The following is a 57,671-nucleotide window of genomic DNA, read 5'->3' on the forward strand; positions in this document are numbered from 1 at the left end:
ATACGAATATTCAGCCTTTACACCGGTGGTCCGTGCGCCCTAATTGGAAAGGAACAGCCCGGGTGCAAACCTTTCAGCCAGCATGGAACGAGCGTGGTCCCTGAAATCCACTTGACCCAGAACATCGACGCGCCCGAGAGCCGCGTCTGGCAGGCCGTGAGTCAGGCCCGCGGACTCATGGGCTGGCAGGCGGATCGTGTCACGGGATCGATGGAGCGCGGCGCAACCGTGTCCATGGCGTGGCCGGCTCTCGGAGTATCGCTGGAGCTCGACGTGATGGAGGTGGTGGACCGCGCGCGCGTGGTCTTGGCCAGTGGTTCGACACGCGTGGAGATCTCGCTGCGTCCGGGTCGCGTGGAGCTCACACATAGCGGCGTCGGGGAGGGTGACGAGCGGGAAGGCGTCGCATCGTCATGGCGGTTGTCGCTGGGGCTGCTCGCGCATTTCTGCGAAGCGCACGGCGACGTGGAGCGCACCGTTCGTTGGTTGATCCGCCCCGCACGCACCACACCCGAGACGGCGCACGTGTTCTTCACCGACCCAGTGGCACTTTCGACCTGGCTGGGAGATGGTGCAATGATTGGACGCGCCGGGAGCGACTACGCGCTGGACCTCGGCGGAGGTGAGCGCCTGAGCGGTCGTGTCTTGGCCAACACGCCGGGACGCGACGTTGCGCTGAGCTGGAGCGAGGACAACGACTCGGCGCTCGTGTTGCGAACCCTTCCGCGCCCGACCGAGCCCGAAGAGCGGCTGATCGTACTCTCGTGGTCGCGCTGGGGTGGTGTCGTCCCCGGACAGCGTCGCCTGGAGCTGCTCGACGCCGCCCACCACCGCCTTTCCCGTGCGCTCGACTCGCAGTCCTCGGCTTGAGCGAAACTTCGACCGGGTCCAGCGGTCTCAGCCCGGATCGCGGCAGCAGCGTGTGCCCGTCGAATAGTCGTAATAAGCCGGGGCATGGCCGCTGATCTTGGCGTCACAGCCCTTGCTGGTGGAGCGGGCGTAGAACCCACCCACGAACACGCCGCTCGGGTCATCGATCCACTCGTCGAGGTTGCCCACCATGTCGTAGAGCGCACCGTCGTCCCAGGCGCTCGTGCACCCCGCACTCGCACCGGTCAGGTGGAGGAGCGGGTCCGTGCCGGCCTCGACGACCAGGTTGAGCCGCGGGTCGTTGAGGCCCATCGATGCGTTGTCGTGTAGCACCTGCGCTGGGTGCACGTTGCGGTGGATGTTACAGCGACCGGGCGCGTAGTGAGCGCCGTACGGAAACTTCGTCGCCGCGCGGCCCTTGCAGGCGCTGACCCACTCATCTTCGGTGCACAGGCGCTTGTGCGCGAGCGAGCAGGCGCTCTTGGCGACGTGATAGGTCAAGTACCCGTGCGGCACGACGCCCGGCCGAGACACCGCCCGCGCTTCGAAGGCGGAACCGAGCTGGGCCTCCGGAAGCTCGGGCAGCGGCATGGCGCGGGCTCCCGGATCACCCGTGCGTTCGCGCTCGATGAGCCACACCTCCCGCACGCGGGCGAGGGCCTTGGGCTGCGCCGGGTAGTAGGGGGAGAGCGGCCGCTCAGTCTTGGCATCGACGAGCGACGCCTCCCAGCGGTCGATGCAGAAGCTTCCGGCCCGGAGCATCTCGGGCGGACACGCGTTAGCGCGCGGCGGTCCGGTTCGCGGGCGAGCGTCGGCGCGCGGTGTCGGCGCCAGACTGAGCGCCGCGACCCCGAGCGCGAACAGTGCGGCCGCCGGAATCCTGCGCATGACCGGCTCAAGTTGGCACGATGCATCCGACGCCGGCAACGGTTTGCACGAGGTCGGGCGCCGGGGCAGTGTCAGCGGCGTGAGTCAGGAGCCGGAACCCAGCGCACTGTCAGGCATGCTGCGCGCCATTTCGGCGGCAGCAGCCCCGCGCGATCCCCGCGTGCTCGACGCATTCCGTCGCATCCCGCGCCACGAGTTCGTACCCGATTCCCTGCGCTCCAGCGCCTACGAAGACCGCGCGCTCCCCATCGGCGACGACCAGACCATCAGCCAGCCGTCGATGATCGCAATCATGCTCGAGGCGCTCGAGTGTGAGCCGCACTCACGTGTGCTCGAGGTAGGCGCCGGGTCCGGCTACGCCGCCGCGCTGCTCTCGTGTCTAGCGGAGCATGTCGACGCCATCGAGATCCGCCCTGACCTCGCCGCCCGCGCCCGCGAAACCCTGCAACGCATCGGGATCGAAAACGTGAGTGTACACGTTGGCGACGGCAGCCTGGGGCTGCCCGATCGGGCGCCGTTCGATCGCATCCTGGTATCGGCCGCGCCGAGCCGAATCCCGCCAGCTCTGCTGGCACAGCTCGCGCCGAACGGGCGGATCGCAATCCCGGTGGGTGATCTCCGGAGGCAGACCCTGGTGATCGGTCGTCGAGTGGGCGACGGTCCGATCGAGCTCACCGAGAACATCGGCTGCGTGTTCGTACCGCTGGTCGAAGCGACCAGCTGACGTTCGAGAGACGACTCGGCCAAGCCAGCCGCTCGCTCGAGCCTTCACGCCTTGCCGACGGTGCGCGTCGTGAAGGACATCGGGGTGGCTCCAATCCTACGGTAAGCGTCCGCCCACACCTCGTCGCTGGCAACGTCGAAGACGACAGCGGGATGCACGTCCGTGGGCAGCCACGCTCCGGCGCGGATCTCGTTCTCCAGCTGGTCTGGCGCCCAGCCTGCGTAGCCGAGGAGTCCCACGAGGCTGCGCGGCGAGTTTCCTTTTGCCACCTCCTCGAGTGCGCTCTTGGAGGCACACGCAGTGATGCCCGGGCCGACGTCGAACTGCCCTTCCATGTCGGCGAAGCGCTCTTCGGTCCGGTAGAGGAGCCAGACCTGCTCGCGCGCGACGGGTCCTCCGACCCGCACCAGACCCGGCACGTCGATCGGATGCTCGGTGATATCGGTGCGCATGAGCAGCTCGGGCACGGTCATCACCTCTCGACCGTTCACGACCCAGCCAAAAGCTCCGTCGGGACCGTGGGCAGCCAGCAAGACCACCGAGCGGTCGAAATTCGGGTCGCCCAGGGGTGGCGCGGCCACGAGTAGACCAGGGGCGAGGACGGACATCGGCTCAGCGTCTCCCAACTCACTTCGAAGCTAGCGCACTACGACGCCGGCGTAGCCGACGACCTCGCTCAGGTCCCCGGAAACCTCACCGGAGTTGCCGTAACACACCAGTTCGGCGGAGCTCGCGCCGAGCTCCCGTGCAGCCCAGAGGCCGACCGCCGTCGGCACGTAACCACACATCGAGAGGTCCTCGCGCTCGACCAGCGCGTGCAGCCCGTCGGGGTCGAGCTGAAGCACGCGCTCGAGGGCCAGCATGTCGAGGCGCCGTGCTGTGTCCGCTGGCAGGTAGTGCGACATGTCACTGCTCGCCACGAGCAGCACCGACTCTCCACTCGCCCGCTCTCGCTCGCGCAGCGCGCGCGCAATGCCGACGCCGACGTCTCGGCACTCCGGTGCGCTCAGCCGACCGAGACAAACCGGTACCACCATCACGTCGCGCCGACGCGCTCGCAAGAACGGCAACTGCACCTCGACCGCGTGCTCCCGGAGGTGCGCGAGGGTGTCGGGGTGGAGCGCCGCGTGGTCGGCGATCGACGCCGCGAGCTCGGCATCGACCTTTAGGGAAAATCCTGGGAATGACCACGCCCCACCTGACCACAGAGAGCGCCGATCTCCTTGGCCAGTGTGATTCGGACACAGCACGACGGCGGTCGCCGGCACGAGCACGCGCGCGTAGGTCGCCCCGGCAATCGCGCCGCTGTACACGTAACCCGCGTGCGGGGCCATCAGCATGCGCGCCTCGACCGGCTCGACCTCGGGAGCAGCGAGGCTCTTCTGCACGATGTCTTCGAGCCGTTCGGGATCGTTCGGATAGAAACGACCAGCGACCGCCGGCTGACGAACCGATGGCGTCATCTCGGGCTCGAGCATAGTGGGCCCCGGTAGCGCCTGCCACACGGCGGGTCCAAGCGTCGAAAAGGCGGCTCGCGCTCCGCACGCTCGGAGTGCGGCAAAGCTCGCGGGCCGGCGCGGCCGACCCACGCAGGCCGCGCTTCGGGCCGCGCCTTGGACGGCAAAATCCCGGTCTCTGCTCGGGTCGAAGCGAACACACCTGTGTCTGGCGCGGTGACAGTCGCAAGTTAACGCGCGGTCATATACAGTCCGGTCCGATGCGGGTGACCTTCTACGGGGTTCGGGGCTCGGTGCCGGCGCCCGGACCGACCACGGCGCGCTACGGCGGCAACACCTCGTGCGTCGAAGTGGTCATCGGGGACGGCACCACGCTGGTCCTGGACGCCGGCACGGGACTGCGGGCGCTCGGTACCAAGCTGCTCGAGACCGGACGCCACGAGGCCGTGCACCTGCTCCTCTCACACACCCACTGGGATCACGTGCTCGGCCTGCCCTTCTTTGCCCCACTCTGGCGCAAGGACTCGAAGATTGCCGTCTACCCGCTGCCGACGGACGCGCAGGAGCGCTTTCAACGCACCATCTTCGACGACATCCACTTTCCGGTGAGCGTCAACGACATCCCGGCCAAGGTGGAGTTCATCAAACCCGAGCAAGAACCATGGCGCATTGGCTCGGCACGCGTGCGGCGCATCGCCCTGAATCACCCGGGCAACTCCCAGGGCTTCCGTATCGACGACGACGGGGGAGCGTCGGTCGTCTACCTGACTGACAACGAGCTCATCCGCGGCGAAGCGGGCGAAGCCGCCCTCGAGGCGCTCGCGCGCTTCTCGGAGAACGCCGACCTCGTGATCCACGACTCGCAGTACCTCGACTCGGACATGCCGGATAAATACGGCTGGGGACACTCCGTCATCGACGACGTGCTGACGCTAGGTGTCCGCGCCGAGGCCCGCCGGTTGGCGCTCTTTCACCACGACCCAAGCCGCACGGACGACGACCTGGACGCGATCAAGGCGCGCTCCGCCGCATGGCTGGCCCAACACGGCCCCGAGACCGAGGTCTGCGTCGCAATCGAAGGCCAGACCGTCGACTTGGCCAAGAGCTGAGCGTCAGAACGTCACGTCGCTCGAGAACAGAAACGTCCGGCCGTTCTGAGTGATTTTGCGCTGACTGAACTCCGGCGACAGCGGCAGCGCGTAGCGCCAGTCGAAGGCGTTGTAGACACCGGCCGCCCAGCGCAGCCCGAAGTGGGACTCGTACCCGGAAAAGACGAGGTCCCAGACAGCGAAACCCTTCCCCCGATGTTGCGGCTCGGGATCACCGACGGTCTCGTAGCGATCGTAGCGCGGGCCCTCGATCGAGAGGCGCGACGCGAGCGTCACGTCGCGGCCCAGGATTGGCACGGCACCCTTGATCGCGCCGAGGTGTTCTGGAGTGTTGGACACTCGCCGAACGCCAGGGTCCTGACGCAGGCTGACGAGGTCGTCCACGGACTCGCCAGCGAGCACGGTCGCCCGCTGATAGGTGTAACTCGTGCCGAGCATCCAGCCTTGGCGCCACTCGCGCTTGAGCTCCGCTTCGACGCCCAGGGACACGAGCGGCGTCTGGCGGTTGACGTAGGAGATCGGGTCAGCCGGCGTGCCCCCGCCGGTCTGGTCGATCAGCGAGCTCACGTAGTTGCCAAACACCGATGCGCTGCCGGTGACGGTGGGGCTGAAACGATGGGTGTGCTCGATGTCGAACGAGTACACACTCTCCGGCTCCAGGCCCGGGCTCGCGATCTGGGTGGCGCCGCCGTCGTTGTAATAGAGCTCGTACACACTCGGTGCGCGGAACGCCTTGCCGCCGCTGAGCCTGAGGTTCCCCGCCGAGTACGGTCTGAGCAAGAGCGCGACCCGCGGGTTCAGCGAGCTGCCGAAGGTCGAATACGCGTCGAAACGGGCGCCGCCGGAGATACGCACCGCCGGCGAGAGGGTCGCGTCCAGAAGCAGGTAACCGGCGCCAATCTGGAAGGGCCGACCGCTCGAGCCGGATTCGTCCAGGAACGGCCCCGCGTCATCGCTCGCAACCTGGTCGACCTGATAGTGGAGCTGCCCTTCGGCACCGACGGTCAGCCGCAGTCCGGAGGTCGCTTCGATCACGGCCCGTTGTTCCAGCCCCACCCAGGATCCTCGGAACGTGTCCCGTTCGACACCGCCGTCGACCGGATCGCGGGCGTACTCGCCGACGAAGCGGTAGTGGTTGAAGTGGGCGCGTGAGAAGAGCGAGACCTGCCGGCCGAGCTTAGGCTCCAGCGTGGACTCGAAGAACAGCCGAGTGTCCCGCTGATGCGTGCGGGCGTCGTCGAGCAGCGTGCCGTACTGCCCGGTGGGCAGCTGCTTGTCATGGTCATGGAACGACCAGGCGGCGCTCAAGCTCTTCCACCACGCACGCCCGGTGAAGGTGCCCGCACGAAAGCCGTCGACGCCGCGAGCGTTGCCCGCCACCTCGGGCGCGGTCGTCGCGACGTACTCGGGGAAGAAGAAGTCCCGCCCGTTCGAGCGCGCCGCGGCGATGCTGAGCCAACCTCCAGCGTCGCTCCCCAGGTTCAAGCTCGCCCGCGCCCGCCCACGCGCGACCCCGTCCAGGTTGGTGGACGCGCCGACCTCGCCGCCAGAAGGCACACCGCGCGAGCGTGTCACCAGGTTGATGACTCCGGAGAACGCGTTGGTGCCATACAGCACGGAGCCCGGACCTCGCACGACCTCGATGCGCTCGAGATCCTCCAGGTCTGTGCGTGCGTCGTAGCCAATGTACGACGACCCGATCCAGTTGTCGTTGATCGGCATCCCATCGACGAGCACCAGCACACGGTTGCCGTAGCTGCCGAGGCGCCCGACGCCGCGCATCCCGACGGAGACGTAGGCGCGGTCGTCCCACAAGTAGACACCTCGCACACCACGAATGGCTTCGGCGATCGTCGGGTAGGCCATCACCTGCAGCTCTTTGCCCGCGATCAGCGTCACCGAGCTGGGGGCGTCTTCCACGTTCTGCGAAGAGCGCGACGCCGCGATGACCTCCGCCGACTGGGTCAGCGTCAGGTCGATGCGAGCCTGTTTCTCCCGCAGCACGACCACGTCGCGTTCGACGCTGCGAAACCCTCGGAGGCCGATCCGGATCCGGTGCCGACCAACCTGAACCCGGACGATGGTCGGGGTGAACCCGACGGGTCTGCCGTCAACCTCGATCAGCGCACCCGGCTCGTCCGTGCTGACCACGATCTCACCCATCAGCGCTTGCACGTCTGGCCGAACCACCTGGATGCCGCGCGCCCGCACTTCGACGGGCACCGTGGCGGTGCGAAAACCCGGCCGACCGACGAACAAGGTGTGGGCGCCCGGTGGGAGCTCGAAGCGACACGGGGCCGTGCAGCGAGGCGTTCGACGCTCGTCGTCCACTCGAACCAGAGCCCCCGCCGCCCCCTGCACGTCGACGGTGCCGAGGATCTGCGCGAGGGCCAGCTTCACCTTGATGGTCTTGCCGCCCTGGAGATCGGTAACCTGGGTCTCCGCCGGCTCGTAGCCCGGCGCCTCGACGATGATCTTGTAGTTGCCCGGAGCAAGGCCGAGCTTCCGGGGGCTCTCGCCGCGCGGCCCCAGATCTTTTCGGTCGACGTACAGGGTGGCACCCGCGGGCGCTGTCTCCACCTCGACGACGGCAACGTTCGACTTGATCTGCGCCAACGCCGCCGCGATCCGCGCGCGCGTCGCCGAGTCTTTCTCGCCCTCGAGGGCCGCCGTGAAATAACGATAAGCCTCGGGATACTGGCGCAGTTTCTCGTAGGTCCGCGCGATGTTGAAGACGACGTTGCGATTGGGCACGAGGCGATTCGATGCCAAGAAGTGATGCAGCGCCTCGCGATGGTCGCCGCGCTGGTAGGCCTCTGCGCCCAGCTGAAAACGCAGATCCGCCTCGTCGGCCAGGTCGTCGGCGAAGGCAGCCGGAGCAACCGCAACGGCTGCCCAAAAGACCGCCGCGAACAGCCCGAGCTCGAGCGATCTCATCAGCGAGTGAGCCGGATATCGGTGCCGGGCTTGGCTGCGGTGGAGGGAGGATTGGGCAGAGAGGTCTTGCCGGTCGCGCGCTCGCGGGCTCGGGGCGACGGGGCTGCGCTCGGCGGCACCCCTGCGACCGCTGACGCCCCGGCGGGCACGCTACGGCGCACGAGCTCCGCTCGCACCTTCACGTCCGCTGCCGCATCACCCTGGCTGACCTCGTAGCGTTCGTATTCGGAGAGCTGAAGGCTGAACACCCGGGGTTTACCGGCCACGGTCTGGCGCTCGATCGAAAACGACAACGGCGTCCGCCCGAGCACGCGGTCGCCTTCGGTGACGTCGGCACCGCTCGGGTTCGACTCCAACGTGAGAGAAAAACTCCCGGGCTCGGCGCGAGAGGTGTCTGCGAGCTTGCTGGTGTCTGCTGGAGCGCGGCGCGTCAGCAGGGCAAAGCCGACCATCACCGCTACCAGCATCAGCCCCACGACGAGCAGAACCCCGCCGCGACGCCGCGCCGGTGGCACTGCCGCCGAGGCGAGCGCGGCCGCTTCGCCCGCGCGGTCCTTGGCCGACGCCGCCGTCGTGGCGACGTCACTGAACTGAAGGGTGCGCTCTTCCGGAGCGGAGTGCTGCCACTTGGCCGAGGGCGACGCTCCACGCGAAGGATCCGGAGTCAAGACGGTGCTGACGAGCTTGGCATCGACGTCGATCGAATCGCTGGAGCCGAGGGGCAGGCGGGCCGAGGCGGGGGCGCGCGGGGCGCGCCGCCGGGAGGTGCTGCCCGGCTGTCGCCCGGGCTCGCTCCCCGCGCCCCACAGCGTCGCCGAGTACTCGCCGAGAAACGGCTGCAGCGCGGCCCTCAGCTCATCGACGGTCTGGTAGCGCCGCGCCGGATCTTTCTGGAGGCAACACGTGATGATGGCCTCGAGCTCCGGCGAAATGTCGGGGCGAGCCGCTCGCAACGAGGCCGGCGGATCCGCGGCAATGGCCGCGCAGATCGCCGGCAAGGACTCGCCCTTGAACGCCGAACGTCCGGTCAGCAGCTCGTGCAGGATGACACCGAGGGACCAGATGTCGGAGCGCCCATCCACACTCTTTGCATCGCGGACCTGCTCCGGTGACATGTACATGGGCGAGCCGATCATCACCCGCGAGGTGGTGAGCGCAGCGTCGAGCGCCGGATCGTGTGAAGCCTTGGAGATGCCGAAATCCAGCACCTTGACCCAGGGCCGGCCATCGTTGCGCTGGGCCAAGAAGAGATTCGACGGTTTCAGATCGCGGTGCACGATCCCGCTCTCGTGCGCCTCCCCGATGGCATCGGCCGCCTGGAGCACGTAGTCCACTGCTTCTTCGGTCGGGACCGGGCCCCGAGTCTTCACGACGCGTCGCAGGTCTTGCCCGGTCAGCAGCTCCATCACCATGTAGGGCAGACCGGAGCTCAGCGTGTCGACATCGTAGATCCTGACGACGTGCTCGCTCTTGAGCCCCGCCGCGGCGCGCGCCTCGCGCAAAAAGCGTGGAATGGCCTGGGTCTCGTCGTCGGCTTCGACCGGCAAGAGCACCTTGATGGCCACCTGCTGACCCAGCTGCAGATGGGTGGCGGACACGACGACACCCATGCCACCGACCGCGACCAGCCCCTCGACGCGATACTTGCCCGCGATCACCTCGCCTTCGGCGATGGGCATGCCCGGCGGAAAGGGTTTCTTGGACGCAGCCACGGCACTCACGGCTCCCCCGCCGCCCGCCCGGGATCGACGCGCGCGGCCCAGTTGCTGTCGAAGTCTGCCATCGGCGCCAGCCGCGGAGTTTACGCTTGCACGACGGCAGCGTCCACCGCCCGGGGTGTGAGCGCGCGCATCAGGTCATTCGGAGAGATCTCGACCAGAAAGCCGCGGGCACCGCCGTTGATGAAGATGCGGGGCAACTCGAGCACGGTCCGCTCGGCGTACAGTGGCATCGGTTTCTTTAGACCGAATGGACTCGTACCCCCGACCAGGTAACCCGAATGTCTCTCCGCAACCTCGGGTGCACAGGCCGCGATGCTGCGCGCGCCGATCTGGCGCGCGAGGTTCTTGGTCGAGACTTCGCGGTCACCGTGCATCAAGACACACAGCGGACGACCGCTGTCGTCCTGGAAGATCAGTGTCTTCACCACCACGTGCTCATCGACGCCCAGCACCTTGGCGGAGTGCCGAGTGCCACCCTTGGCCTGATACGGAAAGACGTGCGGGACGAAGTCGACCTCGTGGCGGCGGAGAGCGCGGACGGCGAGCGTCACCGGGTGCGAGGTTGCCATCTCACGGACCGAACGCAAAAAACGTCGCCGACACCCGCCACGAGCCACCGCTCGCGATGTCCTCGACCTGCCAGCGGAAATTGTGAGCGCCGGGCGACGTCAACGCGGACGGTTCCCAGGTCAGCGGGGGCGTGAGACTCCCGGGGCACCAGTTGGCGCGTGATGCTTTGACGCTGGAGATGGCACCGCACGGGTTCTCTTTGCAGTAGTCGAAGCCGCCGCTCGTGCTGTCCTGGTGTGCGAGCGTGCAGAGCGTGGCGCAGTCGTCCCGCCAGGGCGAGAAACTGTCGAGCACCGCCTCGTCGACGTAGAGCGTGTGGCTGCGCAGGCAGAACTCTTCGGCAGGCGACAGTCCGCAGCCCGCCGCGCCGACCACCCCGCCGTGCCCGGTGACCCTGTACTCGAGCCGAGTCGAGGTGGTCCCCTGGGGCACGTCGAAGTTGATGGGAGCGATCGGCGTTGGATCCCCCGAGCTCACGTTGGTGAGGGGAACGACAGCGAGCACATTGCGCGGCGGCTTGCCGGGGACGAGATCGAAGCGCGCCGTGACCCACCACCCCCCGTCCGAGCCCGACACCTTGCCGGCACCGTCCGACCAGGTCGAGATGGTCACGTCCACCGGGTGTTTGCCGGGACGAGCATTGATCACGTCGGTCACGTCGATTTCGAGATGCAGCGGACCACCGAACGGAGTGATGGCGCGCATCAGCTCGAGGGCCGGCGGGCCCAGCTTCGGATCCGAGGGCGGGTCGAGCAAGAGCTCGAAGTTGCGATCGAAGGCGTCGCAGTTGGCCGGCCAGTTCTGCCCGCTGGGTGGCGGATTGTCTTTCCAGCCCTCGAACGGGAAACAACTGGTCCCGAGATCGACCACGAGCGTGGCTTTGGTGAAGGGCCCTGCGCCGAAGTCGGCATCCGTCGACGCACGCTGAAAGTTGGGCTTGCTCGAGTCGCTGTTGATGCGGACCTTGTCGAAGGCTGGGACCGAATACGGCGCGACACCCCCAAAACCGCCGGCGCCCGCGCTGCCGCTGGCGCCCGCCGAGCCGCCGCTGCTCGCACCACCGGTCGCGCCGCCGGTCCCCGCGGTACCGCCCGTGCCCGTCTTCCCGCCTTGCTCGTCCGACGAGCACGCGACGCAGAGCGAGAGCACAGTGACCGCGGCCAGTGTTCGACCCAGCATGACTCGACGATACCACGAGCCCCCCGAGGCAGCCCACGAGGTCGCCAGCCAAGCTGCGCCGCGTCTCCCGCGGGAGAACACTCGACGGCGCCCTAGAACACCGATCAGCTTGCGCTGCTCGTGTTCTAGGACACTTACGTTGGGGCTGCGCCCCAAACCCCCGGCCTTCGGCCGTGCGCGCTCCGCGCGCGAGCGCCGAACACATTGCAAGTCGCTGAAAACAAACGACGTTCAACCTGTTCGGCGCTCTAGCGGGGCCGTGCGCGCCCTGCGCGTTCACAGATGCGGTCGAAGACTCGGCTAGCGAGCGGCAAGTCCATGTCACGAAAGTTTTTGGGGTTCTGCCAGAACTCGTCGAGGCGACCGCGCTTCTGCCCTTCGTAGACGAGGGCCTTGATCATCATGTGGAGTTTGTCGCTGGCCTTGACGACGCGCGCTTCGAGAATCTGCCCGGCCTCGGCGACACGCCAGGACTCCGCGAGCGCGGCAGGGAGCAGCTCGCCAACGATGCGCGCTTCGAGCTCGTCGAGCGCCGCCGCTGCCTCCGCGCTCTTGGCGGGCATGGGCACGTCGCCCGTGCGCGCCTCCGGCGCGTCGTGAAGCAACGCCATGCGCAAGACGAGCTCACCGTCCAGCGAGACGCCTTCCTCTCGGAGCGCGTCCGTCAAGAGCATCGCCACCAGGGCCACCCCGAAGCTGTGGTCCGCGATGGACTCGCAGGGCCGGACACCACGCAGGAGCCAGCCCGTGCGCGGCAGCTCCGACATCGGGTCGAGGTGCATGACGGTGTCGATGAGCCGGTCTTCGGGTTTCACAAGGGATCTCTCGTGCTAGGAGCTGGCGGGGAATTCTAGCAGGCCAGAGGGGGGTGAAAGGCCGCCCACGGCTCCTGCGTTACGATCTCAGGCGCGTACCATCGCGCGAGGAACGACGCATGAAAACCAGCAGCTCGTTCGCCATGCCGCTTGGGCTCGCCCTCGGCATCATCGCCTGCGCGGCGGGGCCGCAGCCCCAGCCGCTGGGGCCACCCCCTTCGACAGCCAGTGCTGAACCGAGCGCGGGCGACCCGAACGCCGCGGTCTCGAGCCCGCCCGTCGCGCCCGTCGAACCTTCCGGGGAGACACCCGCGCCGGGCCCACCAGGAATGAGCTTCGCCGTGAGGGACCTCGGGGTCTCCGTCCCCGACGAGTGGCGCGCCTGCGGCGCTCCCAGCGACTGCACGCTGGTCGTGACGACGTGCTGTGACCAGTGCAACCGCGGCAAGGCCGTCTCGGTCAACACGAAGCACGCCAAAGACGTGGCGGCGAAGTACCCCAAGAACTGCGACAAGACCGCGTGCACCGAGCGGGGTTGTTTCACGCGTGCGAACTGCATCGAGAGTCGTTGTGTGCTCGAGTGGCAGAGTGGCTAGCGCATTTTGCGCTTCCGTGTGACAATTACGTGACGAATCAGTGAAGGACATTGCACAACGAGTCCGCGAGCGCGGCGAACAGCCGGCGTCGGACACCCGGCCTTCGGTGAGGGCGCCCGAGCGGCCGAGCGACTGGGGCTCGCTGGTCGCGGATCTCTCCCGCGGACGCGACGAACCCACCTTCCACGTCCACGATCGAACCCACCTCGAGCTCGCTCTCGACTACCGGCTCCGCGCCGAGCACTCGGTCGAGTCGTTCGTCTGGGAAGCCTATTTCTTCGCGCCCGAGAGCCTGCGCCTCGATAGCCGTACCTACGACAAGACCGACATCTACACCGACCTGCAGAGCTACGTGCGGTTCGAGGTCCCCAGCGTGGAGTTCGGCGAGCTTGCCTCTGATCCCATCGACAAGATCCGCACCGCACTCGAGGGCGGGGAGCAGGGCGCAGTGCGCGAGATGCGTCTGTTTGCGTGCCAGGTCCGCGCGGCGGGTGTCGAGTTGCGTCAGCGCATCGTCGAAGCCCTGGCGGAGCCCGGTGTCGAACGGGAGCGCGCCGAGCAAGCCGCAGCGCGCATGGTGGCGGACTGTCGGCAGATCACCGCCAAGCTGCGCGAAGCCCTCGCGCCGGCGGCGGAGCGCGGCGATACCCTGGCCACCGCGGCCCGCTGGGTCGACGAGGACGTGTCGCGCCTGATCGAGACGCTGCTCGCGACGGTCGCCCGACGATTGTCGAAGAACAGCGGGACCCCCTCGTTGATCGAGCTGGTCGAGCGGGCCGCCATCAGCGAGGCAAGACAGCGAGAAGAATCTGGCATTGGGCGTACCGGGCGCTTGGCCATGCGGGCGCGAGAGATCGAAGCGCTGGAGTTCCGGCGCCACCTGCTCAAGCGCTTCACGTCTTCGGTGTTGTGGCTCAACCCGGAGGTGCGACCCGCGTCCACCTGGGTCCGCGAGCTGCTCTACGCCGTGGCCGCGTCGGTGGCGATGGCCTTTGCTCTGGGCGCGGCGGTCTGGAACGGCTTCCAGGTCGGCTCGGAAGGGCTGATGACGTGGGTGCTGGTCGGGGTGGTCGCCTACGCGGTCAAGGACCGGATCAAGGCGCTCTTGCAAACGAAGTTTTCGAGCGTCGTCGATCGTCACTTCCCGGATCGACGCTGGCAGATCCGGGACCGGGAGCGAGCCGTGATCTTGGGCGAAATGAACGAACAGAGCGGCTTCGTCGCTTTCGACGACATGCCTCCTGCCGTGCTCGCCGCGCGACGGCTGACCCGCCGCCACGAGCTCGAGGAACAAGCGCGCCCCGAGACGGTGTTGTTCCACAAAAAAGAGGTGACGGTGCAGGCGCAGCGGGTGGCCATGGCCGATCCGCGGTTCACTGCTTTGACGGAGATCTTTCGGCTCGACGTCAGCCGCTGGCTCGCACACACCGACGATCCCAAGCGCGACATCGTGTTCGCCGATCCCGTGGCGGGAAAGATCGGCTCGGCCAAGGCTCCGCGCGTCTACAACCTGGCGGTGGTGTTCCGCTTGCGCCGCCACGACGACGAATCCGTGGCCTGGCACCGGCTGCGGGTCGTGGTCTCGCGCAAGGGGATCCGACGCGTCGAGCGCATCGCTTGAGCATTTGCGACGAGCCAGCGTGCTAGGCTCGCGCCGTGCTCCGTCGTGCGTTCATCGTGTGGACCCTGTCCCTCGGCACGCTGGCTTGTTCGTCGGACTCCGGCGACGTGCCAACCTCGTGTCAGCCCGGCGAGATCGGCACCTGCTACGGCCCCGGCGACTGTGCCGGCACCGCGGTCTGCAAACCGGACGGGCTCGATTTCGGACCGTGTCAGTGCGCGAGCGACGCGGGCAGCGACGCGACCGCGGACTGATGCAAGCTCACTTCAGCTTGGCGGCCGTGGCTAGAGCCAGCGCCTTGACCTCGGCGAGCTTGGTCGTTGCGCCGGGCACGTTGCCCACGGTCGAGTAGCTGAGAGAGGCAGCCGACTCACCCTGCAGCCACTGGACATCGACCCCGATCAAGGCACCCATGTCGACGGCACCCTCGTCCCCGATGTCGAAGGGTTCGGCGTTGGTTCCGGGTACGTAGTATTTCTGCCCCTGCCAGACCCGAAATTGGAGCAGGTGGCTGTCGTTGTTCGCGTTCTGATACGACCACAAACACTCGCCGCGAAGCGCCGGATCGACGATCTGCGCGCCGGTGTCCTTGCTGGCGGTCTGCCCGAACAGCGCCGTGGCGTCGGACTCGGTCACGATGGCGCAAGCGTCGATCTTGTTGGAGCCCCCACCCCCGCCCTTGCCACCCTCGTCTCCGCCGCAGCCCATGGCCAAGAGCGCGACAGCGAGCGGCAGCCCGAGTGAAAATCGGCGTTTCATCCCAGCAAACATCTCCCACTCTTGTCGTCGGAGGCGAGGACCGGATTCGAACCGGCGTATGACGGTTTTGCAAACCGTTGCCTAACCGCTTGGCTACCTCGCCGCGGAGCCAGGGTGGATACCGCCGAGCCGAGCCTCGGTCAACCTCGACCATCGGTCAGGTCTGGCTTGCCGCCCCTCCCGGCGTCCGCTAGCGGCAAAGCATGCTGTACCGTTTCCTCGCGGTGTGCGCCGCAGGCGCGCTGGGCACCGGGGTTCGTTACCTGGTCGCGCTCTGGGCCAACAAGACCTTCGGTTCGGGTTTTCCCTACGGCACGCTGCTGGTGAACCTGGCGGGTTGTTTTCTGATCGCCGTGGTTCTCCAGGCAGCGACGAGCTCGGCCACCATTTCACCCACCTTGCGTATCGCCGCGGCCAGCGGGTTTTTGGGCGGGCTGACCACCTACTCGAGCTTCAACTACGAAACGACCGTCCTCATCGAACAGCGGGCGACCAGCACCGCCCTGTTGAGTTTTTTCATCACGACGATCGGCTGCCTGGCCGCGGGAGCGCTCGGGCTCTTCGTGGCCCGACGACTAATCGGCACCTGAACCGAGGTCGGGACGCCCGAATCGCGGGGCCCAATTGAAACAGAGCTGTGAATTCTCACGGTCCGAGGCTCGGTTCGGGCCAGGGAGGGTTCTCCCACCCGCCTGAGCGTGTTAGCTCGCGCAAGCCATGGCCGGCACCTCCGCCCCCGTTGCAACGCCGTTCTTGCAGCACACCGACGCGTTCCGGCGGCGGCGCTTCCTGAATTGGTTCCCGCTCGGGGTCACGTACGCGCTGCTCTACATGGCGCGGTACAACCTGACCGTCGCCAAGACCTCGCTCGGCGAGTTGATGACCAAGGAGGACTTCGGGATCATCTTCGGGGCCGGGACCTTCGTCTACGCCTTTGCTTTTCTTCTGAATGGCCCGCTCGTCGATCGCCTCGGCGGGCGCAAGGGCATGCTGGCCGGGGCACTGGGCTCGACCTTCGCGAACCTCGCGATGGGGGCCTACCTGCATCACGTACTCAGCTCGGGGCAAGCCACGACCGCGCCGCTGCGCCTCGTGTTCAGCGTGCTCTACGGCGTGAACATGTACTTCCAGAGCTTCGGCGCCGTCTCAATCGTGAAGGTGAACGCCCACTGGTTCCACGTCACCGAACGGGGGGGCTTCTCGGGCATCTTCGGCACGATGATCTCGAGCGGGATCTTTCTGGCGTTCACGGTCAACGAGCTGTTGCTCAAGCTCGCGCAGCGGATCTGGCCGGCAGCGCCCGGGCCGAGCCTCGCATGGGTGGTGTTTGCCATCCCCGCGGTGCTGCTCTTCGTGTTCTTTCTGGTCGAGCTCTGGCTGCTGCGGGACCGCCCGGGGCAGGCGGGCCACAGCGACTTCGACACCGGGGATGCTTCATCCGGGGACACGAGCGACGCGCCCATCCCGGTGTTCGCGCTCTACAAACGCATCCTGCTGCACCCGGTGATCCTGACCGTGGCGCTAATCGAGCTCTGCACGGGGGTCGTGCGCAATGGTGTGATGCACTGGTTCCCGATCTACGCCAACGAGATCTGGGCGCTGCCCAACGAACACGCGCTCAGGGGTGGTGCGCTGCTCTTGACCATGCGCGACGGGACCTGGGCTCCGCTCTGGCCCGCGCTGCCGTGTTTCGGCGTCGCGGCGATCTCGGCCTGGCTCGCCACACGAGCGCGTGGCGGTCGGCGCGGCGCGTATGCGGTTGGCGCTGCTTTGGCCTTCCTCGCGCCGTTCACCCAAGGGGGCTGGGGTGGCCTGTTGATGGTCGCCGGAGTCATCGGCGGCAACGTCGCGGGCTGGGTCAGCGATCTCTTCTTCCAGAGCCGACGCGGACCCGCCGCCGGGTTTCTGTATGCCCTGCTCACCGTGTGTGTGGTGGGCATGGCGTTCTCACTGGCACCGCCGACCAACGTTGTCGCCTCGGCGGACGCAAAGAGCGGACTTTCGCCGGGCGACAAGATCCTCGGCATTGCTGGCGACTCCGAGGTCAGCGGCTGGGTCGAGGTGCGAAACGCAGTGGCCTGCGCCCAGCCCACCTGCAAGGACTCCGGCTGGGACAAGGCAAAGTGCATGTGTGTCGCGGCGCTGTCGGGCAGGCCCGCCGACCAACGCGACCCCGTGCTCAGCGCGCGCATCGAGCGCGGCGGCCAGGTGATGGATGTGATGCTGCCGGATCCCAAGGCCACGCAGCGCGCGGGTGACATGCGTTTCTTGAAGGCCAGACCGGAGCTGCCGCTGTCGCCGTTCCTGCTGGGGGCGCTGGTGTTCTTGATCAGCCTCGGAGTCATCGGCACCCACGGTGTGCTCAGCGGAACCGCCACCATGGACTTCGGCGGGCGCCGGGGCGCGGCGACCGCAGTCGGCGTGATCGATGGGTTCGTGTACCTCGGGACCGCGCTGCAGTCGGTCGCCCTGGGATTTCTGACCACCAAGTCTTGGGCCTACTGGCCGTGGTTCTTGCTGCCCTTCGGCGTGATCGGTTTTGTTCTGTCACTGCGCATCTGGAACGCCAAACCCGCAGCTCGCGGCGGACACTGAGCCGCGGCACGGCGGCGCCAAGGCACGCTGGCCCGTCACCCCCTCACTTCGTGCCGTCGAGATCTTCGGCCAGGTACGACAGGATGACCTCGTCCAGCGATTTTTCGCCGATCAACGAGTCACCGAAGATGCTGCGATTGTCCGGCGGGGGCGCGTCACCAAAGATCGAGGCCGGGCGCGAGACCGAGTAGCGGCCCGGCGGTCCCTCTCCGGCGGCAGCGCCCCGACGCCGCATCAACGGCGAGCTGAGCGGCGTGCCGATCGGCGTCGCCGATCTGGGCGGGGGCACGCCTGCGAACTTGGCTGCCATCGCCTCGACCGCGGAGTCGATGGAGTGGGACGGGGGTGGCGGCGTCGGGATACGCGCGCGCGACACGGGCAACGCCTCTGCCACGGCAGCAATGGGCTGGTGCAGCGGTTCGCTCGGAAGAATCTGCTCCGGCGTTTGCCACTCGACCGGCAGCGGCGTGCTGATGCGCGCCGCGACCTCCTCCGGCGTCGGCTCCGGCACTAGCTTCTTGGCTTCCGCACCGGCCGGCACCGCCGCCGGGGTTGCGACCGCCACCGCCGGCGGGCCGAACGCCGCCTCGATCACGGCGTCGAGCTCCCCGGCACGCAGCGCCACGAACATGGCCTTGTGCTGGTCCTTCATCATCCGCTTCAGCGTGGCCGCCATGTCCGCGGTCCCGAGGTGCTCGGAGTAGTCGGTCCTGACACTCTTCAGGATGCGTCCGCCGTCGCCGAACAGGTGCGTGATGATGTGTGGGCGCTTGACGCCGCTATCTTCGGTCTGAATGTGGAAAACCCGCCCGTGATGCCGCACGTTGTTGTTGTACCCGAGCATGGGGGGCGGGGTTTGAGACACTCTTTGGGCTCCGACCGAGAGAAAAAGCGTATCACGCTGAGGCGCGCAGGCGCACCTGGCAGCAACCAGCGCACATCAGGCGCCTTCGTCCATGCGCCGCATCCCCTCGAGCAGCAGAGCTTCGGGGCTCTCGGCGATCAGGCGCTGAGGCGCCTCGAAGTTGGGATCAAAGACGAAACTGCCCTCTCGCAGGCGCAGCATGCCATACACGGCCTCCGCGCCGCGGAGCGTGCCGTACATCGCGTTGAACACGTTGCCGCCGACGAAATGCACCTCGCCGTTGTCCGCGGAGGTCCTCAGCTTGAGCGCGCCCGTCTTGCGCCCTTGGCTCAGGACCTGCACCAGATCCGGCAGCCCCATCTCGGCGAGGGACCCGGCGACGCCGCCCGGCCCCGCCGTGGCGGACCGCTCGAGGATGGTCTTGATCTTCGCCACCAGGAGGTCGGGGCTCACGGGTTTGGTCAGATAGTCCGTCGCGCCGGCCTCGAAAGCCTTCTGCGCATCAGCGCCCGCCGTTCGTCCCGTGAGGAAGACCCACGGCAACTTCAACCCCCACTTCTGGCGGCGAGCCCAGCCCAAGAGCGACAGCCCATCCATCGGAGTGAGATCCATCTCGGCGATCACGAGCTGAATGTCACCGCGCTCGAGCAGCTTCATCGCCTGGTCGGTGTTGCGGGCGGGCCGCACGTCGAAACCTTGCTCCAGCATGCGCAGCTCCAGCACCGTAGTCTCTTCGGGGTCGGGGTCGACGATCAGCGCGACGTGGCGCGTAGCGAGCAACCGGGCGCGGAGATCGTCACCCGTGATGATCAGCCGGAACAGATCCACGATGTTCGGATCGAAGACCGAGCCACGGTAACGGGCGAGCACGTCGCAGGCGGCGGCGGGCTCGAGCAGCTGGCGGAATGGGTTCTTCGGATTCTGTGTGAGATCCGCGTAAGTGTCGGCCACGGCGAGCAGCCGAGCGATGAGCGGGATCTCCTTGCCGTGCAGCGACCCCGGCAGTCCGTCGCCGTCGTAACGCTCGTACATGGTCTCGATCGCCAGCGTGACCTCGCGCGGCAGCTTGACCGCCTCCATCAAGCTGGTCGGCGCCCGGTAGAGCTTGGTCCCGACGGCCCGGTGCTGGTCGTACTGCGCCACGTTGAACGCCGTCAGGTGGTACTCCGTGACTTTGCCCAGGTCGTGCAAGTAACCGACGATCACCGCGCTGGTTCGCTCGGCGTCCGGCAGGCCGATGCGCTCGGTGATCTTGCGCATCAGGCGCGCGACGTAGGCGGAGTGACCACGCAAGTCGGGTCGTGTGCTCTCGAGCAACGAGGTCAGCACGTTGAGCGTCTCGAGGTAGGAGTTGGTCGCGACGGCCTCCGCGCCGACCCCGAAGGTGCCACCAGTCAGATCTTGACCGGACAGGATGCGCTCCCGCCCCGGGCGCTCCGCCGAAAGAGCCGCCGCCAAGGTCTCCGGGCTGACGAGGTTGCGCTCGTAGACGTCCAGCATGCTCGAGAACTGCGCTTGCGCCTGCCGATCGAGCACCGCAAACGCGTGGATGTCCCCACCGTAGGCCTTTGCGATCGCCGCCTTGACGGCCCGAGGGCGCCCGACGAACGCGCGCACGCTCTTCACCCCGGAGGCGATCTGCGCCTCGTGAAGCGCCTCCGCGTTGTCGGGGTCGGCAGTCACTACCGACAAGACGCTGGCTTGCGCGTCGAACAACACCGGAAACAGTTGGTGTTGCTCGGCGAGGCGCTTGGGCACCTTCTCGAGTGCAAAGCGATCGACCTCTGCCCTGGACAGCTTTTCGGTCGACACGAACCGAGTGCGGTGGATACCCGCCAGGTACTTGAGCAGCGAGACCTCGTCGGTGGCTCTGAGCTCCAGCAGACACTCCTCCACCCGATCGCCCGTTCGCTGAACGAACGAGATGCACGCCTCTTGCTGCTCACTCGTGATGAGGCCGTCGGCCACCATCCGCTCGACGAGGCGCAGGCTGGCGGCGGGAGTCATGGTGCGGTGTTCAGGGAGACGCTGGGAGTATAGCGGACCCGGCGCCGGTTAACCCCCCGCGCATGCTGAGGCCAAACCCCCAGAAGAAGCTGGGTTTCCCCGGTCGGCAGCCAGTATCGGCCAGGACTGGCGCCGCGCCCCCCGAATCTCCCTGGGACGGACCGAAGGCGCGCTTGACGGACTACCCGGCCGAAGCTAGTAATGCCGCCCCTTTCCCGGCGGGCCCCCGACTCGCCTTCACAGGAATTCTCTGTCATGCGCCAGACGAAGCGGACGTATTCGGCGAAAACTGCCGAAGCGCAAGCCACCCGCAAGTGGTGGATCATCGATGCCAAAGATCAGCCCCTCGGGCGACTGGCGAGCCGTGTTGCAACGGTGCTGTCCGGCAAGAACAAGCCGACGTACACGCGCCACATCGACACCGGCGACTTCGTGATCGTGGTGAACGCCACCGGCGTGAAGCTGACCGGGAACAAGGCGACCACCAAGCTCTACCACCGCCACAGCGGGCACTCGGGCGGACTCCGCAGCCGTGCGTTCGCAGAGGTGCAGCAGACACACCCCGAGATGCCGATCACCAAAGCGGTCAAGGGAATGCTGCCAAAGAACGTGCTCGGGCGCGAAATGCTCGGCAAGCTGAAGGTCTACGCAGGCGCGGAGCATCCGCACCAGGCACAGAAGCCGGAAACGCTCGCGCTCTGAGAAAGATTCTAGAAAATGTCCGAGACGACCTCCATTTACGCCACTGGCAAGCGCAAGACTGCAGTCGCTCGCGTTTGGGTCAAGCCCGGCACCGGGCAGATCAACATCAACGGCGGTTCCGCCGATGAGTACTTCGAACGTCCGACCAGTCGCATGATCATGCGACAGAGCCTCGAGCTGCTCGAGCTGCTCGACAAGTACGACGTGGAAGCGACCGTCAAAGGCGGCGGGCACAGCGCCCAGGCCGAGGCCATGCGCCACGGCATCGCCCGCGCACTGACCTCGGAGGATCCGGAGCGCCGCAAGTCGCTCAAGCGTGCCGGCTTCCTCACCCGCGACTCCCGCAAGAAGGAGCGCAAGAAGTACGGCCAGGCCGGCGCCCGCAAGCGCTTCCAGTACAGCAAGCGTTGACCTCCGTCCGCGTTGGCATCGTCGGAGCCAGCGGCTACACCGGCGCCGAGCTGGTGCGGCTCATCAGCGCGCACCCCGAACACGAGCTCGTCTACCTCGGAGCACGGGACAAGGCAGGGCTCTGCCTGGGAGCGGTGCTTCCGCCCACCAACGGCGTCCCGGGTCTCGGCGACCGGGTGCTCGAAGCGTTCGACCCGGCCGCCGCGGCGGAGCTGGCAACGCGCATGGACGTGGTGTTCACGGCCCTGCCGCACGCGCACAGCGCCCGCGCCGGCAAGGCGCTCTACGACGCCGGACTCCGCGTCGTCGATCTGTCGGCGGACTTCCGGCTCAAGAACGTCGCCGACTATCACGAGTGGTACGGCGAGCACCCGGCGCCGGAGCTACTCCCGGAGGCGGTCTACGGCTTGCCCGAGCTGCACCGCGAGGAGCTCCGAGGCGCGCGCCTGATCGCCGCTCCCGGCTGCTACCCGACGAGCGCGATCCTGCCACTGTCTCCGCTGCTCTCGAGCGGGCTCGTCGAGCCCGCGGGTATCGTCATCGACAGCAAGAGCGGCGTGACGGGTGCAGGGCGAAGCCCGAGCGCAAACACTCATTTTCCCGAGACCGCAGAGGGCATGCGCGCGTACAAAGTGGCGGGCAAACACCGGCACGTCCCGGAGATCGAACAGGAGCTCGCGCTGGGTGCGGGCGCCGCGATCCGCGTGGTCTTCACCCCGCACCTCGCGCCCTTCTCTCGAGGCATTTTTACTACCGCCTACGCTCGAGCAAAACCCGGCGTGACGGCAGACCAATGCCGGGAGGCAGCGCGAGCGAGGTACGAGGGTGGCTTGGTCACCGTTCTCGACGAGGGCCACCTGCCAGACACGTTGTGGGTGCGCGGCTCGGCGCGGGCGCACGTCGCCTACGCGCTCGACGAACGTGCGGGGATGATCGTGGCCCTGTGCGCCATCGACAACCTCGCGAAGGGTGCGTCCGCGCAGGCCATCCAGGCGCTCAACGTTTGCCTGGGTCACCCGGACTCGCTGGGGCTGCCTCAGCTGGCGATGTTCCCGTAGACGGATCCCCTACCGACAGCGGCACGGCGACGTCCCCGACGTAGACCAAGGTGTCCGGGGTCGCTGCGACCTCGCGAAATCGCACGCGCCCGGCGACATCGCTCTCCCCCTGGAGCGTGAGCCCTTGCGCGCGCACCACCACCGTGGCGTGGGCCACCGGTCGGTCATCACAAGCAACCAGAGGTCCCGCCGGGCCTCGCACCATCTCCGGCTCTAGCTGGCGGCGCTCTTCACCCTCGGAGAGCAACGGGACGAGCGCCACGCCAGCCCCACCGGCGATGAGCGAGCCACCGAGCAGATCCGAGCCCTGGTTCGAGAGGAGGATCGAGCCCCCGATGAAGGCCGCCGCAGCGCCAACCAGGCGTCCCCCGGTCGCGCGCACACGATCGACCTCGAGACGCTCGATGCGGGTGCGGTGGATCTCGGAGCAGAGGGCCACCGACCGCACGCGGATGTCCAAAAAATTCGAGTGCGGTACGCTGAGTGCGTACAAACGCTCCGAGCCGGCCACGCGCTCGCGACCTTCGAAGCGCGAAGGTCCAGGCCGAGTCGTGATCTGCCGATCGTGCGTCATGCATGCGCTGGTGTTCAGCAGCGCGAGCAGCAGCGCGACAGCGGCCGCGCGTCCGCTGTTCACCTCGACCTCTTGATGATCAGGCGCTGCACACTCACACCATCGACCCACACGTCGAAGTCGGCACGGCCATCGACCCAGACGCTTTCCGGCAAGTTGAGCCGCCCGCGGCCAAAACCATCCAGCGGCGCAACGAAGCGCCGGCCGCTCGGCGTTCTGAGCTCGACGCGGGCGGGCGAACGTCGCTGCTTGTGTTCACACGGTACGACCCGCGGCGCAGGCTCGAGCGTGGTCTCCTCTCGCACCGACTGGCTGTCGGAGAAACGACTCCCGTCAATCGCGAGCGCAACCCCAGCCCCCAGCCCCGCTGCGAGCGAGAGCACACCGAGCACGTCCGAGCCGCGGACCTGATCGGACGAGGACTGCCGCCGAGCGGCGATTCCGACGCCCACACCGACACCCATCAACACGGCTTCGCCCGCGAGCGTACTCGGGCTTGGTTCGCGGCGGACCCGCTCGCGCACGAGCGCGCGTTCTCGAAACTGCACGACGCAGCGTGGACCACCGCTCACGACGACCGAGAGCGAAGCTCCGTTCAGCGTCGCGCGGACCTGGATCTGATTCAGCTCGGGGCGTTCCGTCTCGGACACCCGCACGCTCTCGTCTTCCAGAATTTCACGCGTGCGCGTCTCCTGCACGTGGGCGCAGCCGAACTGCAGGCTGGCGACCCAAAACGCCACCTGGGCCAGAGAGCGACACGCGCGCACGGGGCGAGTCTATCGCGTCTGGGACCGGGTTGGCATCAAGGACAGCGGGCCCCGCCCTGATGAATGGTGATCTTCGACAGCTTCAGCTGCGCATCGAGGGTGGCGTAGTGCGGCTTCAGCGCGGCGAACCAGTCCACGTGTTTGCCGATGATCGCGCCACCGGTGTCGTCCGCGCTGAAACAACCGTCGTGCACGAACCCGCCCCACGGTGGGTCGCCGGGCACAGCCACGCCGTCGAGCTCCGGCACGTAGACCCTGCTGCCGTACGGGATCTCGGCCTTATCGACGGCAAACGACCGGAACGGGACCAGCGCCTTGCCCTGTACTCCGTAGCCCCACGGGTGCTGCGCGTCGGCCACCAGGTAACAAGGCGAAGTCGGGCACGCGCACGACCCGGCGTAGTTCAAGAGCCGCCCGTCGCTGAGCCGACCCGTGCCCTCGAGCTTGAGCGAGGCCGCAAACTTCGCGCTGACCAGCGCCAGCTGTTTGCAGTTCTTGTCATACACACTCGTGTCTTTGGCGCCGGTGAACTCCTCTTCAGTCGTCACCCAGTAATAGGTCAGCTGGAACGATCCGAGCAGGGGCCCGGGCTCCGGCAAGTTTGCGTCGGCGCCGCCGTCGACAGCCAGGGTGCCTCCGCCGCCGGACGCTCCGCCAGTTCCTCCACCTGCTTGACCGCTCGCACCCCCGCTCGTGAGACCGCCGCTGCCGCCAGCCTGGTTGCCACCACTGCCCGCCGCTCCGCTTGCACCACCCGTCCCGTTCGCTTGAGGACCGGCCGAGTCATCCGAGACGCAGGCTGTCGCGGACAGCATCACCACCAAGACCGAGGACGCTAGAGACGTTCGCACGCCCGAAGGTTACGCTCAAAACGCTCACGCGGCTCGCATGATCGTCGAGCTCGTCGGCCGCGTGTGATGCCTTCGCCAGAGAACTCATTGACGGCGAGCGAAGGGCGCGCATGCTCTCGGGTTCGAATGTCGCATCGGGTACGCACGGCGCTGACGAGCTCATTGCTCACCTCGAGCCTCAGCATCGTGAGCCCGGCAGGGGCACAAGCGCCCATGCCGCCGCCTGCGCCTGCGCCGACCGTCGCGCCCGCCGCTCCGGTGCCGCCGGGGCCCCCGGCCGCCGGCTACTACTATCCCACCCCACCCCCGCCACTGCCGCCCCCAACCGCCAGCGGCGCGAAGCTGGGGGTGCACGAGCACGAGGGGTTCTTCCTGCGGATGGGGCTGGGGTTCTCGAGCATGCTGACCAAGACGGAAGGAACGCTGGGTCAGCCCGACCCCGGCGGCGACTTCAGTGGAAATGGGGGCGCGCTCGAGTTGCTCCTGGGTGGCACGCCAGCGCGCGGGTTCGTGATCGGCGGCGGGCTCGTGCTCCATTCCTGGCCCGAACCCAGCTACGACAACGGAGGCACCCGCACGCGCCTGAACGGCGCACAGCTCGGCTCGTCATTCCTGGCGCTGTTCGGTCAGCTCTACTTCGACAGAACCAGCGGCGGCTACGTACAAGCCCTCGTGGCTGGCGCCGAACAGACCTATCGCTACGAAGAAGCCGGTGAGACCAAGGAGGCGGGGCTGTCCGGCTTCGCCCTGGCCCTGGGCGGCGGCTACGACTTCTGGGTCGGCGAAGAGTGGAGCCTCGGGCCCGAGCTACGCCTGAGCTACGCGCGTGTGGAGCACGAGGATGCCGGGGTCACGACTCGACATCGCACCCTTGCGCTCACGCTCTCTTTCAGCGCAACCCTGCACTGAACGCGGCGGAAGAACCGGAGCTTCGCGGCCGATTGGCGCGGCACGAGAGGCGAGCCGCCGCCCATTTCCATTCGAGTTTCGTCCGCCCAGTTGAAATGCAAACGGCCTCGCCAGATGATGTGGGACTTTTTCCATGAAGCGTGAGTTCAAACTGCGCAGCGACTTCACGCCCAAGGGTGATCAACCTGCGGCGATCGCACGGCTCACGGCCTCCCTGGACGCTGGGGATCGCTATCAGACCCTCTTGGGGATCACCGGCAGCGGCAAGACGTTCACGGTGGCAAACGTCATCCAGCATCTGCAGCGCCCCACTCTGATCATCGCGCCCAACAAGACCCTCGCCGCTCAGCTGTACGGAGAGATGCGCGACCTGTTCCCCGAGAACGCGGTCCACTACTTCGTAAGCTACTACGACTACTACCAGCCGGAAGCCTACATTCCGACCACCGACACCTTCATCGAGAAGGACGCGATCATCAACGATCAGATTGATCGCATGCGGCACGCGGCGACCCACGGCCTGCTCTCTCGCTCCGACGTGATCATCATCGCCAGTGTGAGTTGTATCTACGGAATCGGCTCGGCGGAGTCCTACGAGGGATTGCTGATCGAAATCGTCAAGGGCGAAGAACTGCTGCGCGACCATCTGCTGCGCCGACTGGTAGACATTCAGTACGAGCGCAATGACGTCGACTTCCACCGCGGCACCTTCCGCGTCCGCGGTGACGTCGTCGAGATCTTCCCAGCCTACGAGGACAAGACCGCGATCCGCGTCGAGTTCTTCGGGGACGAAGTGGACGGCATCAGCGAGGTCGACCCGGTGCGTGGGCGGGTGCTCGCGGAGCTCGATCGGTATTCGGTCTATCCCGGCTCCCACTACGTGACCCCGCGGCAGCAACTACAGCGCGCGATCGACGCGATTCGCACCGAGGTGCGGGAGCGCCTGGACTTCTACGACAAACAGGGCCGCTTCCTGGAGAAACAGCGCATCGAGCAGCGCACCATGTACGACCTCGAAATGCTCGAACAGATGGGCTTCGTGCAGGGCATCGAGAACTACTCGCGCCACCTGTCGAACCGCGAGCCCGGCGAACCTCCCCCCACCCTCATCGACTACTTCCCCGAGGACTTCCTGCTGATCTTGGACGAGTCACACCAGACCGTGTCCCAGATCGGGGCGATGTATCGCGGAGATCGCTCCCGCAAGGAGACGCTGGTCGAGTTCGGGTTCCGCCTGCCGAGCGCGCTCGACAATCGCCCGCTCAAGTTCGACGAGTTCGAAAAATACATGCGCCGTGTCATCTTCGTGTCGGCGACCCCCGGTGATTTCGAGCTAGAGCACAGCAAAGACTGCATCGTCGAGCAGCTGATTCGACCGACGGGGCTGCTCGATCCGGAGATCTTCGTGCGTCCGGTCTCGGGCCAGGTCGATGACCTCCTGGTCGAGATCAGGAAGCGCGTCGCGTGTGACGAACGCGTGCTCGTCACGACTCTCACCAAACGCATGGCGGAGGATCTCACCGAGTACTACGCGGAGCTGGCGATCCGTGTGCGGTACCTGCACTCCGACATCGACACGCTCGAGCGCATCGACATCCTTCGCGATCTGCGAGCGGGTGAGTTCGACGTGCTGGTTGGCATCAACCTCTTGCGCGAAGGCCTCGATCTACCAGAAGTGAGCCTGGTGGCCATTCTGGACGCCGATCGCGAGGGTTTCCTGCGCAGCGCCCGGTCGCTGATCCAGACCGTTGGACGCGCGGCCCGCAACTCGCATGGCCAGGTCTTCATGTATGCCGATCGCATCACCGATGCGATGCGCTTCGCCATCGACGAGACCAACCGACGCCGGACGATCCAGGCAAAGTACAACCAGGATCACGGCATCACGCCCGAGACGATTCAGCGGGCGATCCTCGACATCAACCCCGCCAGCGGCACGACGGACTACTACGCCGTCCCGCGCCCCGAGCGCTCGTCGGCCGGGGCCCGAGGCCGCGCGCCCCGCACCCCGGATCCCCAAGAGGAGCTCGCCGATCGCATCGAGGCGTTGCGGCAGCAGATGTTCACCGCGGCCGAGGGCCTGGAGTTCGAGACCGCGGCGCGCCTCCGAGACGACCTGCGGAAGCTCCAGGCTGGGTTGTCGCCCGAGGCCCGAGAATCCATGACCCCCAGCCCGCCGCGCGCCGCGTCCAAATCGATGCCGCCGGGCAGAGGCAAGACACCGCGGCCGAGCTCCCAGCCCGGGAGGCGTCGACGCTGAGAAACGGCGCGCGCCCTCGCGAGCGCGAGCGATGGCGCTCCGGTGATCGGAGTCTACCCGAGCAAGAGGAAGCTCACGGTGCCTGGCAGAAGGTGTTGATCTGGTTCACCAGGTCGTCCTCCTGCTTCACGATCTTGTCGAACTCTTTCTGCGCCGACTCGGCTTGGTCGGGGTTCTTGGTCTCGATCGCCGTCGCAACCTGACGAGCCGTCGACGCGGCCTTCGTGCACATCTGCTGATAGTTCGCCGAGTGGGCCTTCAGCTCCGCCGTGCTGACATCGAGTGCCCCCACGTCCTTGGCCAGTTGATCGTAGAGCTCACCGAGCTTTTTCATCTCGGAGATGACCTGCGCGTCTTCCCCACCCTTCGAGGCGGAGTGCTGCTCGATCTCCTTGATGGCGGTGTTCACCTTCTCGATGAAGGCGTTACACTCCTTCGTCTTCTTGAACTTTCCGCACCCGGTCAGCGAAAAAGCGGCCGTGATTGCGAAGGCTGCGAGGACGATACGCTTGCGCATGGAGCTCTCCTTCCGAGGCACCCTCTACCTTGCCGGTCGCCGCCCGGGCTAGTCCGAATCGCACGTGACGAGGCGGCCAGCGACCTCAAAGCAGATCGGTGCTGCCACGCTCCTTGAGCGCGTCCACCACTTTTCGCACGTCCTGGGCCTGATCTCGCGGAATGACGAGGAGCCCGTCGTCCGTCTCGATCACACACAGTCCGTCGACCCCGACCAGCGCAATGACTCGGCGGCGGCCGTCCGTGCGCAGGTCCTTGACCAGGTTGTTGCTGGCGTCGGCGAGCACGGCGTCCGCCGGCGCGGCGTTCCCGCGTGGGTCCTTCGGCGCGAGCTCCCAGGCCGTCTCCCAGCTCCCCAGGTCGCTCCAACCGAAGCTCCCCGGCACCATCGCGAGCTCCTCGGCCTTCTCCATGATGGCGTAATCGATGCTCACGGACGGGAACGCCTCGAACGCCTGGATGAGCGCCGACGTGCGCTCGGCCGCAGGCACAGCGTAACAACGGTTGAGCGCCGCCGCGACCTCGGGCAGGTGCTCGCGCACGGCCCGCGCCATCACGTCGGCGCGGAAGAAGAACATGCCACTGTTCCAGAAGTGGCGCCCGCTCGCCAGATACTGCTCGGCGCGCGCGCGGTCGGGCTTCTCGACGAAGCGGGTCACGCGCCGCACGCTGGCAGACGTCCCTTCTCCCGCCTCGATGTAGCCGTAGCCGGTCTCGGCTCGAGTGGGTGTCACCCCGATCGTCGTGATGATGCCATCCCGAGCGCTCTCGACGGCAATGCGGATCAGAGCGCGATAGGCATCCGCATCGCCGATGTGCTGGTCACTCGGCACGACCATCACGACGGCGTCGGGATCACGAGCCAGCACCTCCCAGGTCGCCCACGCGATGCACGGCGCCGTGTTGCGCGCCACGGGCTCCCCCATGAACGAGACCTCCGGAAGCTGCGGCAAGAGCGCGCGCGTTGCTCCGAGCAGATGTCTGCCCGTTGCGATCAAGATCCGCTCGCTCGGGCACAGCGGCTCGAGTCGCCGAACAGTGGCTGCGATCAAACAGTCCGGCTCGGGGCCGATCGCGAGCAGTTGTTTGGGCAGGGCCTTGCGTGACGCGGGCCAGAAGCGCGTCCCGCTTCCGCCGGCCAACACCACGCTGAATAGATGAGGGATCATGCCACGACTCAGCCATCCAATTATCACGCTTCGGACGCTGCGCGGCGCCGCTCGTGGGGCCGCGCAGCGCGCGACGAACGCGACGAACGCGCATTGCCGCACCACGCTCCGCTAGAGCGCCCCTCCAACTTGGACCAGGTGCGCCCACCGGGTGCACTACTTTTCGCTCATTTCGAGCGCGAGGCGGCCGAAGGAACCCGAGAGCGTCGCGGAGCTACGGGCCGTGACGGAAACCTGCGCTATGTTCCGCCGCCCCTCCGGGGCACTCCCACGATCCGGTGCTCGATATGAAGACCTTCTACACGCCTCGCCCTGTCTTGATCGGTTCCCTCGCGAGCCTCATCGCGCTCTCCCTCACCTCGGCTTGTGGGGACGACGGAGGGGGAGGAGGCGGAGGCAGCGGGAACCTGGGTGGCAACGGCAACACCGGCGGCACCAACACCGGCGGCACCAACACCGGCGGCAGCGGCGGGCTCGCAGGCAGCGGGGGACTCGCGGGCAGCGGAGGGCTCGCGGGCAGCGGCGGACTCGCGGGCAGCGGCGGAACCGGCGGCAGCGGCCCCGGCACCGCGCTCAAGATCACCGAGTGCAAGACGCTGACCGCCACGAGCGAGCTGTGCAGCGTTCAGTCGGGCCAGAAGGGACTGCGGCTGATCGGCAACGTGCTGGCGCCCCAAGAGGTGCTGCACGGCGGCGAAGTGCTGCTCGACGCAAACGGCATCATCACCTGCGTCGGCTGCGACTGCTCGACCGCAGCGGGTGCAGCGACCGCGCCCACCGTCACCTGCGCCAACGGCGTCATCTCGCCAGGGCTCGTCAACTCCCACGACCACATCACGTACGCCAACAACGCCCCCTACGACGTGGGCACGCTACGCTACGACCACCGTCACGAGTGGCGCACCGGGAAGACCCCTGGCAAACCCGAGATCAAGTACTCGAGTGGTGCCTCCAAGGACGTCGTGCTCGCCGCAGAGCTCCGCTTCGTCATGAGCGGTGCGACCTCTTCCGTCAGCGCCGGCGGAGTGGGGCACTTGCTCCGCAACCTCGACACCGCCAACAAGGAAGGGCTGCCGGCCCAGACGGTGAACAGCGACACGTTCCCGCTCGACGATGCGAATGGCAAGATGCTGGACAGCGGTTGCAACTACGGCTCGGCGCCCACCACGGCGCAAGACATTGCCAGCCTCGACGCCTATCAGCCGCACATCTCCGAGGGGGTGAACCAGGCGGCCCGCAACGAGCTGACGTGCACCACCTCGGGCACCCTCGATGTCGTCGAGCCACAGACCGCCATCGTGCATGCCATGGCCGTGACGCCGACGGAGGCCAAGGCAATTGCCGACTCCAAGGCCTGGGTGGTCTGGTCGCCCCGCTCGAACATTGCGCTCTACGGCAACACCGCGCCGGTCACGCTGCTGGACAACGTGGGCGTCGGCATCGCGCTCGGCACCGACTGGATCCTATCCGGATCGATGAACCTGTCGCGAGAGCTGCGCTGCGCCGATGACATGAACCAGAAGTACCTGGGCAAACACTTCTCCGATTTCGATCTCTGGCGCATGGTGACCACCAACGCGGCCATCGCCGCGGGCGTCGAGCGCGGCGTCGGCATGCTCCGCACCGGCTTCATCGGTGACATCACCATCTTCGATGGCACGACGAAGAAGGACCACCGAGCCGTGATCGACGCCGAGCCGAAGAACGTGGCTCTGGTGCTGCGCGGCGGGGCTCCGCTCTACGGAGACGACGCGCTCGTGGCGAACGCTGCGGTGGGCGGCGCGACCTGCGAGACCTTGGACGTGTGCGGGGCGGCCAAGCGCGCTTGCATCGCCAAAGACACCGCCAATGGCTCGACCCTCGCCGGGGTCAAGACCGCGGGCGAGGCCTTCGCGCCACTCTTCAGCTGCGGCGGGGCGCCGACCAAGGAGCCGAGCTGCGTGCCCTCGCGTCCGAGCGAATACACTGGCCAAATCACGGCCACCGACAAGGACGGCGACGGTGTACCCGACGCAACCGACCTCTGCCCGGACGTGTTCGATCCGGCTCGCCCGCTCGACAAGGGCAAGCAGGGTGATGCGGACAACGACGGCAAGGGCGACGCCTGCGACCCCTGCCCCTTCGATCCCAACGACAAGTGCCCGAAGCTCAATCCGGATGACCTCGACGACGACGGCTGGGCGAATGGCGTGGACAACTGCCCGGACGACGCCAACCCGGGACAGGAAGACAGCGACAAAGACGGCAAGGGGGACGCTTGTGACACCTGCGCCACCGCAAACCCGACCTTCGCGGCATGCCCGATCAGCATCGAGGCCGTTCGCGATCCCAAGAACCCGCAACATCCGAAGCCGGGTACGCAGGTCAAGCTCACCGGCCTCTACGTGACGGCGCTCCGACCCGACACCGGAAAATCGCGAGGGTTCTACGCACAGGACGCCTCGCTGAAGCCGTACACCGGCATCTTCGTCTTCACCGCCGGGCTCACCCCCACCGTGGCAGTCGGAAACAAGATCGACATCAGCGCGAAGTACGACGAGTTCTTCAATCTGAGCGAGCTCGCCAACTCCGTGATCACGGTGACAGACTCCGGTACGACCCTACCGTTCGGCCCAATCCCCGTCGCAAACCCCGCCGACATCGCCACTGGCGGGAGCAAAGCCGAAGGCTTTGAATCGATGCTGGTCTCCGTCTCGAACGTGCTCGTCACGAACATGAACCCGGACAGCCCCAAGGACTTCGACGAGACCGCGGTGACCGGAAACCTGCGCATCGACGACGAGCTCGAGCCCACAATCGACAACACCTACGGCGTGGGGACGGCCTTCTCGAAGATCACCGGCGTGCTGACCTTCTCGTTCAGCAACCACAAACTCGCGCCGCGCAGCTTGGCTGAGCTCGTTCCCTGACGGATGATGACGAACCTCGCGGAGGTCAGCAGTGAAGATCGCGTGCATCGGAGGAGGTCCTGCAGGGCTCTATTTCGGGATCTTGATGAAACGGGTCGACCCGGCCAACGAGGTCAGCGTCTACGAGCGCAATCGGGCCGATGACACCTTCGGCTTCGGGGTGGTGTTCTCGGACGCCACCCTGGACAACCTGGCCGCGGCCGACCCCGAGAGTCACGCGGCGATCCTGGCCAGCTTCGCCCACTGGAACGACATCGACATCCACTTTGGCGATGGCGTGATTCGCTCGACTGGCCACGGCTTCAGCGGCATGGGTCGGCAGACGTTGCTCGGCATCCTGCAGACCCGCGCGAGCGAGCTCGGCGTCCGTGTCCTGTACGAGACCGAGGCGCCCGCGCTGGGCGAGCTCAGTCGTGAACATGACCTGGTCGTCGCCGCGGACGGCGTGAACAGCGCCGTCCGCGACCAGCTGGCCGTCCACCTGACTCCGGAGCTCGACTGGCGCCCGAATCGCTTCGTGTGGCTGGGCACGACCTTCCCCTTCGAGGCGTTTACGTTCTACTTCAAACAAAGCGCACACGGTTTGTTCCGGGTCCACGCCTACCGCTACGCCGAAGACTCCTCGACCTTCATCCTCGAATGCACCGAGGAGACCTGGAAGAAGTCCGGCCTCGACCAGGCGACGGAAGATCAGACCATCGAGTACGCCGAGCGGCTGTTCTCGGCCGAGCTCCGCGGGCACCGCCTGCAAAAGAACCGCAGCATCTGGCGGGCGTTCCCCACGGTGAAGAATCGAGCATGGCATCACGAGAACGTGGTGTTGCTCGGAGACGCGGTCCACACCGCCCACTTTTCCATCGGCTCGGGCACGAAGCTCGCGATGGAGGACTGCATCGCGCTTCGCGACGCCCTCGCGGCAAATCCCGAGCTGCAGTCTGCCCTCGACGCTTACGAAAAGGAGCGGCGACCGGTCGTCGAAGCCACCCAGCGCGCCGCCCAGGTCAGCCTGGAGTGGTTCGAGCAGACCGAGCGCTACATGGGGCTCGCGCCAATCCAGTTTGCGATGAGCCTCCTGACACGCAGCCTGCGGGTCACTCACGAGAACCTGGCGCGCCGCGATCCGGCGTTCGTCCGCCAGCTGAACCACTGGGTCCGCGACCAGGCGCTGACGCAGTCGGGCGTCGCCGCCGCGCAGCTACCGGCAGACGTTCCGCCGATGTTCACTCCGTTCCGGCTGGGTGAGCTGCTGCTCGACAATCGCGTGGTCGTCTCGCCCATGTGCCAGTACTCAGCCGAAGACGGCGCCATCGACGATTGGCATTTGGTACACCTGGGCAGCCGCGCCCTGGGCGGCGCCGGGCTCGTGATCACGGAGATGACGGATGTGAGCGCCGACGCGCGCATCTCCCCCGGTTGCGCCGGCATGTATCAACCCGAGCACGCAATCCGCTGGCGGCGCGTGGTCGACTTCGTTCATCAGCACAGCTCCGCAAAGATCGGCATGCAGCTCGCCCACGCCGGCCGCAAGGGTGCGACCAAGCGCTTGTGGGAGGGTGCCGATCAGCCCCTCGACAGCGGCGCGTGGCCACTGCTCGCAGCCTCGGCGATCCCGTACTTGCCCCACAGTCAGGTGCCCCGAGTGATGGATCGCTCGGACATGGACGCCGTGAAGCGGGACTTCGTCCGTGCAACCGAGCTCTCGGCGAGCGCAGGCTTCGATCTGTTGGAGCTCCACGCGGCACACGGCTACCTGCTCGCGAGTTTCATCTCTCCGCTGACCAATCGCCGCGACGACGGCTATGGGGGCAGCATCGAACGACGCATGCGCTACCCGCTCGAGGTGTTCGATGCGGTGCGAGCCGCCTGGCCCGCGGGCAAACCCATCAGCGTGCGTATCTCAGCCTGCGACTGGGCGCCCGGTGGGATCTCTGCCGAGGACGTGCTCACCGCGGCGCGGTTGTTGAAAGAACACGGCGCGGACATCCTGGATGTCTCGGCAGGACAGACCGTCGCGGATGCACGACCGGTCTACGGCCGCCTGTTCCAGACGCCGTTCAGTGAGCTGGTGCGCCTCGAGGTCGGTATCCCCACCATGACCGTGGGCAACATCTCGTCGTGGTCCGACGTCAACAGCATCATCGCTGCGGGGCGCGCGGATCTCTGTGTACTGGCACGCGCGCACCTCTACGATCCGTACTGGACTCGGCACGCCGCCAACGATCAGGGTTATTTGCTCGCCTGGCCCAACCAGTACGAGAGCGTCGCCCGCTACGTTCCGCGGTTCAGCTGACGGACCGGAGCTCAGCTCCCGCTCTGTCGAGCTGTTCTCTGTTTCGGCACCACGTACGGTTGCTCGACCACGAGATTCCAGGGCTCGCCGTTGCGCCAGAAACGTCCCCAGATCTCCGGCGCTCGCTCGTTTCTGGAGCCGATCACCACGCCAATGACGTCGCCGGGAGTCAGCGCGGGGCGTCCCGCCGCGTGGGTGAGCACGTCTCCGTCCTGGAGTCCGATGCCGAGGGCACTCACACCCACCAGGGCCAGGCCACGCGGACGCTCACCCTGAGCCGCAACCGGGAAGCCCGCAGGCCGTGCACCTGCGCTCGCCAAACGCAGCACCATGTCGGCGCGGACGCGGATCCCCTTCTTCGGCACAGCGGGCGGCAGGCGACGAGGCGCCGCGACCGAGCGAGTCGTGGCCAGCGGGGCGGCCTGATCGGCGTCCATCGGCGCTGGCGGCAACGCCTCGATCAGGACGGGGGACGGCGTCCGCGGCGTGCTCGACGTGAACGCCCGGACCTGGAGGGCGAGGCTGCGACCGGCGCGCGTGCCGAGAACGTCAGCGAGCTTCGACGTCCCAACCGCCGCGAGCGGCAGCGGAAGAGTCAAGACGATCGCGAGGGCAACGCTCCGGCCGACCACTTCGACAGGTTACCACGCCGCTCGAGCCGTCGGACCCTTCAGTTGCGGATCCGCCAGTTTCCCGGGTAGGTCCGGCCAATGTCGTCGCAGGTCGGGTCGGTCACGATCAGCTCGGGCCGCGCGTTCTGACACACCAGGATGGTGTTCTGGCGGAACGTGCGCCCGAAGTAGATGGCTTCTTCCTTCTGCACACCGTGCACCAACCACGCGGGCTCTCGCCACACACCCTCGGGCTCCTCGTCGTAGCCCACGCAGTGTTCGACGCGGAAACAACCCAGGATCAACAGATCCCGCATGACGTGGTGGCGGGCCTCGTTGACCCGGCGCGGGAGCAGCATGCTGCGCGGGTTGTAGGCCGTAAGCACCGCAAAGTCGCGCCGCAGCAGCTCGGGCAGCGCACCGATGTCGTGGACGATTTCCCCGTCCATGGACACACGTAGGAGCCCCGACTCCGAGGGCAGCTCGTAGACGGTCGCGAAGTAGGATCGGAGCAGGTTTTGGTCCACCGAGGCGCCTTTCTAGCTCAATTCGGCCAAACCCACCACTCAGGCCTGGAATCGATAACCCACACCCCGCACCGTCAGCAGGTGCTCGGGATCACTCGGGTCGTCTTCGAGCTTGGCCCGGAGCTGCAGCATGAAATTGTCGATTGTGCGTGGAGTTCCGTGGTGACCCGGTCCCCACACACGCTTCAAGATCTGTTCGCGCGAGAGCACGCGCCCCGACTCCTCCACCAGGCACAGGAGCAGCTCGAACTCGGTGGCCGTGAGCAAGACCGGCTCACCGGCGCGAGACACCTCTCGGGTCTCGATGTTGATCGTGAGCTTGCCGGCCACGACCGCCCGCGCCCCGGGTCGCGCGATGGCGTCCCGCCGAAGCTGGGCCTTCACCCGCGCCAAGAGCTCCGCCAAGCTGAAGGGCTTTGTGATGTAGTCCTCCGCTCCGAGCTCGAGCCCCATCACCTTGTCCAGCTCCGCTCCCCGGGCCGACAGCAAGATCACGGGGATCTTACAGCCGTCGGCGCGCAGGCTACGCACCACCTCGAAGCCGTTCATTTTCGGCAGCATGATGTCGAGGATCACCAGCGACACCTCGGGAGCATGCGCGGCGGCGAGTCCTGCTTCGCCATCCGTCGCCACGGCGACCTCGTAACCCTCGGCCTCGAGGTTCATGCGCAGCCCGAGCGTGATGCTCTCGTCGTCCTCGACGACCAGGATCCTCTTCGTCGGTTCGGGCATTTGACGATCCGCTCGGTTCGGTTCAGGAGGCCGCGTCCGCGTCCTTTGCGTCGCTTCCGTCGGGCTCCGAGCGCCGAGATAGCACGATTGAGAAGGTGCTGCCTTGCCCGGGCGCGCTCTCGAGCTCGATTCGGCCGTGGTGCGCCCGGACCACGTGTTTGACGATGGCAAGGCCCAACCCCGACCCTTCGCGCTCGCGCGAGAGCCGGTCGTCGACGCGGTAGAACTTCTGGAAGATCCGCGTGTGTTCGTGCTCCTCCAGCCCCTGACCATTGTCTCGAACGCCGAGCACGACCTCGCGCGGCGTCGCCCGCACCGAGAGCTCGATCTCCGCGGGGTCACCCCCGTACTTGATGGCATTCGTCAGTAGGTTCAACAGAGCGTCACACAGGGCGGCACGGTCGGCGTCGACGTAGATCTCCTCGTCGGGCACATCGACACGGAGGGTCGCGGGCCGGCGCTCGAGCACCGGAGTGAACGCGGCGACGGTTCGTTTCACCACGTCACGAATCAACGTGCGCTGGAGCGAGAACTCCTTGCGTCCACTCTCCATGCGGCCCCAGTCCAGCAGGCGATCGATCAGCTCCTGGAGGCGCATGCTCTCGCGGGCAAGTCCCTCGATGCACTTGTCTTCGGCCTCAGCATCCCCACGGCGCAGCGCCAGCGTCTCGCTGAACAGCCGGATGGACGTGAGCGGCGTCCGGAGCTCGTGGGAGACCTTGGACACGAAATCACTCTGCAGCGCCGTGAGGTTGGCTTCGCGCCGAACGAACACCCAGACCAAGATCACCCCGGTGACGACGGCGCCGCTGAGGCTCACGATCAGGATCCCCATCAACAGGTTGGCCTGGAGCTCCCCCAGAAAGAGCATCACGGCACCCAGGGTCAGGAGCAGCGCGGTCGGCACCACGATCATCGACACCAGGGACAGGACGATCCTGCGGTAGCCCAGGGCCGACAGATCGCGCGCCATCAGCTGACTCCGAGATCGACCTCGAGCGCCGACAGGAGCAGTGCCGTGCTCCAGCTCTGCGCCGGGCAGCCGCGCCAACGGTGAGGCTCCTCGCCATCGGCGATCTGCATGACGTGCCCTAGCACCGAGCCGCCGACGACGGCCGCCTCGATCCGACGCGTGAGGTCTTGCCTCACCTCTTCGTCACCCGGGTTTTGCGCCCGCACGGCCCGCGCGAAGAAACCCAGCAAGAAGGGCCACACACAACCCTGGTGCAGAGCGCGCTCCCGTTCGTCGATGCTGCCCTCGTAATGACCCACGAAGGCGGGGTCAGCCGGCGAGAGCGTGCGAATACCCCGGGGGGTCAAGAGCTCGTTCTTGACCCGGGTCAAGATGGCGTTGACCTGCCACGCCTCGAACAATTCCGGCGCGAGGGCCAGCGCGATCAATGCGTTGGGGCGCACGCTGGCATCCGCCCAAGCGTCTGCGGTGGCCCGCTCGATGCTCAAACAATCGAACGGGTAGTCGGTCTCGATGCACCAGAAGCGCTGTGCCGTAGTTCGCCTCACGGCCTCGGCGCAGGCCTCGGCCGCGTCCGCGACTGACGGGTGACCGTATTGGCGTGCGCAAGCCGCGAGCGTCGTCGACGCAACGAACCAGAGCGCTTGATGTTCGATGGCCAGGCCGTTGCGCGGAGTGACCGGCACACCTTCCGCGCGGGCATCCATCCAGGTCCCGGGCTGCGGTTCCGTGGTCGTGAAGAAGCCGTCGTCACTGACCCATGCATGACGTTTCAGCCGCTTGCCGCGCAAGCGAACGAAGGCGCGGACGAGGCGTGGATAGAGCTCTCCTCGTACCCACGGGTCGTGCAACCCGAGCTCCTTGATTAGAGCGCGAGCCGCCTCGAACAACCACAAAGTCGCGTCTGGCGAAGGCACTCGAGCCTTGGCGGCGACACCGGGCAACTCCGTTGGCAAGAGCCCTCCGCGAAGGAGACGCGTTGCGAGGGAGAGGGACGCCTTGGCCTCGTCGATTCGCCCACGTGCCAGGAAGAGGCCTGGGAATGCCAGAAGCCAATCCCGGAGAGGCGCGCCGAGCCATGGATATCCAGCTACCGCCGCCGGCTTTTCGCAGGCGTTACTCGTGAACGTGTCAGCGGCGAGCCACAGTCTGCGCAGCAGGGGTCGGCGTCGTTCACCCGGATCTCGCGCGAGCAGATACTCCCGAGTCTCTTGCATGATGCTCTCGGGAGTCGCGTCCAGTAGCCCACCAAGAGCCACCACGAGATACGCGGTCCCACCTGGCTCGAGCGCCAGCTTGAACGTCCCGGGCGTCCACATGTCCTCTTGGAAGTCGGCGTAGCGGCGCAAATCTTCGCCGTACTCGAAGCGGCGCCACCAATCGGGGGACCCCATGAAGACGCCACGATGTGCAAACGCGATCGGAGGCAGCGCCGAGACCGGTTGGACCTCCACCTCGTTCGGGCGCAAGGTCACCCGCTGTTTCATGCCCCCGTGCTCCCGCGACAGCTGCTCCAACGGGCGCAGCGGCATCAGCGGCATCAGCGAGACGAGCGCCGGCACCTGACCCTTCCAGTGGTAGCGAAGCACCAGGGCGTTCCGACCGCGGGCGAGCGCGAGCGTGCGCTCGAACTCGGCGTTGCCGAGCCGGTACGTCCAGCGTGGCAGGGGATCTTGGGAGAAAGTCCGGAGATTTCTGTAGCCGAGGGTGGGCGCAACGCTGGGAAACTGGTGAGTCGAAAGCTTGTAGCTGCGCTCGCCGACGGTGACGCTGGTCTCGGCGTGGCTGAGGATCACCCAGCGACCGAGCGGCGGCTCGAGCGATGCAACGAGGAGCGCGTGGTGCCGCCGCGTGTGCATCAGCGCGAGGGTGCTCATGGAGTAGGCACCCGCGCCGTTGGTGTGCAGGAACTCTTGCTCCGCTCGCTCGAGCTCGCCGTCAATGGTGATGACCGGCCACGGACCGGTCCCGGCTCCGTTGCGCCGCGCTCCCGAAGGTGTCATGGGCCGTCAGAGCCTCGAGCAGTCAACGCCGCGCGAGCCGCACGCGCCATTACCGAACGGGGCGGCTCGACGCCGAGCCAGATGCGAAATGCGAGCGCAGCTTGACCCACGAGCATGCCCAGGCCCCCGCTCGCGCCGAGCCCCCTCACCCGGGCAGCCTCCAGGAACGGCGTCACGGCCGGGGTGTAGACCACGTCGTAGGCCAGCGCGGAAGTGGGAACGGCGTCCCACGGAATGATTGCCGACACATCCAGCCCGGGTGGGCCACCCGTCATGCCAGCGCTCGTCGCCTGGATCAGCACGTCAGCCTGGGAAATTGCGTCGAACAGCAGCGATCTCGCGTGGGGGTTCACGGGCCACGGCAGGCGGCGCGCAGTCATTGCGCCGCTCGTGCGCGGCCACTCTCCCGACGCCGCCGGCGCATCGTCTTTGAAACGCCGCGCCACCACCGCGAGCTCGGTGATGCCGCCGAGCTCGCACGCCCGCACCGCCGCCCGGGCAGCGCCGCCCGCACCAAACACCACCGCCGAGGTCGCACCCGGCGCCAGGAGCCCGAGCTCCTCCGCCAGCGCCGACACATCGGTGTTGAACGCGGTGACCCGGCCATCTACGAGGGCGAGCACGTTGGCAGCCTCCGTCTCGCGCGCGGAGCCGTCGCTCTCGTCGGCCAGCTCGAGCGCGCGCTCTTTGTAAGGGACGGTCACGTTGGCGCCCGCGAGCTCACCGCTCCGGATGCGGTCGATCGCGCTAGCGAGCGCCGCAGCGTCCGGACAGTCCAAGAGCTCGTAGCTGTGCGAGAGGCCGAGAGCGCCATGGGCCGCAGCGTGGATGGCGGGGGACAACGAGTGGGTCACCGGATGGCCAAGCAGAACGAAGCGGCTCATCGGATCGCCCCGGGCGTGCGCCGCGGGCGGCCAGGTGGGTTGAAATCCAAGCGGGTCACGATCTACTCGCCCGAGGCTAGGCTCGCCGCGTCCAGGCTCCAAATCCGGAAATATGGCGGGTCCGCTCCGGCGCGCGAGGAGTGTGCGCTGCTCAGGCCGGCTCGCCAGTCTTCGTGGCCGTGACCTGCGCCTCGATCTGGCCTGCGTGAACTCGCAGCGAAATCCCAGACCCCACCCGGACCTCCTCCGCGCTGCGGATCGCGCGTCCGTCTTCGGTCGTTGCGATGGCGTAGCCGCGCGCGAGCACCGCCAGAGGCGACAGTGCGTGCAGCCGCGCCACGAGCTCGCCCAAGGCCGTGCCAGACAGCGCGAGACGGGCTCGCGCCAGAGCGTCGAGCCGCGCGGCGAGCGGTGAGAGCTGCGCGTGGGCCCGAGCGAGCACGGCGCGCGGGTCCTCCGCGCTCAGCCGGCGATGTGTCTCTTCCAGCGCAGCACGGCAGCGGGCGATCCTCCGCGCTTCGATGCGTTCGAGTCGAGCCAAGAGCTCGTCGAGCCCCTGTTGTCGCGCGGCGATCACGAAGCGTGGGTCGCTGAGCCGCGCACGCATGCGATCGACTCGAGAGCGCTCTTCGAAGACTCGCGCCCGCATCGCACGCGCCAAGTTCCGGCGATTTCTGGAGAGCAGCTGGCGGCGTGCGGCCGCGTCCGGGATGACCAGCTCGGCGGCCACGGAGGGCGTCGCCGCGCGCACGTCCGCCGCCAGATCCGCCAGGGTTACGTCCGTCTCGTGACCGACGGCGCTGACCACGGGCACGACGGTTGCGGCGATGCGACGCACCACGCGCTCGTCGTTGAAGGCCATCAGATCCTCGGCGGAGCCGCCACCGCGGCCGACGATCAACACGTCGAGACCGGGATAGCGCTCGGCGAGATTGATGGCAGCGACGATGCTATCGGGCGCTCCCTCCCCCTGCACCAGGGCCGGACACAACACCAGACGAGCTCCGCCGCGGCGAAACGCCACGGTGCGGATGTCGTGAAAGGCTGCGCCGACCGCGCTCGTCACCACACCCACCACCCTGGGCTCGGCGGGCAGCGCACGCTTCTTGTCCTCAGCGAAGAGCCCCTCCGCGAGCAGCCGCGCCTTGAGTTGTTCGAGGGCTTCGAGCAGCGCGCCCCGACCCGCTGGACGCAACGCCTCGGCCACGAGCTGCAGCCGTCCGCGCGGCGCCCAGAGCGTGGCACGACCGGAGAGCTGCACCCGCGCGCCATCGCTCAGGTGACGGCGCGCGCGCTGCGCGTTCATGCGATACATCACGCAGTCGATCACGGCGTCCTCGCGCTCGTCCTTCAAGGTGAAGTAGGCGTGCCCACTCGGGGCCAGCTTGAGCGAAGCGATTTCGCCCTCCACCCACTCACGCCCGGTGACCGACTCCACCGCTCGCTTGAGTCGCCGGTCGAGCTCGGCGACACCGATTACGTCGTCCGGCAGGGGCACGCGGCGTTTATAGCTCGGATCCGCGCCGCCGAGTCCCTGCTATGTTGGCGGCACGAATCCCATGTCGGCTTGGCTCTATCCGCTTGCTTGCGTCGTGCTCCCGGGCGTTTGGGGGGTCTTGATGTATTTTGCGTTCGGAGCGTTCGAGCGTCGGCGACGAACGAGCGTGAAGAAGGACGCCCTTCCTCCCATCGACTACTCGATCTGATGCTCGTCGCCGGACAAGAGGTGAGCCTGCTGGCGTTGATCGCGCTCGGCGTGTTCGTCGGCTTCGTGGCCGGGCTGTTCGGTATTGGAGGCGGCTTCATCCTCACGCCGCTGTTGTCGGTCGTGCTCGACGTGCCGCTGCCCATCGCCATCGGCAGCGGGCTCTGCCAGATGGTCGGTACGGCCACCGTCGCACTGCTCAAACATCGCAAGTTGCGCCAAGGCGAAGTGCGCTTCGACTTCCTGATGCTGGGCGGCGCACTGCTCGGTGTGTCCGCCGGCGCCAGGAGCGTCAAGTACCTGGAGACCACCGGTAGCGTCCAGATCGGCGGCGGCACCATCCCGACTTCGATGCTGGTCCTCTACGGGGGATACATCTTGTTCCTGATCGGCTCGGCGGTGAGCCTGGTACGGCGTTCGAGCGGCGACGTGGATACGCTGGCATATGTACGCCGGGGTCCGCTCGCGAACATCCAGCTCCCTCCGTACGTCGACTTCCCCACGCTGCCACTGACGCGTGTCTCAGCGCCCGTCGTCGCGTACATCGGGCTGGCTTTGGGGTATCTCAGCGGCCTCTTGGGTGTCGGCGGCGGCATCGCGCTGATCCCGACCCTGCTCTACGGCTTCGGATTCCCGATTCGACAAGCCGCCGGCACCGGCATCCTGGTACTCGTCGTCACCGCGGTCAGCGGGACCCTGGCACACGCGGCCAACGGCTACGTTCACCTGCCGATGTCGCTCACTCTGCTGGCGGGAGCCAGCATCAGCGCGCAGTTCGGGGCCCTGGCCACGAGCCGATTGAGCGCGGGAGTGTTACGCCGCGGGCTCGCGAGCCTGATCCTGCTCACACTCGTGGCCTTGGTCTGGTCGCTCGCGCGGCGCGTCGTGTAGGGTCTCGAACATCTTGGCGGCCTTCTCCAGCATCGCAGACGTGATCGGAAACACCCCTTTGGTGTTGCTCGCGCGGCTCTCCGAAGAGCTCGGCATCTCGCTGCACGCCAAGGTCGAAGGCGTGAACCCGGCGGGCAGCGTCAAAGATCGCATCGCCCGCGCGATGGTCGACGACGCCGAGGAGCGGGGACTGCTTCGCCCGGGCGCGACGCTGATCGAGCCCACCAGCGGCAACACCGGCATTGCCTTGGCGATGATCGCCGCGGTCCGCGGGTATCGGCTGATCCTCACCATGCCCGAGGCCATGAGCCGCGAGCGGGTCCAGCTGCTTCGAGCCTTCGGCGCCGAGGTCGTGCTGACGGCCGGCACACTGATGAAAAAGGCGGTGGAGCAGGCCGAGCTGCTCGGCGCCACTACGCCGGGGGCCGTGATGCTGCGGCAGTTCGAGAACCCGGCGAATCCGCGCGTGCACGAGCAGACCACCGCCGAGGAGATCTGGCGGGACAGCGCTGGAAAGATCGACGTGTTCGTCGCTGGCATCGGCACCGGCGGGACCATCAGCGGGGTGGGTCGTGTGCTCAAGACGCGCAGCCCCTCGACCCACATCGTCGGCGTGGAACCGGCCGGGGCTGCAGTGCTCTCCGGGCAGGAGCCGGTCGGTCACCATATCCAGGGCATCGGCGCGGGCTTCGTGCCCAAGGTGTTGGACCGAAGTGTGATCGACGAGGTGCTCGCCGTCAGCGAGGACGCGGCACTCGACGCCGCCCGGCGCCTCGCGCGAAGAGATGGCGTGCTCTCGGGCTTCAGCGCAGGCGCGGCGATGAGCGCGGTGTTCGTGCTCGCGGCCCGACCCGAGTTCCGCGGCAAGAGCTTCGTGGTCGTCCTGCCCGATACCGGCGAGCGCTACGTCTCGACCGCGCTGTTCGAACGGGTCTCGGGCTGAGGGGATTGCGGTCGTGCTGCTTCGTCGAACGCGAGCGGCGGCAAGTTGAGCTCGACGCGGCCGTCGGGGAAGAAGTCCGAGAACTGCGGCTCGACCCGCTGCTCCAGGCGCTCTGCCACCGCCTGGGCCCGCTCGAGCGCGAGCCGGATCCCGTGCACCGCGAGATCTCCCTCCAGCCGCGGCACCAGCCGCTTGACCCGCTCGAAGGTGGAGAGATAAGCGCCGCGCCAGATGGCGAGATATGGCCGGTGGTCCATCGGATTCATGCTGAGCAGCCGACGCACGCGGTTGGAGGGCAGGAAGGTGTACGTGCTCACTTCGGGATGTTTGCGCAGGACCCACTCCCGCGTGTTCTCGAAGCGGGTGTAGGACATGGAGCGGATGTCCTGGTCGATGTTGTACAGAATGCCGCGTCGGTTCGCGGCACCAGCCAGCTGTGAGACATAAGGCACGAAGGGGTCGAGGATGAACACCAGGTCCGCACCGCGTGCGATGGCCTCGACGAAGTTGCTGGTGCGGGTCACGGCGCCGTCTTCGTAGAAACGCGACTCGATCTCCACGGCTGAAAAAGCTGGGTTGACGCTCACGGAGCCCTGGATGGCTTGGCTGATGGGGACATGGTCATGTCCCTCACTGCCAAACATGAGGTGCCGGCGTGCGTCTTGGTCCGAGGCTCCGATGAAGAGCGGTTTCTTCAGCCGGCGAAAGTCATTGTCGACCCCAGGACGCGACAGGATCTCGCGCAGCGCGGCCTCGAAGCGGTCCGAGCGAAATGGCGCACCGATCAGCGAGGTGTAGTCCAAGATCAGATCGTTGAAGCTAGGTAACGTGCGGCGCCAGGCGAGCTCGTAGGCGGCGCGCCAGAAGATGTCGGTGGCCGCCGCCAAGCGTTGACCGAGGTCTCGGAAGTTCAGGTGTCCGAAGCGGAAGAGCTGTAGGTCGATCGGCGGCAAGCGCCCGCCCGGATGCCCGGCGATCGACGCCATCAGTTCGTCGACGGAGTAGCCCGCGCTCATGATCCCGGTGACGACGGCGCCGGCGCTGATGCCAAAATACATGTCCAGGTCGAGCACCCCCGGGGTCAGGCAGTCATCCAGGCACTTGAGCGCTCCCAGCTCGAAGAAGATCCCCGTGATTCCGCCGCCCGATGCAGCCAGGGCCGTCTTGCCCACCGCACGGTGCGTCGTGATGTCGACGATGGCGTCCAGGATTCGCCGAGGGAAGTCCGTATCGGCAGGCCGCTCGCGCAGGACGTGGCCGATCCCCCGACCGCCGAGCTCGGCGATCAGCCGGTCGGTGTCCTCGTCGTCACCGCGCACCAGCGCCACGATGCGGTGAAAGCCATATCGCAGCTCGACATCGGGTGCGTGATCGAGGCGTGAGCAGAGCGCCCGCGCCCGCTCGACGCATGCCCTGGCGTCGTCCGCCGCGTCCGCGCGCAGGTCGAGCAAGAGCAGATTCACGTAACCGGCTGCCAGCCGCGCCTCGACGCCGCTCGCCGCAGTCTCCACCGAGAGCGCGAGGATGCTGCCAGCGTGCTCGATGCGTGGCGGGTCATGGGAGACCACCTTCGCCGCGGCGGCCAGACGGGCAAAGCAGACCTGGGCGGGGCGCCCGGCTGCCGAATAGTAGACCACGCGCTTTTCCAAGGGCCTGATTGTGACCTCGGTAGGACGCGGCGAAACGCGCAACCTTTTCGTCCGCCCGTCTGTGTTATGGACGCGCCGTCATGTTCCAGAAAGTTCTCATCGCAAACCGCGGAGAAATCGCCGTTCGCATTGCCCGCACGCTGAAGGAGATGGGCATCGTCCCGGTCGCCGTCATGAGTGAGGTCGATCGCGATGCGTTGCACGTGCGCGTCGCTGGAGAGGCCTACGAGATCGGGCCGGCGCCAGCCGCCGAGAGCTACCTCCGCATCGACAAACTGATCGAGGTGGCAAAACGTTCGGGCTGCCAAGCCCTGATCCCGGGCTACGGCTTCCTGAGCGAGAACCCGGCTCTGCCGGAGGCCTGCGAGGACAACGGCATCGTCTTCATTGGTCCTCCGGCGAGCGCCATGCGGGAGCTCGGCTCGAAGACCGCGGCGCGCGAGAAGATGAGCGCGGCGGGTGTCCCCATCGTTCCCGGTGGCCCGGCGAACACCGCGGAAGAGGCACTCGTCACCGCGGCGCGCATCGGATATCCGGTCATGCTGAAGGCGACGGCCGGCGGCGGCGGCAAAGGCATGCGGCTGGTCGCGACGGAGGCGGAGCTGCCGGGCGCCCTCGAGCGCGCCAAGAGCGAAGCCAAGAAGGCCTTCGGTAACGACGAGGTCTACCTGGAAAAGGCCATCGTTCGGCCACGCCACGTCGAAGTGCAGGTGCTCGGCGATAGGCAAGGCAACGTCGTGCACTTGTTCGAGCGGGACTGCTCGGTTCAGCGCCGTCACCAGAAGGTGGTGGAAGAGACGCCCTGCCCGGTGCTCGACGACGCGACGGCCCGAAAGATGGGGGAGGTCGCGGTGAAGGGCGCGAAAGCGGTCGGTTATTACTCCGCCGGCACCTTCGAGTTCCTGCTGGCCGAGGACGGTTCTTTCTACTTCCTCGAAGTGAACACCCGGCTGCAGGTCGAACACCCCATCACGGAGCTGTGCACCGGCGTCGACCTCGTGCGCGAGATGGTACGCATCGCCGATGGTGAGCCGCTCGGCTACGCGCAGGACGCGATCACGCGGCGCGGCGCCGCCATCGAATGCCGCGTCTACGCCGAGGATCCGAGCACTGGGTTTCTCCCGAGCCCGGGGCTGATCAACGAGCTGCGTGTGCCCGCGGGTCCTGGCGTCCGCGACGACAGCGGCGCGTACGAGGGCTGCACGATCAGCTCCAACTACGACCCGTTGATCTCGAAGTTGTGTGTGTGGGCGTCGACTCGAGAGCAGGCGCTGGCCCGCATGCGCCGCGCGCTCTCCGAGTACGTCGTCGCCGGCATCCGCACGAACCTACCGTTCCACGAGCGCCTGTTCGAGCACCCGGAGTTCCTGTCCGGCCGCTACGACACGTCGCTCATCGAGCGCAACAAGGCCGAGCTGCTCAGCGGCACGCGGATCCCCGACCGGGACAAACACTTGTTCGCGGCAGCGGTGGCGCTCGCCACGTTCCGCGAGAAGCGCGGACCCAGCAGCCTGGCCGCACAGAACGGCAACGAACCCGGCCTGGCGCCCTGGGTCGCGGCGCAGCGGTCACGTCTGACTCCGGGGAGGCCCCGCTGACATGGCCGCGCTCTCCGGTGTCCGGGTGCTCGACCTCACCCGACTCTTGCCAGGCCCCTTCGCCACCCTGGTGCTCGCCGAGCTCGGCGCACAGGTGGACAAGATCGAAGATCCGAACCTGGGCGATTACACCCGGCATGCGCCGCCCGTGGTCGGGCCCCACGGTGCGGCGTTCCACGCGCTGAACCGCGGCAAACGCAGCGCCGTGCTCGATCTGAAGAGCAGCGAAGGTGTGCGCGTGTTCGAGCGCCTGCTGCCGCACTACGACGTGCTGTTCGAGCAGTTCCGACCTGGCGTCCTCGATCGGTTGGGGATCGGCCACCAACGTCTGCTCGAGCTCTGCCCGAAGCTCGTGATCTGCGCGCTGACCGGCTACGGACAGACCGGACCGCTCAAGTCACGCGCGGGCCACGATCTCAACTATCTGGCGCGGGCGGGTCTGGTAGGATTGGGCGGCCCCGCCGAGAGCAAACCCACCATCCCGCCATTCCAGCTCGCGGACGTGAGCGGCGGGCTGTGGAGTGTGATCGCCATCCTGGCGAGCCTGCGCGAGCGCGACCAGACCGGGCGGGGCCAAGTGCTCGACATCGCGATGTTGGACTCCGTGGTTCCGTTCGCGACCATTGCGCTATCCAAGATCCTGGGCGGCGAGCTTCCGGAGCGCGGCAACGAGCTGCTCACTGGCGGCGTCGCCCCCTACGACACGTACACGACTGCCGACGGCGAGACGATGACCCTCGGCGCCCTGGAGCCGAAATTCCTGACCAAGTTCTGCGCCGCAAACGCCATCGAGGTCGATCTGAGCGCCCTCATGCCGGGCCCCCACCAAGTGGAGCTGAAGCGCCGCTTCGCAGAGGTCATTGCGCAGAAGACCCGCCGCGAGTGGGAGGCATTCAACGCCGAGCATGATGTGTGTTTCGAGCCAGCGTTGCGACCCGACGAGCTGCTCTCGGATCCGCAGATCGCCGCACGCGGTTTGTTCTTCGAGGGCAAAGCAGGAGAAGAGACGGTGCGTTATTACCGCACGCCGGTCACTCCGCGGGATCTCGCACCCACGCCCGCCCCGGGCCCTGGTGAACACACGGATGCAATCTTGCGAGAGGCCGGCTTCGACGCTGACGAGCTCGCCGCACTCCGCGCCGCCAACGTCATCCGCTGACCGGGCGGCTCAGATCTTCTTGAATTCCTCGACGAATTCCCAGTCGGCGATCAAGTGTTTGCGGAGCAGCACGCTGAGCAGGGCCGCGAAGAGCTTCTCCCATTGCACGTGCTCTCCGAGAATTTCGCTGGCGTCGGCGCCGTGTGAAACCGCGCGCAGCGCCGCCACCAGATCGCGCGCGGTCAGGTGATCGCCGTGATCGTCCGCGGCGGCCGGTTCTCGTGAACGCGAAGAGCGCCGCGCGGGCAGGTTGATCGTGGTCCCGTCGAGCAGCGTGACCGCCACCATCTTGCCCTTGCCCTGCCGCGGCGGGGGCAGGCTGATGTCGCGAGCGGAGATCTGCGGACCGGAGTCCGGCGGAAAGCTCTCGGCCTTGGCGACGGGTTCTCTGCGGGCAGCGGGGCGCACCGATGGAGCTCTCGCCGCCGGTCGCTCGGAGGCTCGCGGCTCAGGTGGGCGACTCGCGGGACTCTGCGGAACCGGAGTACCGGCCGCAGGGGTCGCAGGCGACTCCAGCGGCTCGGCGCTCGCCGCGGCCGCGTGGGGAGGGCTCGACGGCGCGAAGCGAGTCGTCGCCGGCTGCTCGGCAGCTGCGACCGTCGCGTCGCCGCCGTAGTACGCACGAATGGCCCCACGGATGTCCGAGAGCGGTGCGATCATGGCTCGAACGGGCAGACCAGAGTAGCGGGCCACCTCTTCCTTTGCGGCGTCGTCCTCCGGATTGTCCATCGCGATGTACAGGGTCTCGCCGCTGCCGCGCACGCGTCGCACGAAGATCGGAACCAGCGAGTGCCGTTCGGCGACTTCGCGCGGCACCAGGTTCAAGAGCTGCCTGGAGAAGTCGATGTGGTACAGCGACACCCAGGGCACACTGAGCTGCTGGCTCAAGATCTGTGTGACCTGCGTCTCGGTGACGAGCCCACTCGCCACCAAGAGCGTGCCGAAGCGACGGCCATCCTTCTTCTGGAGCGCCAGAGTCTCTTCGAGCTGCTCGCGCGTGATGATCTGGGCCTCGACCAGCAGCTCCCCAAGGCGAACGCGAGGTGCGGACATCGAGGGCGAGTCTAGCAGCGAGCCCCCCGTTGCCCGAAAAACTCGGGGTTTTGCCGGAGCCAGCCGGCTGGGGCGGGGCGGTCCGTCCGCGAAAGGCGCGCCCGGGGCTTCTATTCAGGCCCGGCCTGGGCAATACTCCAGGCCTTGTGCGGGGGTCTTGGGATGAACCGCAACACCCGTGCCGTCGACAACTTGGCGCCGCCGACCGGGCGTCAGTCGTCATTTCAACCAATTAGGACGGGAGTGCGTCGATGGTAGCGGCGGAACCGACTCGGGCATGCCCCCAGTGCGGTGCGACCTGCCAGCCCACTCATCAGTACTGTCCGACCTGCGGCTTCCCGGTGGCAAACGTCAGTCAGTCCAGCGAAGACCGCATGATCGGCCGGACCCTGCCCGGCGGTTACCACATCCTGGATCTGGTCAGCGTCGGCGGCATGGGTCGGGTCTATCGGGCCGAGCAGAGCGTTCTGGGTCGCACCGTTGCGGTGAAGGTCATTCACCCGCACCTCTTGGCGGACGAGAACGCGGCGCTCCGGTTCATGACGGAGGCCCGCGCGGCCTCACAGTTGAACCACCCGAACTCGGTCTCGGTCTTCGACTTCGGGCGCACCGAGGACGGCCAGCCCTACCTGGTCATGGAATTTCTGCGAGGCAAGGACCTCGCGACCGTCGCCTGGGAAGAGGGACCCCTGCCCTTCAGCCGCATCGTCGACGTGCTGCGGCAGGCCCTCACGGCACTCGGTGAAGCCCACGAGCTTGGCATCGTGCATCGGGATTTGAAGCCCGAGAACATCATCCTCGAGCCGCTTCGACGCGGCGGCGACTTCGTCAAGGTCGTCGACTTCGGGCTCGCCAAACTCAAGGGCGACGCCCAGGGTCGGAGCATCACCAACCCCGGCATCGTGTGCGGAACACCAGACTACATGGCGCCGGAACAGGGCCGCGGCGACGCGCTCGACGGCCGTAGCGACCTCTACGGCCTCGGCGTCGTGTTGTTCCAACTGCTGACGGGCCGCCTGCCGTTCGACGCCGACAGCCCGACGCAGGTGGTGATGATGCACCTCACCATCCCGATGCCCGATCCGCGCCAGGTAGCGCCGGAGCGGAACATCCCGGACGTACTGGTCGACGTCGTCACGAAGGCAATGGCCAAGGAGGCCGACCAGCGTTACCAGGACGCGATCGAGTTCTCGGACGCACTCCTGGCGGCGCTCCGAGCGTTCGAGGGTGTGCCTTCCTCTCCTGTCGCGTCCGTCGGACCGGGAACGCTGCAGCCTGGCATGGAGGGCACGCTGACCGCACTCGGAGTCGAGTGTCCGGCCTGCAACTCCCGGGTCGCTTCCGCAAAGTTCTGCGGCGAGTGCGGCGAGCGGTTGCCGCTGAAGTCCCGCCCGGACAGCCCGACCCGCGCAGATTTTCCGCTTCCGCTGCTGGCCCGCGAAGAAGATCTGGCGTGGCTCGAAGACCGCCGCCGCCAGGTAGTGAACAGCATCGTCGGCGCCCGCATCGTGGGCGAAGCCGGCAGCGGAAAAACACGACTGCTTCAAGAGTTTGCGGCGCGCGCCCGCGCCGATGGCGATTGCGTGGTGCTCGTCGGCCCGGACCCGTTCTGGTGCGAGGCCGCCAATTCATCGTTGCGCGACGCACTGAAAGGCCTGACCGGCCTGGATGAAAAAGCCATCCGCGCGCTATCGGAAGACGCGAGCCCCGAGGCGCGCCGCGGCATCGAGGACGTCTTCGACGGCGAGCGAACTCGCCGAGACGACAAACGTTCGGCGGCCGAGCGCCGTTTCGCTGCCGCCGAAGCCTTGCGCTGGGCGTTGCTCGGTGCGGCGTCCGCCACCTCGAAGCGGGTGATCCTGGCCATCGACGAGCTGCACCGCATCGACGGGCCGAGTCGCGCGGCTTTTGCCGATGCTTTGGGGGAACCGCCCGAAGCCCGCGTGCTCATGGTGTGCACCCACGCGCCAGGTTTCGAGTCCGGGTGGGGTGCGAGCCACGCTGCGCGTGTCCTGTCCGGGCTCCCACCGCAGGCACTCTCCCAGGTGCTGTCGATGGTGCCGACGGCACAGCTCGACGCAGCGGAGGACGAGACCGGGCGCGGGGTCCTGCCGATGTACGCGGAGCAGCTGTTGCGCTTCCACCTCGACGGCGGCAATGACCCACCGCGACGGCTCGGCGATCTCGTGGGCCTGCGCGTCGATACCTTGGATCCATCCGCTCGGCGAACCCTGCAGTCCCTCAGCGTGCTCGGCGATCGCGTCGAGCTCGACATGCTCTTGGCACTTTTACCAAAGAACCATCCCGTCGAGACCTCTCTGGTCGAGCTGCAGACCGCGGGCATGGCGGTGCGCGCGGGTGAAGTTTGGTCCACTTCACACCCCCTCTTGCGTGAGCTGGTCCTGACCGGCATCCCGGCAGCAGTCCGGCGCGAGCTGCACGCAAAGGCGCTCCGGGTCTGTGAGCAGCACGCAGCACCCATCGAGGCTCAGGCTCTCCACGCCTACGAGGCCCAAGACTCGTTCCAAGCGTTGCTCCTGCTCGAACAGGTCGCCGACCGGGCAACCGCGCGAGGAGATCTCAACACCGAGATCGAAGCGCTGCGGCGAGGCCTCGAGATCGCTCGCCGCGACGTGGCCCGCGGCGAGCTCGACGATCCCCTGCGTGCCGTCCTGATCTTCGCGCGCAAGCTGGGCGCGGCGTTGACGCGTGCCGGGAACTTTGCCGACGCCGAGGGCATTCTGCGGGAGGCCCTCGACATCGCGGGGCCCAGTGGAGCCGATCGCGCACGTGTGCTCGGCAGCCTCGCGCAGGTCGCTCACGGTCGCCACCGCGAGGCCGAAGCGGTCAACTACATCGATCAAGCCATCGACACGGCCCGGCAGTCCGGCGCGTACGACTTGGTTTCGAGCTTCAGCGACGCCCGAAAAGCCTGGGCAAACTGAGCGAATCGGCAGTCGGGGACAGGTTTCGGTGGTGAACAGCACGAAAGCGGGAGTGACGCCGCCTCAGCTGGTGGCCCGCTGGGACCTCGACAAGACCTACCTTCGCACCGAGTTCGACACGGTGCGCGACCTCGTTCGCACCGCCATCGAGCGCCCGGACCGCAAACGCTCCGTTCCCGGCGCCGCCACCCTGCTTCGGGAGCTCAAGCGCTCTGGCGCCTGGGTCCACATCTTGAGTGGGAGCCCGCGCCAGATGCGCGGCAGGCTCGAAGAGAAGCTCGCCATCGATCGCGTCCGTTACGACGAGCTGACGCTCAAGCCAAATCTGAGCAACGCGCTGCGCCTCCGCTTTCGCGCCATGCGCGATCAGCTCGGCTACAAACTCCCCAGTCTGCTCAGCGCGCGCGCGCGCGACCAGCATCGCGGGGCGAGCCCGGCCGAGCTCTCGGAAGTGCTGGTGGGGGACGACGCCGAAGCGGACGCCTTCGTCTACTCTCTGTATGCCGACGTGTGCGCGGGAGCGGTGGACGAGACGCTGCTCCGTCGTGTGCTCGAGAAGGGCCGCGTCTATTCGGACCAAGCCGAGGTTGCCCTCGAGGCTCAGCGCAACATCGAACCCACGCCCGCCGTCCATCGCATCTTGATCCACCTCGACCGGCAGACCTCGCCCAGTCAATTTCGGGATTACGGACCGCGGGTCGTGCCCTTCTACAACTACCTCCAGGCCGCCATCGTGCTGAGGGAAGACGGTCACGTGTCGGCGGAGGCCGTGCTGCGCGTGGCCTCGGAGCTGGTGCAGCACCACCGCTTCGACGCCGATGCGCTCGCCCGCAGCTACTTCGAGCTGGTCCGCCGCGGCCACGTGAGAAAATCGCCGGTGGAGGCCCTGGGGCGGGCCCTCTCGGACCTGAGTGGCCGCCTGCCGACATTGCACGAGCTGACCACCATGGTCGAGCAGCTGGCGGATCGAGAAATCGAACCCACCGCTCTGCCGGAGACCCCGGTGATGGACTACCTGGCCCTGGCGGACACCCATCGGGGCGGCAAGAACCGGCGGCGACCCGGCTCGGGCTGAGTCGGGGTCGGGTTTACGCGGGAGGGCCTTTGACTTTCGTCGCAATTCAAGGCAGGGAAAGCCGCCCGTGAGAGGATCGCCAACGTGGATAGTGACCTGGCGGAGGCAATCTCAGCCCTCAAAGATGTGATGAAGCGCCGCGGGGTGCGAGCCAGCTTCGGAAAGGCTTCACCCGAGCTGGTGACCGCGCTCCGAAGCAAGCTGCGCCTGCCGCGCAGGTATCGGGATTTCCTCAGTGAAGCCGACCCACTCGACGTCGAGACGCGCACTCCGCCGGAGCGTGTCCGGCTTCTGCCGTCGGCTGATCTCGAGGCTGAACAACACGGGTTTTGCCTCGACGACAAGGGAGAGGCCGTCAAGGCGGCGTCACCCCAAGGTTGGCGCCCGAGCTGGGTGATTGTCGGCCACAGCGCGCTGCTCGGCGACCCGTACTTCCTCGACACCTCCGCCCCTGATCCGGAGGGAGATTGCCCCGTCTACACTGCGATGAGCGGGACCGACAACTGGAAGCCGCGCCTCTGCGCCACCAGCTTCGCGCTGTTCGTTCGCATCCTTGCCGTCGGGATGGAGGTCGCTGAGGGCTTCGCCGAAGAAGACGTCGACACGGACGACGAGCAGACCTTCCGCGACGCCTTCGGCCCGCGCCTGCGGGAGTACGACCCGGCGGCGTTGAAGGCCGGACACTGGACGTGACCCTACTTCGAGTCGTCAGCCATCCGAGCGCCGAGCTCGAGAAGACGCTGACTCTGCTGGAGCGGCGAGGCGAAAACGACCTCGATCGGGTCGAGCCGAGTGTGCGCGAAGTGCTGGCCGCAGTGCGTCTCGAGGGCGACTCCGCGGTCCGTCGTTTCGTGCAGAAGTTCGAAGGGCGATCCCCAGACAGCCTGTTGATCCGCGACTACGGCGGCGCCGCCGCCCTCGCGAGCCTCGAGCCGGCGCTCGCCGGCGCACTCACCGAGGCCGCAGCGCGGATTCGCGTTTTCCACCAGCGGCAGGCCGCGCGAGGCGGAAGCTTCGAGTACGAAGAGGCCGGAATTCGGCTGGGAACCCGGGAAAGGCCGCTGAAACGCGTCGGAGTCTACGCCCCCGGTGGCAAGGCTCGTTATCCCTCGAGCGTGCTCATGTGCGCGATCATCGCCCAGGTCGCCGGCGTCGAGCAGATCATCGTCGCAACGCCGGACGCGGCGCCGGAAGTGCGCGCGGCCTGCCACCTTGCCGGCGTCGACGCCATCCTGGACGCGGGCGGAGCGCAGGCCATCGCAGCCTTGGCTTACGGCACCGAAACGCTGCCGCGAGTGGACAAGATCGTCGGGCCCGGAAACATCTACGTCGCGGCCGCCAAGCGCCTCGTATTCGGCGAAGTCGACATCGACAGCATCGCGGGCCCCAGCGAAATTCTCGTGCTCGCAGACGAGAGCGCGGATGCGGACGTCGTCGCGGCCGATCTCCTGTCGCAGGCCGAGCACGACGAGGCGGCCTACCCCCTCCTGCTCACTACCCACGCGGCGCTCGTCCCGGCCGTCGAGCAAGCACTCGCCGTGCGACTCGCCGACCTGCCCCGTCGGGTCATTGCCGAGGCGTCGATCCGCGAGAAAGGTGTTGCGCTGGTCGTGCCCGATCTCGACACCCTCACGCACATCGCCAATCGGCTGGCCGCCGAACACGTGGCGCTCCACGTGCGGGAGCCACGAGCGCTGGCCGACCGGGTCACCCACGCCGGGGCGTTGTTCATCGGCGCGATGACCCCGGAAGCTGCAGGGGACTACGTCGCCGGGCCGTCCCACGTGTTGCCGACCGGAGGCGCCGCTCGTTACGGCTCCCCGCTCGGGATCTACGACTTCGTCGCCCGGACCTCGATCATCGAGTACTCTAGAGAGGCGCTCGCCCAGGCTGGCTCGGGCATCGAGGCCCTGGCCCGAGCCGAGGGCCTGCACGCCCATGCGCGGGCGGTCTCGGTCCGAACCGCGCGGACTTCAAAGACTTAACGCCGGGCGCCGGCCGCGAGCTCGACGAGCGCGCCCCGGTCGAGCTCGCGGCCCGTCCGGCCCCCCGCCCGAAGCCGTTGCCAGTTAGGGAACTTACGGCTAGGGTGCGCCGGCTTTCGGACCCGAGACGGTCCCCACGCCTAAACACCCGATATTCGTCGGGAAAAAACATGGCTTGGGACTTGCTTAGGTGCCGGAGGCTCGGAGTTCTCTGGCTGCTCGAGTGCCCTCTCGCTTCCTGGCGACTGGACCCTCAAGCGGTGAGAGAACCGAAAACTTCCCGAGGAACCTTGAAGGAGAGCGGCATGAATAGGTGGACGCGACGGCTGCTGCAGGGGCTGTCATTGCTGGCGTTGGGCAGCGTGGGTTGCGCTGAAGAGCGCGAGCCCATCAACCGGGTCCAGGCGGACGCACTGGCGAAGTCTTTCTTCGTCGGCGACCTCAAAGATCCAAACGACAACCCCGATTTCTACTGGCGAAACTTCGTCGTGGACGGCACCGAGGCCCAGAGCATGGTCGGCATCGGGTCCTGGGGCGGCGTCGACAAGATCCGCTTCGAGATCACGGAGCACATGCTGTTCGCCCGCAAGGCGTACGCCATCAGCGACGGAGCCGACGACAAGACCGGCAAGACGCCGAATGGCACGCTCGTCGCGGCCTACCCCATCTCCAACCACTTCGACATCAAGCGGGACTACAACCCGCAGACCGGCGAAGAGCTGAACGTGGTCGGTGAAAACTCGAGCGACCGCCCCTGGTACGAGCGCGCCTACTTCCGCGTCGACTGGTCGACCAACATGGTCGACTCACCGATGTGGAGCGACATGTTCAGCGGCAAGCTGTTCGGTGACCTCATTGTCACCCCGATCGCCTACTACGTGAACGACAAGGCCCACCCGGACGCGCCGCACTTCGACGCGAAGGAAGGCTACTTCGACGTCACCAACAAGTTCTTCGTCGAGCCGGAGCAGATGAACTCGCCCTTCAGCGACCTGAAGGGGCAGATCCCGGCCTGCTTGCTGATTGGCTTCTACACCGGCACCGCGGTGAACAACTGCGACCCGCAGGAAGCGGTCGTTCGCAGCTCGTACTGGAAGGTCGACAGCGTCCCGGGCGCCCGGGATTTCGAGCCCTTCGAGAACACCAAGGCGCACCTGGACATCGTCGGTAACCCCGGCGGCTTGGGCGACGCCTTCTCTGTCGGCATCGTGACGCCCCCGCGCGTCGATTGGGACCCGCAGTACGGGTACACCGACGAACACATGAAGCGGTTCATGCACATCCACAACATCTGGATCCAGAGCCATCAGCTCCGGAACAGCTGCAAGGTCGACGCCGATTGTGGCGGCGGTGCGTGCCTTCCGGTTCCGGATCAGGCGACGGGCAAACCGACGGCGACCCACCAGTGCACCGTGCCCTGCAGCTACAAGAACCGTGGCGACAGCGACAGCGACGGCACTGACGACCAGTGCTCGCAGGACAAGACCGGTTACCAGGGCAGCACCGGCTCACAGTGCAGCGCCAAGGACTGGTGCACCGTCCCGTACCGCGATCGCAAGATCAAGACGATGGCGTACTGGATGAACAAAGAGACGCCTGCCGAGCTCACCGATCCGGTCGACGGCAACGGCAACGCCACGGGTCGCGGTCCAACGGAAGACCTCACCTACAGCTGGAACCAGCTGATGGAGTTCTCGGTGGCCAAGGCGCGCGAGGTCGAGTGCCGGCGCACCGGCACCGGCGACCGCGGCGGCTGCTGGGGCCAGTACTTCGAAGGCGGCAGCGACATGGTCGGCTTCGGCGGCTGGG

At 67.1% G+C, this 57,671-nt stretch carries 50 protein-coding genes and 1 tRNA gene (1 of these 51 cut by a window edge); 25 read left to right on the forward strand and 26 right to left on the reverse strand.

Annotated elements, in window-relative coordinates:
* Positions 1-93: 93 nt before the first annotated feature.
* Complete coding sequence (locus tag IPI67_02655) at positions 94-870, forward strand: hypothetical protein (GenBank protein MBK7579082.1); 777 nt, start codon at positions 94-96, stop codon at positions 868-870.
* Between the two features lie 27 nt (positions 871-897).
* Here the strand turns inward: IPI67_02655 and IPI67_02660 are convergent, their stop codons facing one another.
* Positions 898-1,758 (reverse strand): SUMF1/EgtB/PvdO family nonheme iron enzyme, encoded by an 861-nt coding sequence (locus IPI67_02660; protein MBK7579083.1) that lies wholly within the window; start codon positions 1,756-1,758, stop codon positions 898-900.
* A gap of 115 nt (positions 1,759-1,873) precedes the next feature.
* Between IPI67_02660 and IPI67_02665 the strand changes: the two genes are divergently transcribed.
* Positions 1,874-2,482 carry a protein-L-isoaspartate(D-aspartate) O-methyltransferase gene (locus IPI67_02665; protein ID MBK7579084.1) on the forward strand — a complete coding sequence of 203 codons (609 nt, stop codon included), beginning with the start codon at positions 1,874-1,876 and terminating at the stop codon, positions 2,480-2,482.
* A 44-nt stretch (positions 2,483-2,526) separates the two neighbouring features.
* Here IPI67_02665 and IPI67_02670 read toward each other — a convergent pair whose 3' ends face one another.
* Both IPI67_02670 and amrB read right to left on the reverse strand, forming a co-directional pair.
* Positions 2,527-3,090, reverse strand: a complete 564-nt coding sequence (locus IPI67_02670; protein ID MBK7579085.1) for a YqgE/AlgH family protein — start codon at positions 3,088-3,090, stop codon at positions 2,527-2,529.
* 30 nt (positions 3,091-3,120) lie between these two features.
* Positions 3,121-3,945, reverse strand: coding sequence for an AmmeMemoRadiSam system protein B (amrB, locus tag IPI67_02675; GenBank protein ID MBK7579086.1), 825 nt, complete (start codon positions 3,943-3,945; stop codon positions 3,121-3,123).
* A gap of 254 nt (positions 3,946-4,199) precedes the next feature.
* On the opposite strand from amrB, the gene IPI67_02680 reads away from it, so the two are divergent.
* Positions 4,200-5,048: an MBL fold metallo-hydrolase gene (locus IPI67_02680; GenBank protein ID MBK7579087.1), complete on the forward strand. Its 849-nt coding sequence runs from the start codon at positions 4,200-4,202 to the stop codon at positions 5,046-5,048.
* 3 nt (positions 5,049-5,051) lie between these two features.
* Here the strand turns inward: IPI67_02680 and IPI67_02685 are convergent, their stop codons facing one another.
* From IPI67_02685 to IPI67_02705, 5 genes are all read right to left on the reverse strand, one after another.
* Positions 5,052-7,985: a TonB-dependent receptor gene (locus tag IPI67_02685; GenBank protein ID MBK7579088.1), complete on the reverse strand. Its 2,934-nt coding sequence runs from the start codon at positions 7,983-7,985 to the stop codon at positions 5,052-5,054.
* Positions 7,985-9,697: a serine/threonine protein kinase gene (locus IPI67_02690; protein MBK7579089.1), complete on the reverse strand. Its 1,713-nt coding sequence runs from the start codon at positions 9,695-9,697 to the stop codon at positions 7,985-7,987. Before IPI67_02690 ends, IPI67_02685 begins: the two co-directional genes overlap by 1 nt.
* An 89-nt stretch (positions 9,698-9,786) precedes the next feature.
* Entirely contained in the window at positions 9,787-10,275 is a 489-nt protein-coding gene (locus IPI67_02695; protein MBK7579090.1) for an aminoacyl-tRNA deacylase, read from the reverse strand.
* A 1-nt stretch (position 10,276) separates the two neighbouring features.
* A complete protein-coding gene (locus IPI67_02700; protein MBK7579091.1) occupies positions 10,277-11,455 on the reverse strand; it encodes a hypothetical protein in 1,179 nt (392 codons plus the stop codon).
* Positions 11,456-11,703: 248 nt separating this feature from the next.
* Positions 11,704-12,270 carry an HD family hydrolase gene (locus IPI67_02705; GenBank protein ID MBK7579092.1) on the reverse strand — a complete coding sequence of 189 codons (567 nt, stop codon included), beginning with the start codon at positions 12,268-12,270 and terminating at the stop codon, positions 11,704-11,706.
* 119 nt (positions 12,271-12,389) lie between these two features.
* On the opposite strand from IPI67_02705, the gene IPI67_02710 reads away from it, so the two are divergent.
* Genes IPI67_02710 through IPI67_02720 form a run of 3 tightly spaced genes read left to right on the forward strand, consistent with a single transcriptional unit; the run spans position 12,390 to position 14,741 of the window.
* Positions 12,390-12,866: a hypothetical protein gene (locus tag IPI67_02710; protein MBK7579093.1), complete on the forward strand. Its 477-nt coding sequence runs from the start codon at positions 12,390-12,392 to the stop codon at positions 12,864-12,866.
* 40 nt (positions 12,867-12,906) lie between these two features.
* Positions 12,907-14,487, forward strand: coding sequence for a hypothetical protein (locus IPI67_02715; GenBank protein MBK7579094.1), 1,581 nt, complete (start codon positions 12,907-12,909; stop codon positions 14,485-14,487).
* Positions 14,488-14,522: 35 nt separating this feature from the next.
* The gene (locus IPI67_02720; GenBank protein MBK7579095.1) at positions 14,523-14,741 is read left to right on the forward strand and encodes a hypothetical protein; all 219 of its coding nucleotides are present in this window, start codon (positions 14,523-14,525) and stop codon (positions 14,739-14,741) included.
* A gap of 7 nt (positions 14,742-14,748) precedes the next feature.
* On the opposite strand, the gene IPI67_02725 is transcribed toward IPI67_02720, so the two are convergent.
* Both IPI67_02725 and IPI67_02730 read right to left on the reverse strand, forming a co-directional pair.
* Complete coding sequence (locus tag IPI67_02725; GenBank protein ID MBK7579096.1) at positions 14,749-15,246, reverse strand: hypothetical protein; 498 nt, start codon at positions 15,244-15,246, stop codon at positions 14,749-14,751.
* Between the two features lie 31 nt (positions 15,247-15,277).
* Positions 15,278-15,349, reverse strand: a tRNA-Cys gene (locus tag IPI67_02730).
* 100 nt (positions 15,350-15,449) lie between these two features.
* On the opposite strand from IPI67_02730, the gene crcB reads away from it, so the two are divergent.
* Entirely contained in the window at positions 15,450-15,836 is a 387-nt protein-coding gene (gene crcB, locus IPI67_02735) for a fluoride efflux transporter CrcB (GenBank protein ID MBK7579097.1), read from the forward strand.
* Between the two features lie 127 nt (positions 15,837-15,963).
* Positions 15,964-17,841 carry an MFS transporter gene (locus IPI67_02740; GenBank protein ID MBK7579098.1) on the forward strand — a complete coding sequence of 626 codons (1,878 nt, stop codon included), beginning with the start codon at positions 15,964-15,966 and terminating at the stop codon, positions 17,839-17,841.
* Positions 17,842-17,884: 43 nt separating this feature from the next.
* Here IPI67_02740 and IPI67_02745 read toward each other — a convergent pair whose 3' ends face one another.
* Both IPI67_02745 and IPI67_02750 read right to left on the reverse strand, forming a co-directional pair.
* The gene (locus IPI67_02745; GenBank protein ID MBK7579099.1) at positions 17,885-18,685 is read right to left on the reverse strand and encodes a hypothetical protein; all 801 of its coding nucleotides are present in this window, start codon (positions 18,683-18,685) and stop codon (positions 17,885-17,887) included.
* 96 nt (positions 18,686-18,781) lie between these two features.
* A complete protein-coding gene (locus IPI67_02750) occupies positions 18,782-20,713 on the reverse strand; it encodes a DUF4388 domain-containing protein (GenBank protein ID MBK7579100.1) in 1,932 nt (643 codons plus the stop codon).
* Positions 20,714-20,968: 255 nt separating this feature from the next.
* Between IPI67_02750 and rplM the strand changes: the two genes are divergently transcribed.
* From rplM to IPI67_02765, 3 genes are read left to right on the forward strand one after another with little or no spacing between them, the layout of a single operon-like run.
* Positions 20,969-21,415, forward strand: coding sequence for a 50S ribosomal protein L13 (rplM, locus tag IPI67_02755; GenBank protein ID MBK7579101.1), 447 nt, complete (start codon positions 20,969-20,971; stop codon positions 21,413-21,415).
* Between the two features lie 15 nt (positions 21,416-21,430).
* The gene (rpsI, locus tag IPI67_02760) at positions 21,431-21,826 is read left to right on the forward strand and encodes a 30S ribosomal protein S9 (protein MBK7579102.1); all 396 of its coding nucleotides are present in this window, start codon (positions 21,431-21,433) and stop codon (positions 21,824-21,826) included.
* Positions 21,823-22,884, forward strand: a complete 1,062-nt coding sequence (locus tag IPI67_02765) for an N-acetyl-gamma-glutamyl-phosphate reductase (protein ID MBK7579103.1) — start codon at positions 21,823-21,825, stop codon at positions 22,882-22,884. Before rpsI ends, IPI67_02765 begins: the two co-directional genes overlap by 4 nt.
* On the opposite strand, the gene IPI67_02770 is transcribed toward IPI67_02765, so the two are convergent.
* Genes IPI67_02770 through IPI67_02780 form a run of 3 tightly spaced genes read right to left on the reverse strand, consistent with a single transcriptional unit; the run spans position 22,823 to position 25,076 of the window.
* Positions 22,823-23,521 carry a hypothetical protein gene (locus tag IPI67_02770; GenBank protein MBK7579104.1) on the reverse strand — a complete coding sequence of 233 codons (699 nt, stop codon included), beginning with the start codon at positions 23,519-23,521 and terminating at the stop codon, positions 22,823-22,825. The genes IPI67_02765 and IPI67_02770 overlap by 62 nt on opposite strands.
* On the reverse strand, positions 23,518-24,225 hold the full coding sequence (locus IPI67_02775; protein ID MBK7579105.1) for a hypothetical protein: 708 nt from the start codon (positions 24,223-24,225) through the stop codon (positions 23,518-23,520). Before IPI67_02775 ends, IPI67_02770 begins: the two co-directional genes overlap by 4 nt.
* 35 nt (positions 24,226-24,260) lie before the next feature.
* Entirely contained in the window at positions 24,261-25,076 is an 816-nt protein-coding gene (locus IPI67_02780; protein ID MBK7579106.1) for a hypothetical protein, read from the reverse strand.
* Between the two features lie 126 nt (positions 25,077-25,202).
* On the opposite strand from IPI67_02780, the gene IPI67_02785 reads away from it, so the two are divergent.
* Together IPI67_02785 and uvrB are read left to right on the forward strand one after the other, a co-directional pair.
* A complete protein-coding gene (locus IPI67_02785; protein ID MBK7579107.1) occupies positions 25,203-25,985 on the forward strand; it encodes an autotransporter domain-containing protein in 783 nt (260 codons plus the stop codon).
* A gap of 133 nt (positions 25,986-26,118) precedes the next feature.
* Positions 26,119-28,245, forward strand: coding sequence for an excinuclease ABC subunit UvrB (gene uvrB, locus IPI67_02790; GenBank protein ID MBK7579108.1), 2,127 nt, complete (start codon positions 26,119-26,121; stop codon positions 28,243-28,245).
* A gap of 73 nt (positions 28,246-28,318) precedes the next feature.
* Here uvrB and IPI67_02795 read toward each other — a convergent pair whose 3' ends face one another.
* Both IPI67_02795 and IPI67_02800 read right to left on the reverse strand, forming a co-directional pair.
* Positions 28,319-28,762 carry a hypothetical protein gene (locus IPI67_02795; protein MBK7579109.1) on the reverse strand — a complete coding sequence of 148 codons (444 nt, stop codon included), beginning with the start codon at positions 28,760-28,762 and terminating at the stop codon, positions 28,319-28,321.
* 85 nt (positions 28,763-28,847) lie between these two features.
* The gene (locus IPI67_02800) at positions 28,848-29,930 is read right to left on the reverse strand and encodes a mannose-1-phosphate guanylyltransferase (GenBank protein ID MBK7579110.1); all 1,083 of its coding nucleotides are present in this window, start codon (positions 29,928-29,930) and stop codon (positions 28,848-28,850) included.
* A 287-nt stretch (positions 29,931-30,217) separates the two neighbouring features.
* Here IPI67_02800 and IPI67_02805 point away from each other — a divergent pair, with 287 nt between their 5' ends.
* Both IPI67_02805 and IPI67_02810 read left to right on the forward strand, forming a co-directional pair.
* Positions 30,218-32,839 (forward strand): amidohydrolase family protein, encoded by a 2,622-nt coding sequence (locus IPI67_02805; protein MBK7579111.1) that lies wholly within the window; start codon positions 30,218-30,220, stop codon positions 32,837-32,839.
* 46 nt (positions 32,840-32,885) lie between these two features.
* Entirely contained in the window at positions 32,886-35,129 is a 2,244-nt protein-coding gene (locus IPI67_02810; protein MBK7579112.1) for a bifunctional salicylyl-CoA 5-hydroxylase/oxidoreductase, read from the forward strand.
* 11 nt (positions 35,130-35,140) lie between these two features.
* Here the strand turns inward: IPI67_02810 and IPI67_02815 are convergent, their stop codons facing one another.
* The 7 genes from IPI67_02815 to xseA all read right to left on the reverse strand — a co-directional run bounded on the left by IPI67_02815 (position 35,141) and on the right by xseA (position 42,357).
* The gene (locus IPI67_02815; GenBank protein MBK7579113.1) at positions 35,141-35,761 is read right to left on the reverse strand and encodes a hypothetical protein; all 621 of its coding nucleotides are present in this window, start codon (positions 35,759-35,761) and stop codon (positions 35,141-35,143) included.
* Between the two features lie 38 nt (positions 35,762-35,799).
* Positions 35,800-36,267: a DUF3293 domain-containing protein gene (locus IPI67_02820; GenBank protein ID MBK7579114.1), complete on the reverse strand. Its 468-nt coding sequence runs from the start codon at positions 36,265-36,267 to the stop codon at positions 35,800-35,802.
* Positions 36,268-36,306: 39 nt separating this feature from the next.
* Positions 36,307-36,999 carry a response regulator transcription factor gene (locus IPI67_02825; protein ID MBK7579115.1) on the reverse strand — a complete coding sequence of 231 codons (693 nt, stop codon included), beginning with the start codon at positions 36,997-36,999 and terminating at the stop codon, positions 36,307-36,309.
* Between the two features lie 22 nt (positions 37,000-37,021).
* Positions 37,022-37,972: a two-component sensor histidine kinase gene (locus IPI67_02830; GenBank protein ID MBK7579116.1), complete on the reverse strand. Its 951-nt coding sequence runs from the start codon at positions 37,970-37,972 to the stop codon at positions 37,022-37,024.
* Complete coding sequence (locus tag IPI67_02835) at positions 37,972-39,975, reverse strand: glycogen debranching enzyme family protein (GenBank protein ID MBK7579117.1); 2,004 nt, start codon at positions 39,973-39,975, stop codon at positions 37,972-37,974. The genes IPI67_02830 and IPI67_02835 overlap by 1 nt, the downstream gene beginning before the upstream one ends.
* On the reverse strand, positions 39,972-40,859 hold the full coding sequence (locus tag IPI67_02840; protein MBK7579118.1) for a shikimate dehydrogenase: 888 nt from the start codon (positions 40,857-40,859) through the stop codon (positions 39,972-39,974). Before IPI67_02840 ends, IPI67_02835 begins: the two co-directional genes overlap by 4 nt.
* Positions 40,860-41,010: 151 nt before the next feature.
* Positions 41,011-42,357, reverse strand: a complete 1,347-nt coding sequence (xseA, locus tag IPI67_02845; protein ID MBK7579119.1) for an exodeoxyribonuclease VII large subunit — start codon at positions 42,355-42,357, stop codon at positions 41,011-41,013.
* A 61-nt stretch (positions 42,358-42,418) separates the two neighbouring features.
* On the opposite strand from xseA, the gene IPI67_02850 reads away from it, so the two are divergent.
* The 3 genes from IPI67_02850 to cysK are packed head-to-tail and all read left to right on the forward strand — an operon-like array spanning position 42,419 to position 44,398.
* Entirely contained in the window at positions 42,419-42,565 is a 147-nt protein-coding gene (locus tag IPI67_02850) for a hypothetical protein (GenBank protein ID MBK7579120.1), read from the forward strand.
* Positions 42,565-43,455: a sulfite exporter TauE/SafE family protein gene (locus tag IPI67_02855; protein ID MBK7579121.1), complete on the forward strand. Its 891-nt coding sequence runs from the start codon at positions 42,565-42,567 to the stop codon at positions 43,453-43,455. Before IPI67_02850 ends, IPI67_02855 begins: the two co-directional genes overlap by 1 nt.
* A 10-nt stretch (positions 43,456-43,465) precedes the next feature.
* A complete protein-coding gene (gene cysK, locus IPI67_02860; GenBank protein MBK7579122.1) occupies positions 43,466-44,398 on the forward strand; it encodes a cysteine synthase A in 933 nt (310 codons plus the stop codon).
* Here the strand turns inward: cysK and IPI67_02865 are convergent.
* Positions 44,359-46,047 (reverse strand): patatin-like phospholipase family protein, encoded by a 1,689-nt coding sequence (locus IPI67_02865; GenBank protein ID MBK7579123.1) that lies wholly within the window; start codon positions 46,045-46,047, stop codon positions 44,359-44,361. The two genes, cysK and IPI67_02865, sit on opposite strands and share 40 nt — an antisense overlap.
* 80 nt (positions 46,048-46,127) lie before the next feature.
* Here IPI67_02865 and IPI67_02870 point away from each other — a divergent pair, with 80 nt between their 5' ends.
* Both IPI67_02870 and IPI67_02875 read left to right on the forward strand, forming a co-directional pair.
* Positions 46,128-47,645: an acetyl-CoA carboxylase biotin carboxylase subunit gene (locus IPI67_02870; GenBank protein MBK7579124.1), complete on the forward strand. Its 1,518-nt coding sequence runs from the start codon at positions 46,128-46,130 to the stop codon at positions 47,643-47,645.
* A gap of 1 nt (position 47,646) precedes the next feature.
* On the forward strand, positions 47,647-48,804 hold the full coding sequence (locus IPI67_02875) for a CoA transferase (GenBank protein ID MBK7579125.1): 1,158 nt from the start codon (positions 47,647-47,649) through the stop codon (positions 48,802-48,804).
* A 9-nt stretch (positions 48,805-48,813) separates the two neighbouring features.
* On the opposite strand, the gene IPI67_02880 is transcribed toward IPI67_02875, so the two are convergent.
* On the reverse strand, positions 48,814-49,857 hold the full coding sequence (locus IPI67_02880) for a hypothetical protein (protein MBK7579126.1): 1,044 nt from the start codon (positions 49,855-49,857) through the stop codon (positions 48,814-48,816).
* A 251-nt stretch (positions 49,858-50,108) separates the two neighbouring features.
* Between IPI67_02880 and IPI67_02885 the strand changes: the two genes are divergently transcribed.
* From IPI67_02885 to IPI67_02905, 5 genes are all read left to right on the forward strand, one after another.
* Complete coding sequence (locus tag IPI67_02885; GenBank protein ID MBK7579127.1) at positions 50,109-52,802, forward strand: protein kinase; 2,694 nt, start codon at positions 50,109-50,111, stop codon at positions 52,800-52,802.
* 31 nt (positions 52,803-52,833) lie between these two features.
* Positions 52,834-53,877: a hypothetical protein gene (locus tag IPI67_02890; protein MBK7579128.1), complete on the forward strand. Its 1,044-nt coding sequence runs from the start codon at positions 52,834-52,836 to the stop codon at positions 53,875-53,877.
* 177 nt (positions 53,878-54,054) lie between these two features.
* Entirely contained in the window at positions 54,055-54,570 is a 516-nt protein-coding gene (locus tag IPI67_02895) for an SMI1/KNR4 family protein (GenBank protein MBK7579129.1), read from the forward strand.
* On the forward strand, positions 54,567-55,862 hold the full coding sequence (gene hisD, locus IPI67_02900) for a histidinol dehydrogenase (protein MBK7579130.1): 1,296 nt from the start codon (positions 54,567-54,569) through the stop codon (positions 55,860-55,862). Before IPI67_02895 ends, hisD begins: the two co-directional genes overlap by 4 nt.
* Before the next feature lie 305 nt (positions 55,863-56,167).
* Positions 56,168-57,671, forward strand: the start of a protein-coding gene (locus tag IPI67_02905; protein MBK7579131.1) for a hypothetical protein. Its footprint extends 3,089 nt past the window's final position; the window shows 1,504 of its 4,593 coding nt (coding positions 1-1,504); it begins with the start codon at positions 56,168-56,170; the stop codon falls past the right edge of the window.

The organism is Myxococcales bacterium, assembly GCA_016706225.1.
Taxonomy (GTDB): domain Bacteria; phylum Myxococcota_A; class Polyangia; order Polyangiales; family Polyangiaceae; genus JADJKB01.

Bases quoted from the DNA above. Each gene is read 5' to 3' on its own strand.
- IPI67_02795 (MBK7579109.1), bottom strand. From the start codon at position 28,762: ATGCGCAAGCGTATCGTCCTCGCAGCCTTCGCAATCACGGCCGCTTTT.
- amrB (MBK7579086.1), bottom strand. From the start codon at position 3,945: ATGACGCCATCGGTTCGTCAGCCGGCGGTCGCTGGTCGTTTCTATCCG.
- IPI67_02685 (MBK7579088.1), bottom strand. From the start codon at position 7,985: ATGAGATCGCTCGAGCTCGGGCTGTTCGCGGCGGTCTTTTGGGCAGCC.
- crcB (MBK7579097.1), top strand. From the start codon at position 15,450: ATGCTGTACCGTTTCCTCGCGGTGTGCGCCGCAGGCGCGCTGGGCACC.
- rpsI (MBK7579102.1), top strand. From the start codon at position 21,431: ATGTCCGAGACGACCTCCATTTACGCCACTGGCAAGCGCAAGACTGCA.
- IPI67_02870 (MBK7579124.1), top strand. From the start codon at position 46,128: ATGTTCCAGAAAGTTCTCATCGCAAACCGCGGAGAAATCGCCGTTCGC.
- IPI67_02805 (MBK7579111.1), top strand. From the start codon at position 30,218: ATGAAGACCTTCTACACGCCTCGCCCTGTCTTGATCGGTTCCCTCGCG.
- uvrB (MBK7579108.1), top strand. From the start codon at position 26,119: ATGAAGCGTGAGTTCAAACTGCGCAGCGACTTCACGCCCAAGGGTGAT.
- IPI67_02875 (MBK7579125.1), top strand. From the start codon at position 47,647: ATGGCCGCGCTCTCCGGTGTCCGGGTGCTCGACCTCACCCGACTCTTG.
- IPI67_02830 (MBK7579116.1), bottom strand. From the start codon at position 37,972: ATGGCGCGCGATCTGTCGGCCCTGGGCTACCGCAGGATCGTCCTGTCC.
- IPI67_02695 (MBK7579090.1), bottom strand. From the start codon at position 10,275: ATGGCAACCTCGCACCCGGTGACGCTCGCCGTCCGCGCTCTCCGCCGC.
- IPI67_02750 (MBK7579100.1), bottom strand. From the start codon at position 20,713: ATGACTCCCGCCGCCAGCCTGCGCCTCGTCGAGCGGATGGTGGCCGAC.
- IPI67_02700 (MBK7579091.1), bottom strand. From the start codon at position 11,455: ATGCTGGGTCGAACACTGGCCGCGGTCACTGTGCTCTCGCTCTGCGTC.
- IPI67_02680 (MBK7579087.1), top strand. From the start codon at position 4,200: ATGCGGGTGACCTTCTACGGGGTTCGGGGCTCGGTGCCGGCGCCCGGA.
- IPI67_02660 (MBK7579083.1), bottom strand. From the start codon at position 1,758: ATGCGCAGGATTCCGGCGGCCGCACTGTTCGCGCTCGGGGTCGCGGCG.
- IPI67_02880 (MBK7579126.1), bottom strand. From the start codon at position 49,857: ATGTCCGCACCTCGCGTTCGCCTTGGGGAGCTGCTGGTCGAGGCCCAG.
- IPI67_02740 (MBK7579098.1), top strand. From the start codon at position 15,964: ATGGCCGGCACCTCCGCCCCCGTTGCAACGCCGTTCTTGCAGCACACC.
- IPI67_02665 (MBK7579084.1), top strand. From the start codon at position 1,874: ATGCTGCGCGCCATTTCGGCGGCAGCAGCCCCGCGCGATCCCCGCGTG.
- IPI67_02725 (MBK7579096.1), bottom strand. From the start codon at position 15,246: ATGAAACGCCGATTTTCACTCGGGCTGCCGCTCGCTGTCGCGCTCTTG.
- IPI67_02710 (MBK7579093.1), top strand. From the start codon at position 12,390: ATGAAAACCAGCAGCTCGTTCGCCATGCCGCTTGGGCTCGCCCTCGGC.
- IPI67_02855 (MBK7579121.1), top strand. From the start codon at position 42,565: ATGCTCGTCGCCGGACAAGAGGTGAGCCTGCTGGCGTTGATCGCGCTC.
- IPI67_02785 (MBK7579107.1), top strand. From the start codon at position 25,203: ATGTCGCATCGGGTACGCACGGCGCTGACGAGCTCATTGCTCACCTCG.
- IPI67_02885 (MBK7579127.1), top strand. From the start codon at position 50,109: ATGGTAGCGGCGGAACCGACTCGGGCATGCCCCCAGTGCGGTGCGACC.
- IPI67_02840 (MBK7579118.1), bottom strand. From the start codon at position 40,859: ATGAGCCGCTTCGTTCTGCTTGGCCATCCGGTGACCCACTCGTTGTCC.
- IPI67_02670 (MBK7579085.1), bottom strand. From the start codon at position 3,090: ATGTCCGTCCTCGCCCCTGGTCTACTCGTGGCCGCGCCACCCCTGGGC.
- IPI67_02825 (MBK7579115.1), bottom strand. From the start codon at position 36,999: ATGCCCGAACCGACGAAGAGGATCCTGGTCGTCGAGGACGACGAGAGC.
- IPI67_02800 (MBK7579110.1), bottom strand. From the start codon at position 29,930: ATGATCCCTCATCTATTCAGCGTGGTGTTGGCCGGCGGAAGCGGGACG.
- IPI67_02745 (MBK7579099.1), bottom strand. From the start codon at position 18,685: ATGCTCGGGTACAACAACAACGTGCGGCATCACGGGCGGGTTTTCCAC.
- IPI67_02850 (MBK7579120.1), top strand. From the start codon at position 42,419: ATGTCGGCTTGGCTCTATCCGCTTGCTTGCGTCGTGCTCCCGGGCGTT.
- IPI67_02835 (MBK7579117.1), bottom strand. From the start codon at position 39,975: ATGACACCTTCGGGAGCGCGGCGCAACGGAGCCGGGACCGGTCCGTGG.
- rplM (MBK7579101.1), top strand. From the start codon at position 20,969: ATGCGCCAGACGAAGCGGACGTATTCGGCGAAAACTGCCGAAGCGCAA.